A 55,591-nucleotide genomic window follows, 5' to 3' on the forward strand; every position below is an offset into this window, starting at 1 on the left:
CAGGTTCCAGACGTCGGAGCTGCTGGAAGTGGCGTTGTCACCCTCGGCTGTAGTCACTCCTCTAGGCTACCGTCTGACGGTGTCCCTCCTGAAAATCACCTGCCTGTGAGCGACCAGGCATCCTCACCGTCGTCATCGTCCTTGCGTCCGTCAGCGTCGTCGTAGTAGTCGATGGCCTGGGTCCGGTTGTCGAGGTCTGCGGCGACGACGTCCTCGGCATAACCGCCGACGCCGATGTTCGAGTTTGCGTTATCGCTGAGCGCCGCGGTGTGGGCATCCGGCGCGGCCGGCGCTTCCTGTCCCTTCATGGCGGCCAGGACCGCGGCAAGATCATCCGGCTTCACCAGGACGTCGCGGGCCTTGGAACCCTCGGAGGGTCCCACCACCCCGCGGGACTCCAGCAGGTCCATCAGGCGGCCTGCCTTCGCAAAACCGACGCGGAGCTTGCGCTGCAGCATGGAGGTTGAGCCGAACTGCGTAGTGACCACCAGTTCAGTGGCCTGGAGCAGGACCTCGAGGTCGTCACCAATGTCGTCGTCGATCTGCTTCTTGGGCGCGTCCGCAGCGACGTCGTCGCGGTAGACCGCCTGCAGCTGGCCTTTGACGTGCTCCACGACCTTATGGATTTCCGACTCGGAAACCCAGGCGCCCTGGACGCGCATGGCCTTGGAAGCGCCCATCGGCAGGAAGAGGGCGTCACCCTGGCCGATAAGCTTCTCGGCTCCCGGCTGGTCCAGCACAACCCGTGAGTCCGTGACGGACGAGGTGGCGAAGGCCATGCGGGAGGGCACGTTGGCCTTGATCAGGCCCGTCACGACGTCCACGGACGGACGCTGGGTTGCCAGCACCAGGTGGATGCCGGCGGCGCGGGCAAGCTGCGTGATGCGGACGATGGAATCTTCGACGTCGCGTGGGGCCACCATCATGAGGTCGGCGAGTTCGTCCACGATCACCAGGAGATATGGATAGGGCTTGATGACCCGCTTGGAGTCGACCGGTGGCGTGACCTTGCCGGCCCGGACGGCCTTGTTGAAGTCGTCAATGTGCTTGTAGCCGTAGTTGGCGAGGTCGTCGTAGCGGGCATCCATCTCCCGAACCACCCATTGGAGCGCCTCGGCGGCTTTCTTGGGGTTGGTGATGATGGGAGTGATGAGGTGCGGAACGCCCTCGTACGCCGTGAGTTCAACCCGCTTGGGGTCCACCATGACCATGCGGACTTCGTCAGGCGTGGCCCGCATCAGCAGGGAGGTGATCATCGAGTTCACGAAACTCGACTTACCGGCGCCCGTGGCACCTGCCACCAGGAGGTGGGGCATCTTGGCGAGGTTGGCCACCACGTAGCCGCCCTCGACGTCCTTGCCCACGCCCATGACCATCGGATGGTCCGTACGGCGGGCGTTCTGGCTCCGGAGGACGTCGCCCAGCGAGACGGTTTCGCGGTCCGTGTTGGGGATCTCGATGCCGATCGCAGACTTGCCCGGGATGGGGCTCAGGATGCGGACATCGCTTGAAGCGACGGCGTAGGAGATGTTCTTGGACAGTGCCGTGACACGTTCGACCTTGGTGCCGGGCGACAACTCGATCTCGTAGCGCGTGACCGTAGGACCTCGGCTGAAGCCCGTCACGGTGGCGTCGACGTTGAACTGCGTCAAGGTGTCCGTCAGCGCGGCCACGACGGCGTCGTTGGCCTCGGTGCGCTCCTTGGGAATGGACCCGGGTGTCAGGAAGTCGGAGGCGGGCAGGGTGTACGTGACATCGCCGGCCAACGACAGCTGTTCTGTCCGCTGCGGGATCGGGGTGGGCGGAGGCGGCGGCGTGGCAGGCCTGGCAGGCACCTGGGCTGCCGGCTGGGCCACAGTGTCCGGCGTGAGCACCGGAATCGCTTCCGTGGGATTGTCCAGGCCGGGAGCGGCTGCAAGGCCCTGGGCGGCCTTGATCTTCCCGACGGCGATCTCGGCCTGCGTAGGCCGGCGCACGCCGGGCGGGACGCGGGGCGCGGACGCGGCAGAGGACTCGTCGTCGTCCACCAAGGCATGCTCAAAGGCTTCGTCGCCAACATAGCCTTCCAGCCCTGCTTCGGTCTCCCCGTCCTTGCCGAAGAGCCGCATGCGCTTCTTTTTGCGGGACTTGGCCGCCGGTTCATCCCCGTACAGATAGCTGCGGTCATGGGCGTCGGCACGGGCTTCCTCGAGATCCACTCCCATGAGGTGCTCGTAGGCGGCGCGGATGCGGGACGGGATGGCACCGAACGGGGTCGCCGTCACGATCAGCAGGGACACGAAAGCCAAAAGGCTGTACAGCAGAACCGGAACGGCCGCGTGGATGGCTGCAAGGGGCGAGGCGGCCAGGAAACCGAGCATGCCACCTGCGCGGCGCAAGCCATCGAAGCCTTCAGACACCGTGGGCTGTCCACCAATGATGTGAGCCAGTCCCGATCCTGCGAGGGTCATGATCATGAAGCCAATGCCAACGCGGTTGTTGCCGCGCCCATCCTGCGGCTTTCGGAAGAGGCGGAAGGCGCAGACAAAGAGCATGAGCGGCAGCAGCAGCGTCATCCAGCCGAAGGTGCCGTTGACCACGCTGTAGACGATGTCGGGAAGCCATCCGGTCAGGCCCCACCAGGCGAAGGTGGCAATGGCGATGCCCAGCACAAGGTTGAAGAGGGCGGCGCCGTCCCTGCGGTCCGCTGGGTCGAGGTCGCTGACATCATGGCCGATCCGGCGGACGCCGGCTCCGACGACGTGGCCCACGCCCTGCCAGGCACCGGACACCATGCGCAACGGCAGCGGAGCCTGGACATCGGCTGTTTGCCTGGCGCGGGGAGAGCTGCCCCTGCCGCCCTTTGCTGCCGACGCACTTTTGGATGCAGCGGTGCCCCGGCCCGAGGTGCCGGATTTACTGCTTGAGCTGCCTCGTGGCGTGGATGAAGTACGGGTCGCCATATCTGCCACGCTACCCCAAGGGGGCCTGAAACCAGCGGATTTCAGGCCCCCTTGGGGTATGCATGTTGCCGGAGCGCTAAGCCTCCAGCACGACGGGGATGATCATGGGCCGCCGGCGGAGTTTCCGGTTCACCCAGGTTCCGATGACCCTCCGCACCACTTGTTGCAACTGGTGGTTGGTGTGGTCCGTGTGGTTGAGGACGGCTTCTTCCAACGCCGCGTTGATCTTGGGGATGATTTCGTCGAAGACGGCGTCATCCTCCGCTACGCCCCGGGCATGGATTTCCGGGCCGGAAACAATCTTCCCGGTAGTGCGGTTGATCACCGTGATCACCGAGATGAAGCCCTCGTCGCCCAGGATGCGCCGGTCCTTGAGGTCCGCGTCGGTGATTTCGCCCACGCTGGAGCCATCCACATAGACAAAGCCAACTTCCACCTGGCCAACGATCCTGGCCTTGTGGTCCTTGAGGTCGATCACGCTGCCGTTGTCGCTAAGGATGATTCCTTCAGACGCCACTCCCGATTCCCGGGCGATATTGCCGTTGGCTATCAGGTGACGCGTTTCACCGTGAACCGGCATGGCATTGATCGGCTTCAGGATGTTGTAGCAGTACAGCAGCTCACCGGCCGCTGCGTGGCCGGAAACGTGGACCTTGGCCGTGCCTTTGTGAATGACCTCGGCGCCGAGCTTGAGAAGGCCGTTAATGATGCGGAAGACGGCGTTCTCGTTGCCCGGGATGAGGCTGGACGCCAGGATGACGGTGTCACCCGGGCCCACCACCACCCGGTGGTCTCCGTTGGCCATCCGTGACAGGGCAGCCATGGGTTCGCCCTGCGAACCTGTGGACATCAGGACAACACGGTCGTCGGGCAGGTCATCGATGTTCTTGATGTCCACCAGGATGCCGTCGGGAACGTCCAGGTAGCCAAGCTTCGCGGCGATGGCCATGTTGCGCACCATGGAACGGCCCACGAAAGCTACGTAACGGCCGTGCTTGGACGCTGCGTCGAGGACCTGCTGGACCCGGTGGACGTGAGAGGAGAAGGAAGCGACGATCAGGCGCTTTTTGGCCGTGGCGAACAACCGGTCCAGTGTGGGACCGATTTCCTTTTCGGCCGTGGTGAAACCCGGGACATCGGCGTTGGTGGAGTCCGCCATGAAGAGGTCCACGCCCTCTTCTCCGAGGCGGGCAAAGTGCCGGAGGTCGGTAATGCGGCCGTCCAGTGGCAACTGGTCCATTTTGAAGTCGCCGGTGTGGAGGACTGTCCCGCCCTCCGTCCGGATGAAGACAGCCAGGGCGTCCGGTATGGAGTGGTTGACGGCCACGAATTCACATTCGAACGGACCGAACTGTTCCACCTGGCCCTCGGTGACGGTCAGCGTGTAGGGCTTGATCCGGTGTTCCTGCAGCTTGGCTTCAACAAGCGCCAGGGTCAGCTGGGAGCCGATCAGGGGAATGTCCTGCTTGAGGCGCAGCAAATACGGTACTGCGCCGATGTGGTCTTCGTGGCCGTGGGTCAGCACGACACCGACCACATCGTCCAGGCGGTCTTCGATATAGGAGAAATCGGGCAGGATGAGGTCGACGCCCGGCTGCGTTTCCTCAGGGAAAAGCACGCCGCAGTCAACAACCAGCAGCTTGCCGCCGATCTCGAAGACCGCCATGTTGCGGCCGATCTCCCCCAGCCCGCCGAGCGGAACGATCCGCAGGGTTCCGTTCGGCAGTTTGGGGGGCGTAACCAGGCCGGGAAGGGCGGTTTGGGTCATATTATGCTTCTTTCCGGCAGGCTGTCCTAGACGTTGAAGTCCATCCCAGCTTCTGCCAAATCCCCGCGGATCATGGTGATCTCGGCCTCGTCCGGCTCCACGAGGGGCAAACGGACAACCGAGTTGGGCAGGACTCCCTGCCACTTGAGAATCTGCTTGGCGGCTACGGCGCCCTGGACCCGGGTCATGGTTGCACGCACCACGGGCTCCAGCTCAAAGTTGATGGTCCTCGCCGTGGCGAGGTCGCTGGCGTTCACGGCGTCGATGAGCTCGCGGAAGCGCCTGGTGGCCACATGGGTGGTGACGCCAACCAGGCCAACGGCACCGAGTGCCATCCACTGGAGGGTCAGTCCGTCGTCTCCCGAGTAGAAGAGCAGGTCCGTTTCGGCCATGACCCGGGTGGCGGCGGCAAAGTCCGCCTTGGCGTCCTTCACGGCCACGATGTTCTGGTGCCTGGCCAGCCTGATCATGGTTTCGGGCGCAATCTGGATGGACGAACGGCCCGGAATGTCATACAGCATGACCGGCAGGTCCGTGGCAGACGCCACTGTTTCGAAGTGCGCCTGAACGCCTGCCTGGCTCGGCTTGTTGTAGTACGGGGTGACGATCAGGAGACCGTCGACGCCGACCTCCGCCGCACGCTGCGAAAGGTGCACCGAGTGCGCGGTGTCGTTGGTGCCGGTTCCGGCGATGATGGCGGCCTTTCCGCCGACGGCTTCCTTGACCGCGCGGAACATGCCGACGTTTTCCTCGTCAGTGAGGGTGGACGTCTCTCCCGTGGTTCCGGTGACCACGAGGCCGTCGCAGCCATCTGCCACAAGCTTTTCCGCCAATGCCGCGGCCTGGTCGTAGTCGACCTTGCCGTCCTCGCTGAACGGGGTGACCATTGCGGTCAGCAGGGTACCAAGTGCAGGAACAGAGGCGCGGGAGTCAGACATAAGAAAAACGTTACCTTGTGACGGGCGTGTTACGGGAATGGGACTCCCGTGATGGCCATCATCAGGCCGGGCGCCGGAACCTTGAGGGTGCCTCCCCACAGTAGTGCGCCACGGCCCGCTCCTTCAGCTGCTCCGCCCATGCAACAAGCTTCTGCGACGCCCGGACGTACTCGAACAGCTCCAGCGGCGTCAGGGCATCGAGGTCTGTTTCGGCCAGGCGGCGGGCCAGTTCAGCCCCAGGCGCCTGCTCTGAAAGCACTGCGCCTTCCCTGCGCCACTGGACGTCTTCCGGCGGTTCTCCCGCAACCAACTGCCGGAAGAGGAAGTCGACCACGCCGGGGCTCATGGCCTTCATGGGCCCGCTGAGACCTTCCAGCGCCTTCGGGTCATCGTTCATGCAGCCATGGTATTCGAACATATATTCGAAGACAAGGAGGAGGGCGGAAGGGGGGCACAGGCTTGCCAGGCTATGCCGCACAGCCGCCACCCAGCACTGCGTGAGAACATCTGAGCATGACTTCACAAGAGACTGCGCCGCCGAACCGGAGGGTCTCTGGAGGTGGGGGTGCCGCACCCCGCCTCACGGGCATTGACGCGGCCCGGGGCGTTGCCTTGCTGGGCATGATGGCCACGCACCTGATGCCGACGTTCGGCCCCTCGCCCGGATGGGAGCCCACCTGGATCGGTCTGACGTTCTCCGGGAGATCGGCGGCCCTGTTTGCTGTGCTGGCAGGCGTGGGACTGGCCCTGGGCACGGGAAAGCAGGACCCCCGGCACGGAAGCAGCCTCCGGGCCGCCCGCGGAGGCGTCGCGATGCGCGCGCTGGTGATTGCCGTCGTCGGGCTTTCCCTGGGCGGGCTCGAAGTGAACATCGCCATCATCCTGGTCCACTACGCGCTGTTGTTCCTGTGCATCCTTCCGTTCCTGGGGTTGCGCGCCAAGGCACTTTGGTGGTGGGCGCTCGGCTGGATCCTGGTGGCACCTTTCCTTGCCTATCTGGTCCGGCCCCTCCTGCTGGACGCGACCCCGCCCCTGCAACTGGGCCACAACCCCATGGGCGAAGACCTTCAGACCCCTGGCCGCCTGCTGGCCGACCTGTTCTTTACCGGGTACTACCCTGTCTTCCAGTGGATTGGCTACCTGCTGCTCGGCCTGGCTGCAGGACGCATGGCCCTGGCCACGGCAAGGGCGCGGTGGCTGCTGCTGGGAGGTGGCGTTGCCGTGGCAGTCGTGGCAAAAACGGCAGGGTTCCTGGCCATGGAACAGTGGGGCGGCAGGCCGGCGCTCGAGGCGATCCCTGGAACCCGCGGGTATCCGCTGGAGAGCATGCTGCAGGTCAACCTGACCGGGCTGAGGCAGGTGGACTCATGGTGGTGGCTCGCCACGGCGGCACCCCATGCAGGCACCACCCTGGACTTGCTGCACACCGGCGGGGTGGCAGCGGCAGTCATCGGGTTGTTCCTGATCCTTGGTTCCCTGGCAGAGCGCCTCAACGTCAACTTCCTGCTGGTGCTGAGCGGTCCGGGGGCGATGACGCTGACGCTGTACTCCCTGCACGTGTGGATCGTGTCCGGCTTCCATGAGCAGCCCCTGCCGGCAGGATGGACTGCCGAGGGCATGTACTGGGCCCAGGCCTTGGGAGCGGTGGCCATCGGCATGACCTTTGCGCTGCTCAGGCGGCGCGGGCCCCTTGAATGGCTCGCCCACCAGGCCGCAAGCCTGGGCAGTTACCGCCCGGCGGTCGGCTGAGCCCGGAAGAGCTTGACGGCGTCGCGCATGGAGGCCCGTGCCCTCTTGCGGTCCCCGGAAGCGTCATAGGCACAGCTGAGCCGGAACCACGAGCGCCAGTCTTCAGGGGCGGCTTCGGCTTCTGCCCGGTACTTTTCGAATTCCGCATCGGCTGCAGCCCTGACGATGCGGCCTCCGGGCGTGCGTGGCAGGTTGTCCACCGGCAGGCCTCCCTCCGACTCCAGCACCTTCGCCATTTGTTCGGTGCGGGCACCGAACAGCAACTCGCGGATGAGCGCCCACGCGCCGATGATGGGCAGGACCAAGTAGGCAGCACCGATGCCCTTGGCCATCAGGTTGGGGTCGCCCAGCAACAGCAGCGACCGCTGCAGCGACACCACCAGGTACAGCACCAGCAGCAAGGTGATGGCGCCGACCCAGATCTTGGTCCGGTTGCGCTTCAGGGTCTCCCAGGCCGTGGCCATGCTAGAGCCCCAGGTCCAGGTAGCCGTCCAAACCGACCGTCAGGCCAGGGTGGGACGCGACCTTGCGCAGGCCAAGCAGGACGCCGGGCATGAAGGACGCCCGGTCGAAGGAGTCGTGGCGCAGGGTGAACTGTTCACCGGGTCCCCCGAGCAGCACTTCCTGGTGTGCCACCAGTCCACGGAGCCGGACACTGTGGACGCGGACGCCGTCAACATCGCAGCCCCGGGCTCCGTCCAGGGCGGTCTCCGTGGCGTCGGGGCTGGCGGGGACTCCTGCGTCCTTCCGGGCCTCTGCGATCAGCTGCGCCGTGCGCACTGCGGTTCCCGACGGCGCATCCACCTTGTTGGGGTGGTGCAGCTCAATGATTTCCACGGATTCGAAGTATTGGGAGGCCTTGGCAGCGAAGGCAGAAGCAAGGACCGATCCAAGCGCGAAGTTGGGTGCAATCAGGACGCCGGTGTCCGGCTTCTGCTCCAGGAGGCCGGCCAGGGAGGCAAGCTTCCGGGCGTCCCAGCCAGTGGTTCCCACCACGGCGTGGATGCCGTGCTCCACGGCGAACCGGACGTTGGTCTCCGTGGTGTCCGGAACGGTGAGGTCGACAATGTACCGCGCACCTGCATCGAGCAGCGTTTCCAGGGAATCGCCCCGGCCCAGGGAGGCCACGAGCTTCATGTCTTCGGCCGCTTCCACGGCTTTGACGGCTTCGATCCCCATGCGCCCGTGGGCGCCCAGCACTGCTACGGCAAGTTGTTCGGTCATGCCGTTAACCCTACCGCCGGGCCGGGTTCGGGACGGAACCGTTACTCCCCTGCGCCCACCCATTCGACGGTGCCGTCGCTGAAGAACTGTTCCTTCCAGATCGGGACCCGGGCCTTGATCCGGTCCACCAGTTCCGAGCAGACGGCGAACGCCTGTCCGCGGTGTGCAGCAGCCACGGCGCACACCAGCGCAGGATCGCCGATCTCCAGCATGCCGATCCTGTGGGCGGCCCAGATCCGGACCGGCCGTTCTGCTTCGCCCGAGTGCTCGGCGACCAGTTCGGCCACGACCTCGGACATCACAGCGTGCGCTGTGGGGTGCGCGCTGTAGCTCAGCCGGTCCACTGCCTTGCCGGAGTCGTGGTTGCGGACCACGCCGCTGAAGCTGACCACGGCCCCCGACGTATCCGACTCGACGGCGGCAATCGCCTGGTCCACGGAGATGGGCTCAGCGCTGAGGACGGCGCTGACCACTTCAAAATTAGTTTCAGTGCCCATGGCTTCCTTCCAATTGGTCACAAAGATGTCCGATCACGGGATCCAGGACGGCCAGCCCATCCATGACGCCTTTGGGCGACCCCGGAAGATTGATGATAAAAGTCCTGCCGGCCGCACCTGCGTGGCCACGGCTCAACATCGCCATGGGAGTTTTGGCCGCTCCGGCACGGCGGATGCCTTCCATGATGCCCGGAATTTCCCGGTCCAGTAGCGGCAGCGTCATTTCCGGCGTGCGGTCGTCAGGGCTGAGGCCGGTGCCTCCGCTGGTGATCACGACGGCGGGCTGCTGGGTCAGGAGCGCACGCAGCGCGGCTCCGACGGGCTCGCCATCGGGCACCACCATGGCAGGAAACGTCTCGAAGCCGTGCTCCCTCAGCCAGTCCACGATGACCGGCCCGGTGTCGTCGGCATAAATGCCCGCGGCGGCACGCGTCGAGGCAATGACCACCCCTGCCCTGCGGGGGCTGTGTCCCTGGGGTTCACACGCGCTCATTGCCCGGTACCTTCAGACCCGGCGTGTGCGTCCTTGGCTTGGCGGGTCCAGTCCCCGCTCTTGCCGCCGCTCTTGGCAAGCACCTGGATGTCCGTCAGGACAGCGTGCTTGTCCACGGCCTTGATCATGTCGTACACGCTCAGCGCCGCGACCGAAGCAGCCGTCAGCGCCTCCATCTCGACGCCGGTGACTCCCCTGGTCTTGACAGTCGCCAGAATGCCCACTGAATCGGTCCCCAGTTCGAAGTCGATGGTCACTTTGGACAGAGGCAGCGGGTGGCAGAGCGGGATAAGCTCCGGGGTCTTTTTGGCCGCCATGATCCCGGCTACACGGGCGACGGCGAGCGCGTCGCCTTTGGGCAGTTCGCCCGCTCCGAGGAGGGCCAGGACGTCGGGGGTGCTGTGGACTGTGGCAGTGGCGGTGGCTTCACGCGTGGTGACGGCTTTGTCGGAGACATCAACCATCTGCGCCGTGCCGTCGTGCCGGAGGTGGGTGAGGCCGCCGTGGTGGCTGGGGTTGTGGTTCACAGCATCCATACTTCCACTTCCGCGCCTTCCGGCAGTTCCGTGACGTGGGCAGGGATGTGCACCAGTGCATTGGAAGTGGCCAACGCATGGACCAGGTGCGAACCCGGTCCGCCGATCAACCGGACCGTGCCGCCGCCGTCCAGGTATCCCCTGCGCACCTGGTGTTTGCCGGCGGGCGACGTGAGTGGTTCGGCAAGGCAAGCGCGCAGTACGGGCCGCGCCGCCGGCGAGCCATGGACGCTGCCAAGGGCGGGGCGGAGGAACATCTCGAAGGACACGAGGCAGCTGACGGGGTTTCCGGGAAAACCAAGGAAAGGTGTCCCGTGGAAACGGCCGATTCCCTGTGGGCCGCCGGGCTGCATCGCCACGGGGACAAACTCCACGGCGTGGCCGTCCATGGCCTGGCGCACTACCTCGTAGGCCCCTTTGCTGACACCGCCGGTGGTGACGATCAGGTCCACCTGTGCTGCATGTTCTTCCAGGACGGCCAGCAGCTTCCGGGGATCGTCGTCGGCGATCCCCGCGCGCAGGACATGGAGTCCGGCCTGGCGCATGGATGCTTCCAGCAGCGTGCTGTTGGAGTCGTAGATCTTTCCCACGGCGAGGGCCCGGCCCGGTTCCACCACTTCGTCGCCGGTAGTGAGCAGGAGGACGCGCAGGGGCCGGCGGACTTCTACGGTGGCCAGGCCCAGCGCAGCCAGGAGCCCCAGTTGGCCGGGGCCCAGCCGCGTACCTGCGGGAAGGGCCAGCGCGCCGGCAGGGATGTCGCTTCCCGCCTGCCTGATGTAGGTGCCCGGCGCGGTGGCGGGCAGGGCGACCATCGCGTCATCCTGGCCGGCCGGCGGGAAGGAATCGGGCTCGGCGGCCTCGATGGGGACCACGGCGTCAGCACCTTCGGGGATCATGGCCCCGGTCATGATCGGGGCCGCACTTCCGCGTTCCAGGGGTGCCGGCGCCGCCCCGGCGGGGACCGGGTCCGCCACCCTGAGCTCCGCGCCGCCGTCGGGCAGGTCTGATGAGTTGACGGCAAAGCCGTCCATTTGCGAGTTGGCAAAAGGCGGCAGGTCAAGGGGTGCGTAGAGGTCGACGGCGAGTACCCGGCCCAGTGCGTCCAGCAACGGAAGGTGCTCCCCGGCCGGGTGCCCGGCCCCTGTAGTCAGCAGTTCCGCCACTGCTGCCTGGTGGGCAGCAACAGATCTGGGCACGGGCATCCTCCTGTGGTGACTGTCGGTTCCCGGAGTCTACCCGGACGTGGGAGCGGAGAGCCTCATGTGACCTTGATAGTGACGGTGTGGTACCCCGTTGCGCCGTCGGGGGCGACGCGGGCACGCTCTTCCACCTGCGGCCGGCCTGACGCGTCCGTCGCGCGGACCTGCACCTCGTAGTCGCCGGGTGTGAGGTCAACGGCGTGCTGCCACTGGTACCACGTATCCGCGGAGATTCCCGGCGCCAGTGCCGCTTCCTGCCAAGGCCCCCTGTTGACGCGCATTTCCACACGCTCGATGCCCCGGTGCTGCGCCCAGGCCACGCCACCAAACTGCACCGTTCCGGCCCTGACGGAACGGCCGCTGCGGGGAACGTCGATGCGCGACTGCGTCTTGACAGGGCCACGCTCACTCCAGCCGCGTGTGCTCCAGTAAGCCTTCTCATCCGCGAAACGGGTGACCTTGAGCTCCGTCAACCACTTGGTCGCGGACACAAAACCGTAGAGTCCCGGAACAACCATCCGAACGGGAAAGCCGTGTTCAAGCGGCAAGGGTTCGCCATTCATGCCAACCGCCAGGAGTGCATCCCGGCCGTCCGTGAGGGCCTCCAGCGGAGTGCTGGCCGTCCAGCCGTCGTTGCTGGTGGACAGGACCATATCCGCAGCGGACGTGGGACGCGCCATGGCCAGCAGTTCGCGGACCGGCCAGCCCAACCACAGCGCGTTGCCGATCAGGTCGCCGCCCACTTCGTTGGAAACGCAGGCGATGGTGATGTGGCGCTCTGTCATGGGCTTGGACAGCAGGGCCGCAAAGTCGAGTTCGAGGTCCTGCTCCACCAGGCCGGTGACTTTGAGCTTCCAGGTCGATGGATCAATGGCCGGCACCGCAAGGGCAGTGTCAATACGGTAGAAATCCCGGTTCGGGGTAACAAGGGGGCTGATTCCGTCGATCGGCAGGGCGGCCCCGTCCGGAACGGCCTGGGGTGGCGTAGACGGCTGTGGCAGGACCATGGAACCCCGGAAGCCGGATACCACTGAGGCGGCGCGCGTTACCACGGCGGTGGCGGCACCGGCCACGGCCGCTCCCAGCGAGGTGAGGGCTAGGGCATTGAGGAACCGCCGTCGGGCCAGCGGAGCAGGCTCCTGGTCCGTGGGCTGCCTGTCCTCCCTTGACCCCGGCGGACGGGCCGGCACCCATTCGGCGAGTTTCCGCACCAGCATCCGCAGGACAACCATGGTGGTGACAGCGGCAATCACCGGGGCCACAGCGGCCTGGGGAACAGCCTGGGCGCGCGTGAGGACGGCAGCAAGGCCTGCAGCGCCCGCCACTGCCGAAAGTGCCAGTCCCAGCCCTGCCCTGCGCCGCTCCATGAGTCCGGCGAGTGCAGCAAGCCCTGCCGCGACCAGGACGATGCACACCACCAGCACCAGCTTGTCGGCGGTCCCGAACCACTGGATGGCCAGATCCTTTGCCCAGGGCGGGACAGCGTCGATGACCACACCACCCAGCGCCGTCACGGGTGAAACGAGCGGGCTGAGCAGTCCTGCCACCAACTCGCCTGCGGCAATACCTATGGCGCCCGCGGCGACACCCGCGGCTGCCGCCCAGCGTCCGGGCATCCTCATCTCTTGTCTCCTTGGTCCGCCTTGGCTGCCGGATCCTGCGGGTAGGCATGCCCCGCTGCCGGGCTGCCGTTGGCCCCGCCCGCCGGAAGGGACAGCGCAAACCGGCATCCGCCGTCGATGTTTTCCACCTGAACTGTGCCCCCGTGGGCGTGGACGATTCCTGCCACCATGCTCAGGCCGATTCCAGCGCCACTGTACGAGCCTCCCCGATCCCCGGGGTTTCCCCTGGCGGGGTCCTTTTGCCAGCCGGTCTCAAACAAATGGGGCAGGTCTTCCCCGGCGATGCCACCGCAGTGGTCCTCCACGGCGACCACCGCGTTACCGCCTTCCGGTCCCACCGTGACGCGCACCTTTGCGGGCGGCCTGCTGTAGAGGACGGCGTTGAGGATGATGTTCCGTACGGCCCGGGCGATGCTCGGGCCGTCGGCCACGGCCATGCACTGCCGGTCTCCCCCGCCCACCAAGGTGATGCCGCGCTGGTCGGCCAGGGGTGCAAGGTCGGAAAGCGCATCACTCACCACGTCGTAGAGATCCAGCGGTTCGGTGCGGAGCCTCAGGCTACCGGCCTGGATTTTGGACAATTCCAGCAGGTCGTTCACCATCACGGTCATCTGTTCGGTTTGTCCGATGATCTTCCGGTAGCCGACGGCGACGTCGGGGACCATGCCGTCCTCCAGCGCCTCCGCCATGGCCCTGATGCTTGCCAGTGGTGTCCGCAGATCGTGCGAGATCCACGAGACGAGCTCGCGGCGTGCCGTTTCCATGGCGGCTTCGCGTTCGCGGGACTCGGCAAGGCTGCGGCTGCTCGCTTCCAGTTCCTTGGCGAGTTCGGCAAGCTCCGACGTCATGGCCGGACCGGCGTTCCTGCCGTGGGATGCACCGTCTGCTGCACTGCCACCGGTATGGACATTCCCCAGCGTCTCACCGCGGCCCAGCCTGCGGGCGGCGTCCACCAGCCGGGCGGCGTTCCGTGACACCCCGGCGCCCAGCATGAGTGCCAGCACCACCGCCACCGCGGAGGCGATGGCGAGGATGTACCACATGACTTCGAGGTCGCGGGCGGAAATGAACATGGCGTTGAAGGCACTCACCATGCCGGTGACCAGCACGGCGACGGTGGCCACCACCACCAGGCAGATCTGGGCGAGTACCGAAGCCCCGCGCAGGACCCGAAGCAACAGCAGCGTCAGGGCACCGATCAGGATGGCCCAAAAAAGGATCCACGCCAGGATGGTGGCCAGGTCAGTGCCCTCCATGCCCGGCTCCCTCCGTGTCGAACCGGTAGCCCACACCCCATACCGTTTTCAACAGGACCGGTTTGGTGGGGTTGTCTTCGATCTTCTCCCGAAGCCTGCGGACGTGGACGGTCACTGTGGACAAGTCGCCGAAATCCCAACCCCATACAGCCTTGATGAGCTGCTCCCGGCTGAAGACCTGGTTGGGCCGCCGCAACAGGAATGCCAGCAGGTCGAACTCGCGCACCGTCAGCGACAACTGCTTTCCGTGGTGGGTCACGGTCCGCGACGCCGGGTTGAGATCGAACCCGGCCAGTTCCACACGCGGTTCAGGGCTGAACTCCCTGATGCTGCGGCGCAGGACCGATTTGACCCGCAGCACGAGTTCACGCGGCGAGAAAGGCTTGGTGAGGTAGTCGTCGGCGCCTACCTCGAGGCCCAGGATCCTGTCGTCCTCCGTCCCGAGGGCAGTGACCATGATGACGGGGACGCTCATCGCGGCGCGCAACCGGCGGCAAACTTCCACACCGTCAAGGCCCGGCAGCATCCGGTCGAGGATCACCAAGTCCGGTTCCCTCTCTGCCGCCAGCTTCAGGGCCGTAAATCCGTCGCCGGCCATATCCACTTGGAAGCCGGCGCCCACCAGGTAGTCCCGGACGACGTCCGCGATCACCTGTTCGTCCTCGACGAGCAGGATCCGGCGGTTCCCGGGTTCGGTGGCAGCAGCGGCAGCTTGGGTGGTCACGCTTTCAGCATAGGTTTGCCGGACGGTGCGGGCACCTGCATCGGCAGCCCAGGAGGCAAGCGTATGGATTCCGTAAGAAGTGGCACGTCCGCTGAGTGGACCGCAGTGTTGCCGATATCACTACCACGGCGTACGTGCCGTAGCCTTAATCCATGAACGTTCAGCTTGGAATGCCCACGATCCCCGCTGTGGGCGATGCGGGCAGCGGGCCGGTTCCGCCGCCTCGTCCGGCTGGTACGCCGGCAGGACTTTGGGACCGGCACGGCCGCCGCGCCACGGACATGCGCCTGTCACTCACGGACAAATGCAACCTGCGCTGCACGTACTGCATGCCCGCCGAGGGGCTGGAGTGGCTCTCGAAGCAGGCCGTGATGACCAAGGACGAGATCATCCGGATCGTGCGCATCGGCGTCAACTCCCTGGGGGTACGCGAACTCCGCCTTACCGGAGGCGAACCCCTGGTCCGCGCCGACCTGGTGGATATCATCGCCGGCATCCGCCGGGAGCATCCTGACCTTCCCATGTCCATGACCACCAACGGTGTGGGACTGGACAAGAAGGCGGCCGCCCTCAAGGCCGCCGGACTCAACAGGATCAACGTCTCCTTGGATTCACTGCACGAGGAAACCTTCACCCAGCTCACCCGGAGGCCATTCCTGGACCGGGTCCTCGCCGGAGTGGACGCTGCCTGGGCCGCCGGGCTCGGTCCCGTCAAACTGAATGCCGTCCTGATGCGCGGCATCAACGACGCCGAGGCACCGTCCCTGCTGGCATGGGCCTTGGATCGTGGTTACGAGCTACGCTTCATCGAGCAAATGCCCCTGGACGCCGATCACGGCTGGACCCGGCGGAACATGATTACCGCTGCCGAAATCCGGGACCTGCTGTCGGCGGACTTCGACCTCGCACCGGATCCCCGCGAACGCGATGGCGCGCCGGCTGAACGCTTCGAAGTACGACGCCGCAGCGACCGCCCGGAAGGCAGCGCACGCCCGGCGCCCGGCACGGTCCTGGGCACGGTGGGCATTATCGCTTCGGTCACCGAGCCGTTCTGCTCCGACTGCCGCCGAACCCGCATCACCGCGGAGGGCAAAATCATGAGCTGCCTTTTCTCCAGGGAAGAATTCGACCTCCTGGGACTCCTGCGCAGCGGCGCTTCGGACCAGCAGCTCGCCGGGCGCTGGCAGGATGCGATGTGGGTCAAGCCGAAGGCCCACGGGATGGACCACACCGGTCTTGGCGCTGCCGACTTCGTGCAGCCGGACCGCAGCATGAGCGCAATCGGAGGCTGACCCAATGCTTGTCCGTTACTTCGCTGCCGCGCGCGCAGCGGCCGGAGTCGAAGAGGAAACCTACCATCTCCCGGCAGGCAGCAGCCTGGAGGCTTTGCTGGAAGCGGCCCTCGCCGTCGAGCGTCCCACTCCGCCGGAAGGCACTCCTGAGCTGTCGAGGATCGTGGCCCGCAGCAGCTTCCTTCGCAATGAGGTGGCTGTCCGCGACCGCTCAGTGCCGCTGGATGCCGGGGATGTCATCGATGTCCTGCCACCCTTTGCCGGCGGCTGATCTTCAAGCCTTCCTGAACACACTCTTCAGCAGAGGAGCAAAACCTGCCCGGCCTTGCAGGCGCAGCTCAACGGTGTGCACCAGGACATCGTCCTCCACCCTGAAGGAGTGCCGGGCCACCCCGTCTGCCGTACGGCGGTCAAAGGTCAGTGTTCCGGAGGTCCACAGCCCCCGGACCGGCGCGGTTGGCGGGTGGCCCAGGCTGTCAACGTAATACCAGAGGGCACCTCCGTGTAAAGCATCCACGGTGAACATCCCGTGCCCCTCCAGGTGCGTGCCGTCGGGTTCACGGTGCCTGTAGCTCTGGACCACGGCATGACCGCCGGCGGCCGGCGTGAAGGCGACTTCGGCGTCAGTCGTATGGGCGGGCCCCCAGGGGGACTGTGCGATCTCTGTGACGCCCCGCCAGCGCCCCAGGAAGGGTTGGAGCAAACCGGCCGCGCGGCCGGTATGTGGCTGGTCCATGGCGACTCCAAGGCAACTGGGCAAACACATCAGGGCAGCATGATCGTGTGATCATGCTGCCCTGATGATGTCCGGGAGTCCAGAGTCCCGGACGGAGTTTCAGAGTCCGAACGTCTCGTTTTCCTCGAACGGGCCCACCACTGTGATGGTGCGCGGAGCCGAAGCCAGCTCGCGGGCAAGCTCCTGCACATCCTCTACCGTGACGGCCTTGATGCGGGCCAGGGTCTCGTCAATGTCCTGGAACTCTCCGGAGACAAGTTCCGCCCGGCCCAGGCGCGACATACGGGAGCCGGTGTCCTCCAAGGACAGGACGATGCCACCGCTGAGCTGCCCCACGGCTTTGCGCAGTTCCTCCCCCGTGATGCCGTCGCGGGCCAGCTTGTCCAACTCGACGCCCAGGAGGTCAAGCACCTGGCGCACCTTGGACGGCGTGCACCCCGCGTACATGCCAAAGTATCCGGCGTCCGCATAGGCTGCCGTGAAGGAGTAGGTGGAGTACACCAGCCCACGCTTTTCCCGGATTTCCTGGAACAGCCTGGACGACATGCCGCCGCCCAGCACGGCATTGAGCACGCTCATGACGAAGCGGCGCTCATCCGTTGCCACGATCGTGGGACAACCCATGATGATGTTCGCCTGCTCCACCGGCCGCTTGACCACGTGGAGGCCCGCGGTGCCTGTGATCACGGCGCGGTCCGTGGCCCGGCGCTGTACCGGAGCAGCATCAGGATCGAGATTCCATCCCGCTGCTTCCAGTGATTCCTGCACCAGTCGGCAGACGACATCGTGGTCCAGGCCGCCGGCCGCAGTAATGACAAGCTCCTCGGGCCGGTAGTAGCGCTGGTAATGTGCCCACACGGAATCCCGGGGCACGGCCTTGATGGCGGCGGGTGTCCCGCCGATCGGACGCGCCAGGGGGTGGCGGCCAAGGACGGCTTCCACGAACTTCTCATGCGCCACATCCGTGGGGTCGTCGCTGTCCATGGCGATTTCCTCGAGGATGACGTCGCGTTCCTGTTCCAGTTCGGCCGGGTCCAACACGGCTCCGGTGATCATGTCCGCTATGACATCGATCGCCATCGGCAGGTCGGTGTCGAGGACACGCGCGAAATAGCAGGTGCTCTCCTTGGCGGTCGCGGCGTTGGACTCCCCGCCGACTTCATCGAACGCCGAAGCTATCTCCAAGGCGGTCCGCCGCTTGGTTCCCTTAAAGAGCAGATGTTCTAGGAAGTGCGTGGAACCGTGCTGTCCTTCGGCTTCGTCGCGGGACCCTACTGCCACCCAGAATCCGATGGTGGCAGAACGCTGGCCCGGCATGGCCTCGGTCAGGACACGCACACCTCCCGGCAACACGGAACGGCGCACAATGGAACCGCCGTCGGCGCCATGGATCAGGTCACCGCCGGGAAGGGTCTGCTCCAAGGGCAAGGGTACGACAGTCATCTAGTCCTTTCGGGTTAAGGGCGGCGGGGCCGGTGGACTTTCACATCCACCAGCCCCGCCGGGTACTTCTGACAGACTACTCTGCCGAAGCCTCTGCGGCTTCTGCCGGAGCTTCCTCGGAAGCGCCCTCTTCCTCGGCCACAACCGGAGAGAGGGACAGCTTGCCGCGGTCGTCAATCTTGGTGATCTCGACCTGGACCTTCTGGCCCACGGAGACGACGTCATCGACATTGTCCACGCGCTTGCCGTTGGCCAGCTTGCGGAGTTCGGAGATGTGCAGCAGGCCGTCCTTGCCCGGGGTGAGGGACACGAAAGCGCCGAACGTGGTGGTCTTGACGACCGTACCCAGGTAGCGCTCACCGACTTCCGGTACCTGCGGGTTCGCGATGGCGTTGATGGCGGACCGTGCGGCGTCGGCCGACGGGCCGTCGGTGGCACCGATGTAGACCGTGCCGTCGTCCTCGATCGAGATGTCCGCGCCCGTGTCTTCCTGGATCTGGTTGATCATCTTGCCCTTGGGGCCAATGACCTCGCCGATCTTGTCCACGGGGATCTTCACGGCGATGACGCGCGGAGCGAACTCGGAGAGCTCGTCCGGGGTGTCGATCGCTGCGTTGATGACCTCGAGGATGTGGAGGCGGGCCTCGCGGGCCTGCTTCAGGGCAGCGGCCAGGACCGAAGCCGGAATGCCGTCAAGCTTGGTGTCCAGCTGGATGGCAGTGACGAACTCGGAGGTACCGGCAACCTTGAAGTCCATGTCGCCGAAGGCGTCTTCGGCACCAAGGATGTCAGTCAGGGCCGCGTAGCGGGTCTGGCCGTCGACCTGGTCGGATACCAGGCCCATGGCGATACCGGCAACGGCAGCCTTCAGCGGAACACCGGCGTTGAGCATGGACAGCGTGGAAGCACAGACCGAGCCCATGGAGGTGGAGCCGTTGGAGCCGAGGGCTTCGGATACCTGGCGGATGGCGTACGGGAATTCCTCGCGGCTCGGCAGGACCGGAACCAGGGCACGCTCAGCGAGGGCACCGTGGCCGATTTCGCGGCGCTTCGGGGAACCGACACGGCCGGTCTCACCGGTGGAGTACGGCGGGAAGTTGTAGTTGTGCATGTAACGCTTGCGCGTGACCGGCGACAGGGAATCGATCTGCTGCTCCATCTTGAGCATGTTCAGCGTGGTGACGCCCATGATCTGGGTTTCACCGCGCTCGAAGATGGCAGAACCGTGAACGCGCGGAAGAACCTCGACCTCGGCGGTCAGCTGGCGGATGTCCGTCAGGCCACGGCCGTCGATGCGGATCTGGTCCTTGAGGATGCGCTGGCGGACAACATGCTTGGTGACGGAGCGGAACGCTGCGGAGAGTTCCTTCTCGCGGCCTTCGAAATCTCCGGCGAGGGCGCCAAGGACCTCGTCCTTGAGTGCGTCGGAAGCGTTGTCGCGCTCCTGCTTGTCGGCGATCTGGAAGACAGCAGCAAGCTTGTCTGCAGCAGCAGCCTCGACAGCGGCGTAAGCGTCGTCCTGGTAGTCAAGGAAGACCGGGAACTCGACGGTGGGCTTTGCAGCGCGGGAGGCCAGGTCCGACTGTGCCTCGCACAGGGCGCGGATGAACGGCTTGGCGGCCTCGAGCCCCTCGGACACAACCTCTTCGGTGGGAGCGGTGGCGCCCTGTTCCTTGATGAGGTTCCAGGAGTTGTCCGTGGCTTCGGCTTCGACCATCATGATCGCGACGTCGTCGCCTGCGACACGGCCGGCAACCACCATGTTGAACACGGCGTTCTCCAGCTGGGAATGCTTGGGGAACGCAACCCACTGGGAGCCCTGCTCGTCGGCGATGAGGGCGACGCGGACGCCACCGATCGGGCCGGAGAACGGGAGGCCGGAGAGCTGGGTGGACATGGACGAGGCGTTGATCGCAACGACGTCGTACAGTTCGTCCGGGTTGATGGCCAGGACCGTGACGACGATCTGGACTTCGTTGCGCAGGCCCTTGACGAAGGCCGGACGCAGCGGGCGGTCCATGAGGCGGCAGGCCAGGATGGCTTCCGTGGAAGGACGGCCTTCACGGCGGAAGAACGAGCCCGGGATACGGCCGGCAGCGTACATGCGCTCCTCGACGTCCACGGTCAGGGGGAAGAAATCGAAGCCTTCGCGCGGCTGCTTGCCGGCAGTGGTGGCGGAAAGAAGAGCGGTGTCGTCGTCGATGTAGACCATCGAGGCACCGGCGGCCTGCTTGGCAAGGCGGCCGGTTTCAAAGCGGATCACGCGCTTGCCAAAGCGGCCGTTGTCGATGATGGCTTCGGAGAACTGGATTTCGGGACCCTCCATGAGAGTCACCTCCGTTTCTGTTGAGCGGAAGTCCGCCGCATCAACCCAGGCCCCTTCTTCATTACTGGCCTGTACGACACCCGGTCATCGATCGAGATCCACGGGCGCGCCGTCCGTTGACGGCCTTCCCGGGAACCACTACCGAGGACCGCGAATGCGCGATGCGGTTGATTCCTGTTTTTAGTTGTTGTGAAGAAAGCGGCCCGCTCCGTGAAGGACCGGGCCGCCCAGGCAGACTAGCGGCGCAGGCCGAGACGCTCGATGAGCGAACGGTAGCGGGCGATGTCAGTGTCCTTCAGGTAGGAAAGCATGCGCTTGCGGCGACCAACCAGGGCGAGCAGGCCGCGCTGGGTGTGGAAGTCGTGCTTGTGCTGCTTCATGTGCTCAGTCAGATCCTTGATCCGCTGGGTCAGGACGGCAACCTGGACCTCGGGCGAACCGGTGTCGCCTTCGGACGTTGCGTATTCCTTGATGATGGACTGCTTTACAGCGGCGTCAAGTGCCACGTGAACTCCTAGAGTTGTGCCGTGCTTCCCGGATCAGCGCTTCACTGCCGGGTTGCTTCCGGTGCGTCACCGCACACAAAAACAGGTCCAGCTGCCACGGACTGCGGCCGGAACCACTGATCAGTTTACCGGGAGGCCGGCATTGTTGTCGAAAAGGCACCTGCTGCGGTCCTGCCGCGGGTGAGGGGACAAGCACGACGGCGGCCTGCCGCCTACCGTCCGGACAGCAATTCGTGCGCCTGGGCTACGTCCAGGCACATCTGCTCCACCAGGGCTTCCGGGCCCCGATAGGCCACCATTCCCCGCAGTCGTTGGGTGAATTCCACGGCCACAGTCTGGCCGTACAGGTTGAAGTCGTCCACGACCTCCCCTTCCGGGCGGTCGATCACATGCGCCTCCACTTGCCGGCTCACGCCATCGAAGGTGGGATTGGATCCGACGGAGATGGCAGCAGGCCAACGCGTTCCGGCCTGGTCGACAAGCCAGCCCGCATAGATTCCATCAGCCGGCACATATCCTGTGGAGTCGTGCGACAAGTTGGCCGTGGGAAACCCGAGGTCGCGTCCCCGGGCTGCGCCATGGACCACTTCACCGCGCATCCGGTGCGGACGGCCGAGGATCGCGGCAGCGGTCACGACGTCGCCCTCGGACAACGCTTCCCTGACCCAGGTGGACGAACAGCGGCGGTCTTCATCGCCGTCGTGGTGGACGGGGAAGCCGCCCGCGCCGTATTCGTTGACGACCTGGACACCGAAGCCCAATTGGTCACCGAGCTCCTGCATCGTGGCAACGTCACCCGAGTTGCCCGCACCGAACCGGAGATCGTGGCCAACCACCACGTGGCCTGCCTGCAGGGCATCAAGCAGGATCTGCTGGACGAATTCCAACGGGGTCATGGCGGCCAGGTCCAGGGTGTACTTCATGACAAGGACTGCATCCACGCCGGCGTGTCCCAAGGCGTCGATCTTGTCCTGCAGGCCCATGATCAACTCCGGTGCCGATTCGGGCCGGTGGACCTGGGCAGGGTGTGGTTCAAAGGTCACAGCGACGGACGGAATACCTTGGCGCCTGGCCGTATCCGTCAGGAGGGCAAGCACATGCTGGTGGCCACGATGGACGCCGTCGAAGTTTCCGATGGTGACCGCTGTGGGACCAAAGTCCCGCGGGACCTCGGTGGGATCGTTCCAGATGTGGACCATCAACCTCGCCTTTTTACTGCAGATAAGTGTTCTGCCCGGCAGCCTCCGGGCCCCGGAACATTCTAAGGTTACCCGCTCCGCAGGACGCTCAGGACGGCCTGCGGCGGTTCAGCCACAGAAGCCCCAGGACGGGAAGCACCAGCGGAACAAACCCGTAACCGCGTCCGAAAAGGGACCACACCGTGTCATGCGGGAAGGCAACCGGGTCGAAAAGGCTGACGGCACCCACCACCAGCACGCCAACCAGTTCCACCAGGACAGCCGCCAGGGAGATCCTGAACCACGTGCGTCCCGGCTTGGCCAGGGAAACGGTAGCCACAATGTAGACCACGGCGGCGAATGCCGACAGGACATGGGCCAGCGGGGCCTCGTTGAATTTGGTGGCGATCTGGTACCCGGCCCTGGCCGTAGCCGACAAGGCAAACACCGCATAAACGGCAATCAGCAGCCGTCCCGGCCCGGTGTTGCGGGTGTCCTTGGCAGCCACCTGCTTCCCGCTGCCGGTGCGGTCGGTCTCGGTTCCAGTCACGTCGTTTTCTTCCTTCACGTCAGTACCAGATCTGGTTCATGCGGGCGGCCATGACAAGGGCGGTGACGCCCACCGCTGCCAGGACGAAGTTGCTCCACCGTGTTTTCTCCAGGATGGACCAGTACACGGCGCCCAGGGGAATCATGAGTGCCGTCACCAGGTAGCCCCAGAATTCCCACGGCTCGCCGGCCATCTCTTCGCCCAGGGCGACGCGGACGATCGAGCCCACCAGGTACACCAGCAGTGCGGCTTCCACCGCAAGGACGGACAGGATGGTGATGTCGTTCGGCGCCTTCTTCAGCACACCTGCCACGATGCACACGATCGAGGAGACCAATCCAATGATGAGGATTGAGTAGAAGTATCCGTCCATGCCTAGTTTTCCTGCCCTGCTGCCGGGGCGAAGACCAAAACCGGTTTGGCGAAGCTTCCGGCGTCGGCCAGCAGCGCAACCAGCTCGCCCGACGGCGCAAAGGCTGCGGCCGGATTCTCCGCGGTGGCTGCTCCGGGAGTACCGGACGCAGGCCCGGCAGCGATCCGTCGGCCGAAGGAAATTTCCGTGGCCTCATGGTCGGTCAACTCGCGGTTGGGCATCAGGGAACGCGCTGCGGCAGACATCTCCAGGACCTGGAGCTCGCGGGCGAGTTCATCCAGGGTCCTGGCCTGGTCGATCGAGTACGGGCCTACCTGGGTGCGCCGCAGGGCGGTCAAGTGGCCGCCCACGCCCAAGGCAGCCCCCAGGTCCCTGGCGAGGGCCCTGATATACGTGCCCGAGGAGCATTCAACGGTGACGTCCACGTCCACTGTCCTGCCGCCGTCGTTCCTGGCGACACCATGCATATCGAAACGGTGGATGGTTACGGGACGGGCCGCGAGCTTGACCTCTTCTCCCGAGCGGACGCGCGCATAGGACCGTTCGCCGTTGACTTTGATGGCGCTGACGCTGCTGGGAACCTGCTGGATGGGGCCTTTCAGGGCCTCGATCCCGAGTGCGATATCGGCGTTGCTGACGCCCGCGGCGCTGCGCGCTTCCGTCACGTCGCCCTCGGCGTCGTCCGTAATGGTGCTTTCGCCAAGCCGAATGGTGGCCGTGTAGGTCTTGGAGGTGCCGACGATGTAGGTCAGCAACCTGGTGGCCTTATTGATGCCCAGCACCAGAACACCGGTTGCCATGGGGTCGAGCGTCCCCGCATGGCCGACTTTCCGGGTGCCGGCCAGCCGCCGCATCCGGCCAACCACATCGTGGCTGGTCCATCCCTGCGGTTTGTCAACGATCACCAGTCCAGAAAGCACGCTTATCAGTATATCGGTGGCTAGGATGGCTCCCATGCCCCACCTTGCCGAGCACGTCCGCGACGTCCCCGTGAACCAGATCCGCGAGATCACCGAGGCCGCCTGGAATACCCCGGACGCGATCGTCCTGAGCATCGGCGAACCGGGGTTCCCGCTCCCCCGGCACGTCCTGGACGCAGGGATGGCCTGCCTTGACCGGGACGAAACCAACTACACTCCCAACGCCGGCCTCCCGGCCCTGCGCGAGGCTTTTGCGGCCAGGTTCCGCGAGCAACAGCACCTGGACATCGGACCTGAGCGCGTCTACGTGGTGGACGGAGCGCAGCAGGGCCTCCACTTCGCCATGAGCCTGCTCCTCTCCCCCGGCGATGAAATCCTGATACCCGATCCCGGCTACCCCACGTTCGCGATGACGGGCAGGCTGCTGCACGCTGTACCGGTCCGCTATCCCCTCTACCCCCACCATGGCTTCCAGCCGCACATCGAGGACATCGAGGCCCTCATCACGCCTGCAACCAAGGTGCTGGTGGTGAACTCGCCGTCCAACCCACTCGGGGCCGTCATCCAGGAGGACACCGTGCGGCAGTTGGTGGAACTCGCGGTGCGGCATGATCTCTGGATCATCTCCGACGAATGCTATGAGGCTTTCACCTTCGATGTGCCCCATGTCAGCCCCGCCCGCTTCGACAGCGACGTGCCGGGCAAGGCCCGCGTCTTCACATCCCTGACGCTGTCCAAGACCTACGGGCTGACCGGGCTGAGGATCGGAGCCCTGGTTTGCCCGCCGGGACTGGAAACGACCATGAACAATGTCATGGAGGCGATCGTTTCCTGCGTCGCATCACCCTCGCAGTACGCCGCCCTGGCGGCACTGACAGGCCCCCAGGATTACGTGGCCACGGCGCGCGGCCACTACCGAGGCAATCGTGATGCGGCCTCCCGCGTTTTGGAAGCGAAAGGGATTCCGTTCCTTGGCGCACAGGGTGCGTTCTACCTTTGGGCGGATCTGTCCCACGTCAGCCAGGGCAACATCCGGGCCTGGGTCCGGTCCTTCCTGGCGGATTCAGGCGTCGCTTTCGCTCCCGGCACGGCGTTCGGCCCGATCGGCGAGGGCTGGATACGGATTGCCCTCTGCGGGGAGCAAAAAGACCTGCTCGACGGCGTCAGCCGGCTGCCTGCCCGGGTTTAGGCCCCGTTGGGCGCACGGGAGCGGCAGTCGTCGTCGTGCGTCAGTAGCGGGTGCGGGCGGCGTTGTTCCGCCACGTCTCAAACGGCGTGTCGGCCATGGGCAGCGGCGCATGGTCCACCGGAAGCAGCCCGGGCCGTTGCCCGGCGAAGTACTCGTAGAAGACAGCATCGTCAAAACCTGCACGGGCGGCACCGTGCCTGTCCGCCGCGTACCAGACCCTTCCGATGCGTGCCCACAGGGTGGCCGCAAGGCACAAGGGGCATGGCTCGCAACTGGCGTACAGCACCGAACCACTGAGGTCGAAGCTGCGCGTGCCGGCTGCGGCACGCCGGATGGCGACCACCTCGGCGTGGGCGGTGGGATCGTTGTCCCGGGTGACCCGGTTGACTCCTTCATGGACCGTGCCATCCGGGGTGACCACTACCGCACCAAACGGGCCGCCGCCGTCGGAAACGTTGTCCACGGCCAGCCTGATGGCGTGCTTGAGGTACTCGTCGCGTTGCTGCTCGTTGTGCTCGGACATGCCACGATCCTAACGGGTCCGTAAACGGCAAAGATGCCCCCGGGACGGCATCCCGGGGGCATCTTTTGAACCAACGCCGAACGGCTAGGAACGGTGGGCGTCCTCGTCGAGGTCGTCATCGTCAGAGAGGTCGATGTCCTCTTCGTCGAAGTCGTCCTCGTCGATGTCCTGGGACGAATCACTCTTGTACGGGTCGGCCTCGCCCGCGTGCTTGGCGCCGGCTGCCAAGGCGGCGACCTCGGCATCGCGGCGCTTTGCCTCGCGCAACAGTTCTTCGAGGTTCGAGGCGTTGACCGGAATCTGGTCTGCCACGAACTCAAGGGTGGGCGTCAGGCGGACGGTGATGTTCCGGCCCACCTCCTGGCGCAGGACACCCTTGGCCTTCTCCAAGGCCTTGGCGGCGTCAGCGTGGGCGGTGTCGTCGCCGAATACGGTGTAGTAGACGGTGGCGTGCTGAAGGTCGTTGGTGACGCGGGCGTCAGTGATGGTGATGGACTCGACGCGCGGGTCCTTGACCCTCCGCCCGAGGGCTTCGGCCACCACTACCTTGATCCGCTGTGCCAGCTTGGCAGCGCGTGCCGGATCAGCCATGGTTTCCTCCTGGAATGGGATTGGGGGTGCGGAACGGGTCCGCCGGAATTTCCCGACGGACCCGTTCCAAACGGAGCCTAGACGCGCGGCTTCTCGCGCATCTCGAAGGTTTCGATGATGTCACCTTCGGCGATGTCGTTGTACGAACCAAGACCGATACCACATTCGAAGTCGGTGCGGACTTCGGTGGCGTCGTCCTTGAACCGCTTGAGGGTCTCGACGGTGAGGTTCTCACCGATGACCTTGCCGTCGCGGCTGACACGGGCCTTGGTGTTACGGCGGATGATGCCGGTACGGACGATCGAGCCGGCGATGTTGCCGAACTTGGACGAACGGAAGACTTCGCGGACCTCGGCGGTACCAAGCTGGACTTCCTCGTACTCCGGCTTGAGCATGCCCTTGAGGGCCATCTCAATGTCATCGATTGCTGCGTAGATGACGGAGTAGAAGCGCATGTCCACGCCTTCGCGGTCGGCCAGTTCGGCCACGCGCTCGGCAGGCTTGACGTTGAAGCCGATGATGATGGCGTTGTCCACCGTTGCCAGGTTGACGTCGTTCTGCGTGATGGCACCCACACCGCGGTGGATGACACGGAGCTGAACGTCGTCGTCTCCGACGTCGATCTTGAGCAAGGCGTCCTCGAGGGCTTCGACGGCACCGGACACGTCACCCTTGAGGATGAGGTTGAGGGTGTCGATCTTGCCTTCGGCAACGGCCTGGTCGAAGTCTTCCAGGCTGATCCGCTTGCGGCGCTTGGCCAGGGCGGCGTTGCGGTCTGCTGCTTCACGCTTCTCAGCGATCTGGCGGGCTGTACGCTCGTCCGGCGTCACCAGGAAGGTGTCACCTGCACGGGGCACGTTGGACAGGCCGAGGACCTGGACCGGACGGGACGGCAGGGCGACATCCAGTGCCTCGCCGTTCTCGTCGAACATGGCACGGACACGGCCGTGGGCCGTACCGGCAACGATCGTGTCGCCGACAGCGAGAGTACCGGACTGCACCAGGACCGTTGCGACCGCACCGCGGCCCTTGTCCAGGTTCGCTTCGATGGCGATGCCTCGAGCGTCCTTGTCCGGGTTGGCGCGCAGGTCCAGTGCCGCGTCCGCGGTCAGGAGGACTGCCTCGATGAGCTCGTCGATGTTCAGGTTCTGGCGGGCAGAAACCTCGACGAACATGGTGTCGCCACCGTATTCCTCGGGAACCAGGCCGTACTCGGTCAGCTGGCCCTTGACCTTGTCAGGGTTGGCGCCTTCCTTATCGATCTTGTTCACGGCGACCACGATCGGCACATCGGCCGCCTGGGCGTGGTTGAGCGCTTCAACGGTTTGCGGCATGACGCCGTCGTCGGCTGCAACCACCAGGATCGCGATGTCCGTGACCTTCGCACCACGGGCACGCATGGCGGTGAACGCCTCGTGGCCCGGGGTGTCGATGAAGGTGATGTCGCGGGGCGAACCCTCGTGGATGTGGCTGATCTGGTAAGCACCGATGTGCTGCGTGATGCCGCCGTGCTCGCCTGCCACAACGTTGGAGTTGCGGATGGCGTCAAGCAGGCGGGTCTTACCGTGGTCGACGTGGCCCATGACCGTGACAACCGGTGCACGCGGCTCCAGGACGTCGTCGCCTTCGGCATCCAGTTCGCCCTGGAGGTCGATGTCGAACGAATCGAGAAGTTCGCGCTCTTCGTCTTCGGGGGAAACGACCTGCAGCTTGTAGCCCAATTCGGCGCCAAGCAGGGCAAAGGTGTCCTCATCGAGGGACTGCGTTGCCGTTGCCATCTCACCGAGGTGGAACAGGACGGTAACGAGCGAGGCGGGGTTCGCATCGATCTTCTCGGCGAAGTCCGTGATGGAGGAGCCACGACGGAGACGGATGATGGTCTCGCCGTCGCCGCGGGGCACGGTTACGCCGCCCAGCGACGGAGCACTCATCTGCTCCAGTTCCTGGCGCTTTGCGCGCTTGGACTTGCGCTGCTTGCCACGGCCGGCGCCGCCCTTGCCGAACGCACCCTGGGTGCCACCGCGACCGCGGCCACCCTTGCCGAAGCCACCGCCGGCGGGAGCTCCGCCACCAGTGCCACCACCGGGTGCGCCACCGGGACGACCGGGACCTCCCGGACGACCCGGACCACCGGGACGGCCTGCGCCGGCAGGTGCCGGGCGCTCAGTACGGTTGGGCATCATGCCCGGAGTAGGACGGGGACCACCGGGGCGCGGTGCACCCGGACGCGGGGCACCGGGGCGCGGTGCACCCGGACGGGGACCACCGGAACCTGCTGCGGGACGGGGACCGCCCGAACCGGCTGCAGGACGCGGGCCACCGGCACCGGCTGCAGGACGCGGACCACCCGGACGCTCACCTTCGTTGCGGCCACCCGGACGGGGCATGCCCTGCGACGTGGCGAACGGGTTGTTGCCCGGACGCGGCGGACGTTCGTTGTCTCCGCCACGACCCCGGGGCATGCCCTGGGAGGTAGCAAAGGGGTTGTTGCCCGGACGCGGACCGCCCGGACGGGGAGCCTGTCCACCGGGACGGGCCGAAGAAGGAGCATCGGCCTTGGGACCGGGGCGGGCGCCGGGCTTGGCCGGCGCCGGAGTTGACGCCGCCGGTGCAGCGGGGGCCGGAGCCGACGGAGCTGCCTGTGCTGCGGGAGCAGCAGGAGCCGGCGCTGCCGGTGCCTTGGGGGCAGCCGGACCGGGTGCAGGTGCTGCCGGGCGTGATGCTGAGGGGGCGGACGGAGCCTTGGGGGCTGCCGTAGGAGCAGCAGACTTGGCAGCGCCTGCCGACGGGTAGGCGTCGCGAAGCTTCTTCACGACGGGGGCCTCAATGGTGGAAGAGGCGGAGCGAACGAATTCGCCCAATTCCTGCAGTTTGGTGACTGCATCTTTGGAAGTAATACCGAGCTCTTTGGCGAGCTCATGTACGCGGACCTTGGCCACTTTTCTCCTGTCTCGGTCCGCACCGAGCCAGGCACGAACCGTCTACTTCTTACTGCGGACCCCTGCCGTACGCACGGCGGAAAGGCCCTTTGCAGAGCGCAACAAAGTTGTCATCGTTACGCACTCATCGCTGGGAACTCATCGGGTTTCCATCAGATTTCTGACCCGCTTTCAGGTTTGGACGGTTTTCCTGCGGAAGCCGGAACCTCCGCAAGTGGCACACCCGGCATCAGGTAGCGTTCCACGGCGCCCGTTTCGGATGCGCCCGCGAGGGCCCTTCCGAAAGCTCGCCGCTTGACCGCCAATGCCAAGCACTTTTCGCTGGGGTGCAGCCACGCACCCCTGCCGGCCATCCGGCGTCGAACATCGACGAGGACTGCGGAAGATCCGCCGCCCTGGGCGACCAGCCGGACAAGCTCGGACCGGAATCCTTGCTTCCGGCATCCGATGCAGGTGCGGACAGGCCCTTGGCCACGTTCAAGCTGTTCAGCCACGACGTGTCCTACCTGCCTCACACTGTTGGCACCCGAGAGCCCCGGCCCTGCAGAAGCAGTAGGGGCACGCCCGGGCGCGCGGATACCGGACGAAAGCCCGGTTCCATCCATTCTAGCCCCCCGCTCCCGGAGTCCCGAAACCGCCGCCGTGCGAGCGCGGCGCGCAGCACCGCACCAGGACGCCGGCTGCTACTCCTGGCTGCCCTTTCCTGCTGCGGCGTCGGAGACGATATCGATGCGCCAACCGGTCAGCTTCGCCGCCAGCCGGGCATTCTGCCCTTCCTTGCCAATGGCCAAGGACAGTTGGTAGTCGGGAACCACGACACGCGCGGACCTGGTGGCCTCGTCGGTGATGGTGACCGAATTCACCCTCGAGGGCGACAGCGAGTTGGCGATGAACGTCGCCGGGTCCTCGCTGAAGTCGACGATGTCGATCTTTTCGTCGTTGAGCTCGTTCATGACAGCACGCACGCGCGAGCCCATTTCACCGATGCAGGCGCCTTTGGCGTTGACGCCGGGAGCGTTGGCCTTGACGGCGATCTTGGTGCGGTGGCCTGCTTCACGGGCCAGCGCAACGATCTCCACGGAACGGTCCGCGATTTCCGGAACTTCCATTTCGAACAGCTTGCGGACCAGGCCGGGGTGCGAACGGGACAACGTGATGGAAGGTCCCTTGGCGCCACGGTGGACATCCACCACGAAGGCGCGGAGCCTGCTGCCGTGAAGGTACTTCTCGCCGGGGACCTGCTCGGGCGGCGGGAGAAGCGCCTCAACGGCGCCCAGGTTGACCTGGATCATGTGCGGGTTGTTGCCCTGCTGGATCATGCCGGCCACGAGTTCGCCTTCGCGTCCCTTGAATTCTCCCAGGACGTTGTCGTCCTCCACGTCCCGCAGGCGTTGCAGGATGATCTGACGCGCGGTGCTGGCGGCGATCCGGCCGAAACCGGCCGGAGTGTCCTCGAACTCGCCCACGGCCTCGCCGTCGTCGTCAAGCTCAGTGGCCCAGATGGTCACGTGTCCGCTCTTGCGGTCGAGTTCGGCACGGGCCTTCTCGAAGGCGCCGGGCGTCTTGTGGTACGCCACCAGGAGGGCTTGCTCGATGGTGGGGATCAAGAGGTCCAGCGGGATTTCACGCTCGCGCTCCAGGAGCCTCAGTGCGCTCATGTCAATATCCATTAGGCCTCCTCGGAAGGTCCATTGTTGTCGTCTGCCAGCACTGCCTCATCGAGGTGGCTGAATTCAATCTCGACTTTTCCGTGGCGGATCCTGTCGAAAGGAATGGTCATGGGGTCGCCCTGTTTGGGCTTCATGCCCTTCTTGACCTCGTGTTCGGGAATGATCGTCACGGCGTCGTCCTGCACCGAGGCGATCCGCCCCATGACGTTCTCGCCCTGGATAACGTTCACCTTGACCATCCGACCGCGGGCGCGGTGCCAGTGGCGTGGCTCCGTCAGGGGCCGGCCCACGCCGGGAGATGACACCTCGAGGTCGTAGGGACGGCCGTCGTCGTGGGGATCGTTGTCCAGAATATCGGAAAGGGATCGAGAGACGTCGGCGATGGCGTCCAGGCTTACCCCGCCGGTTTCCTCCTGGGGCAGGTCCACGACGACGTGGACGGTGCGGTGGGAGCCGGCGACGTGGATGGAAACATCCTCGAGGTAGAGCCTGTTGGCGAGGACGGCCGGTTCGAGCAGCGCCTTGAGCCTGCTCTCTTCCGGGTTGTGGATGGTGGCCGTTGAGTTGGATCCAGTACGGTCTGTTGAAGTCGTGGCTTCCGAGTCACTCACGCTGCCCGCCGCCTCCCGATAGATGTTGTTGTGACTACTAGCCTAGCGATTTTCGGGACCACATGGTGCACGCAGTTCCAGCCGCGCATGACACCATGGTGTGTTGTGAACGGGCAGACAAAGGAAAAACGGCAGGCACCGGAGTGGGGACGGCTCCTGCTTGTTGGCCTGGTGGCCCTGCTCGTTGCCGGCACCGGAATAGTGCTTATTCCGCGCGATTCCGGCGTTCCCGACGACGTTTCCTTCACGGAGGCCGCGCGCCGGGGCGCCCTGGACAGCACACTGGAACTGCGCAGCTCGTCCCTTGCCCTGCAGGACGCAGGCTCCCTCCCCGCCCCGGCGGCCGGCAGCCAAGGGATTGTGACATTACTGACAACCCATGCCCGTGCCCTGCAGTCGCCGGCTACTTCCCCGCCCAGTGGCACCGTGTCCACCGGTGCGGCTGCTCCTTCCAGGGCCGCTTTCGTCGCCGGACTGTCGGCAAGCGGGCACCAACGGCTGCGGGACGCCCGCGAAGCTGACGGCGGTATCGCACGGCTGCTGGCCGCCGTGGGAACGTCGCAACTGCTGGCCGCAGAGGAACTGGCGACAGCCTGGCAAGTTCCCGCGCCTGGTCCGGTACCCAACCAGGGCGAAAGCACGACGGCGGCCGGCCCGGTTTCGTGCCCTTCGGTCAGTCCCACGAGCGAACCCGGTTCGGCCACTACCGATGCAGCCTTGGCAGCTGCAGTACGGTCCGGGCAGGAGGCCGTGTACGTGTACCAGGTTGCGCTTAAGCGGATCGAGGCCGGTTCCGCGGACTCCGCGGCCGCGGCCCTGGCGGCCCATGAACAGCTCCTGCACCAGGCAGAAACACTGACCCGCGCCAATTGCGGGGACGTCCCGGCACCGGAAGCCGGCTACCGCCTCCCCGCGCAATTTGCGCAGTCCCCGGCTGCAGCCCTTGGCGCCCTCGAAGCCGCCAGCCTGCCCCGGTTCGGCGACCTGGTCGCCCTGTCCACCGGCGGAACCCGCGATTGGGCCATCAGCGGCCTGCTGGCAACCGGCCGCCGAAGCGCCCTCTGGGGCGCTCCGTTACCTCCCCTCCCCGGTTTGACGCTCGACGCCGGTAACTTGCCTCCGCTGCCGACGCCAAGCGACAGCAACGCCGGCTGATTCCTGCCGGCCAACCCGCGGTCTCCTGCTGGACCAGCGGGTTCACTGCCGTTAATACGTCGCCGCCGGGGCACGCAGGGATACGCTGATCGCGTGAGCCTTCCTGCCATGATTCCGATTCCGGGCGACCTGCACGCCCGGTACAACCGCCACTCCGCGGGCCGGGACTGGCTGGCCAGCCTGCCCGGGCTTCTTCGGGACGCCCTGGACCTTTGGAATCTCTCCGTGGACCTTGCCCCGGGTGCGGAGCCGTGGAACGGCCATGGCGCTTTGGTGGTTCCCGTCGTACAGGAGGGACGGAGGGCTGCCCTCAAGATCGCCTATCCCCATGATGAGGCGGTGGTCGAGCGGCATGCCCTGACCCTCTGGGACGGGAACGGCGCCGTACGGCTCCTGGCCGCCCACGGTCCCAGCTGCTCCATGCTGCTGGAACGCCTTGATGCCACACGGTGGCTCCAGGACATTCCCTTGGACGAAGCCGCGGAGATCTGGGGCGGCATCATGCGCCGTCTCTCCATCCGTCCGGACGAGCGGCCGGAATGGCGTGAGTTGGAGCACGTGGCGGCCACCGCCGAACGCTGGAGCGACGAACTTCCGGCAGAGTGGGAACGCCTGGACCGGCCATTCCCGAGGTGGCTGTTGGAAGCGGCATTGGAGGTGTGCCAGACCCGCGGAGCAGTCGGCCGCCGATCCGGAACCGACGTCCTGGTGCACACTGACCTTCACTTCATGAACATCCTGGCCATCGATGGCCCGGAGGCCGGCCAGCGGGGCGGGTACCTCGCCATCGATCCGCAACCACAGATCGGTGAAGCGGAATTCGCGGTCGCTCCCGTCCTGTGGAACCGGATCAGGGATCTGCCCGCGGGCGATCCGGCCGCCGGGCTCCAGGAACGGTGCGTGGCCTTCAGCCGGGCTGCAGGCCTGGACGCCGAAGCCGCCCGCGAATGGAGCCTGTTGCGGGAGACAGCCAACGCACTCTGGTATGCGGCGAAGCCTGCACATTCCGGCCACCTTGCCCGCTCGCTGTGGGTGGCCAGCACCCTGGCCGGGAAGACCCTCGACGGGCTGCCGGCGGTCCGCGACCTTCCTGACCCTGGTGACGGCGTCAGTTGATCCAACGCGCGGCCTGCGCCGCGGAGCAGGTCACTGGAACGAGTCGTTCCAGACATCGACGCCGAGCTTGATGATCAGCGCAGCCACCACGATCAGGAACACGATCCGCACAAACCCGCTTCCCCGGGCAACCGCCGTCCGCGCACCAAGGTAACCACCGGCCATGTTGGCCAGCCCCAGGACCAGGCCAACACCCCAGAGCAGGCTCCCGTGTGGCAGGAAGAACAGCAGGGCACCTGCGTTGGTGGCCATGTTGACGATCTTGGCTTTGGCGCTGGCCTCCAGGAAGGCGTAGCCCATGGCAGAGACCAGGGCGATGACCAGGAACGACCCCGTGCCAGGGCCGATCAACCCGTCATAGAAGCCGATGACCGCTCCGATGAGGCAGGCCACAACGTAATGCTTGTGGCCATCATGCCGGAGTGCGGTCAGCTCTCCCGCACTGGGGCGGAGCGCAGTAAAAACTGCGACCGCGACGAGGGCGACCACGATGATCGGCTTGAAAACGCTCGCGGGCAACGACGCTGCCAGGATGGCTCCGCCGAAGCTGCCGGCCAAGGCTATCACCGCCATGGGGACAGCAGTTTTCAAGTCGGGCCCCACCCGGCGGTAATAGGTGGCGGCACTCGTGGCCGTGCCGAAGATGGAGCCCATCTTGTTGGTGGCCAAAGCCTGGACGGGCGTGATCCCCGGCACCAGCAACAGGGCGGGGAGCTGGATCAGTCCCCCGCCTCCCACCACGGCATCCACCCATCCGGCAGCAAATCCAGCCACCACGATCAGGATGATGGTGGTGAGCTGGATCGACTCGAAGCCGGAGATCAACGGCTACGGACAGCGTTGACCACGTAGTCGACTGCCTTGTCCACTGCAACGTTCTCGGCGTCGCCGCTGCGGCGGTCCTTGATCTCCACGACGCCGTCAACCAGGCCTCGGCCCACGGCGAGGATAGTGGGTACGCCCACCAGCTCGGCGTCGCCGAACTTTACGCCAGGGGAAACCTTGGGCCGGTCGTCGTAGATGACATCCAGGCCGGCTGCTTCGAGTTCGGCGGAGAGCTTCCCGGCAGCTTCGAAGATTTCGTCACCGCGGCCGACCGCCACTACATGGACGTCAGCCGGCGCGACAGAGCGCGGCCAGACCAGGCCACGGTCATCGTGGTTGGCTTCAGCCAAGGCAGCAACAGCACGCGTCACGCCCACACCGTAGGACCCCATGGTAACCACTACCTGCTTGCCGTTCTGGTCCAGGACCTTGAGGTCGAGGGCTTCGGCATACTTGCGGCCCAACTGGAAGATGTGGCCCATTTCGATGCCCCGGGCGGTTTCCAGCGGACCCGACCCGTCCGGAGAGGGATCCCCGGCACGGACCTCGGTGCACTCAATGACACCGTCCCACGTGAAGTCGCGGCCTGCCACGAGTCCAAAGACGTGCTTGCCCTCGATGTTGGCGCCGGTGACCCAGGCGGTGCCGGACACCACGCGCGGATCCACCAGGAACAGCAGTTTGGAAGAACCTTCAAGGCCCAGGACGGCCTGGTCCAGGGACAGGCCGGGACCGATGTATCCCTTGACGAGCCAGGGCAGCTTCCTGAGGTCTTCCTCGTTGGCGGCTTCCAGGCCGACTTCGCCGCCGATCGGCAGGAAGGCCCCGATGTTCGCCTCGACGCGCTTGAGGTCGACCGCCCGGTCACCGGGAACGCCGATCACCACGATCTGGCGCTCACCCGTGGGCAGCGTCACGGCGAGGACGACGTTCTTGAGGGTGTCCGCGGCCGTCCAGGCGCCGCCGTCGGCTTCGCTGCGTGGCGCCAGCTGGTTGGCAGCGTCCACCAGCGTCTCGATGGTGGGCGTGTTCGGTGTATCCAGGACCTCGGCCGCCGGCGCGGTGGTGAAGTCGATGTCCTCGGGAACCACCGTGGTCACTGCCTCGACGTTGGCTGCGTAACCGCCGGCAGAGCGCACAAACGTGTCCTCCCCGATTTCCGTGGGGAACAGGAATTCCTCGCTCTTGGAACCCCCCATGGCACCGGCGGTTGCCGTGACGGGCACTACTTCCAGGCCGAGCCGTTCGAAGATCTTGAGGTAAGCGGCGCGGTGGGCGGCGTAGCTTGCGTCCAGGCCGGCGTCGTCGACGTCGAACGAGTAGGAATCCTTCATGATGAATTCACGGCCGCGGAGCAGGCCTGCGCGGGGACGGGCTTCATCGCGGTACTTGTTCTGGATCTGGTACAGGCTCAGAGGAAGGTCCTTGTAGGACGAGTAGAGGTCCTTGACCAACAGGGTGAACATTTCCTCGTGGGTCGGAGCAAGCAGGTAGTCGGCGCCCTTGCGGTCCTGCAGGCGGAAGAGGCCTTCGCCGTATTCGGTCCAGCGGTTGGTTGCCTCGTACGGTTCGCGCGGAAGGAGTGCCGGGAAGTGGACTTCCTGGGCCCCGATGGCCGACATTTCCTGGCGGATGATCTCTTCGACCTTGCGGAGCACGCTCAGGCCCAGCGGCAGCCACGTATAGATGCCCGGCGCCGCACGGCGAATGTAACCGGCCCGGACCAGCAGCTTGTGGCTGGCAACCTCGGCGTCGACGGGATCTTCACGCAGGGTGCGCAGGAACAACTGGGAAAGGCGAAGGACCACGGGGTTTTATCCGTTTCTCTGGCAGATGTGGCAAAAACAACTGTCTACTAATCTACCGGTTGGCAGCACACCCGTTGGAACGCCGACGACCCGTGGACACCCCGGCACAGAAGAGCCACGCCGCCGCGTCCGGAAGCCCCTGGCCGATATCGGCTGGTCATCCTGCGATGGCGTGGCTCAGCGGCCGGCCGGCCGCAGACTCTGTCCTGGGACTAGATCGCCGTTCCCTCCAACGGAACGGGATCGCCTGCAACTGGGAGGCAATGGTCACTGCCGAGTTTCCGGGCGGTGCGGCTGCTCAACGCATCCGGCAAGGTCAACGTCATGATTCCCCCTGTCACCACCCGGCACCCCAACGGCACGGTTAGGGAAGAATCTATGTGATGGCCGACACGTTTTCAAGAATGTGGGCCCCGCTGCCTGCTTGACCTGGCAGGAACGCAGGAATACCGTGAATTCATCATCTGGTGAATTATCGGCGGAGGGCATCATGACCCAGGCGATAGAGGCTGCGGGGCTCCACATCTCCCGCGGACGGACCAAAATCCTGCGCGGCCTTGACTTCACGGTGGAGACCGGCCGCGTGACAGGCCTGCTGGGACCTTCCGGCAGCGGAAAGACCACGCTCATGCGCGGGATCGTAGGGGTCCAGCGCATCACCAAAGGCGCATTGACGGTCTTTGGCCGTCCGGCAGGCAGCGCACCGCTCAGGCACGACGTCGGCTACGTCACCCAGGGTGCCAGCGTCTACGGCGACCTCAGCGTCGAGGCCAACGTCCGCTACTTCGGCGCCATGCATGGCAGGTCGGCGACGGACGCGGCCTCGGCGATTGCCGCCGTCGGGCTTAAGGACCATGCCCGTCAAAAGGCAGGTGACCTCTCCGGCGGACAGTTCAGCCGCGTTTCCCTCGCCTGTGCGCTGGTAGCGCAGCCCAGGTTGCTGGTGCTGGATGAGCCGACGGTGGGTCTCGACCCTGTCCTTCGCGCCGAACTGTGGGAGCGCTTCACTGCCATGGCGGCGGCAGGAACCACGTTGCTGGTCTCCAGCCACGTCATGGAAGAAGCCGCCCATTGCTCCTCCTTGCTGCTCCTGCGCGACGGACTGCTCCTTGCCCAGCTGACGCCGAAGGAACTGGCCGAACGCGGACGAAGCAGCGACCTCGAACGGGCATTCCTCACCATCATCAGGGACGCGGGGCGCGAGGACTCTCCGGCACACCGGGTGGCATCATGAACCCGCGCATGACCCTGGCAACTGCCCGCCGCGTCCTGGGACAGCTCCGGCATGACCGCCGCAGCATTGGGCTGATCCTCGTAGTCCCGGCACTGCTGCTGGCCGCCGTCTACTTTCTCTTCGAGAACGAGTCCCTCCCGCCGGGCATCCCCAGGACGTTCGACCGTGTGGGCCTGATGATGCTGGCCATTTTCCCGTTCGTGGTGATGTTCCTGGTCACCTCCATCGCCATGCTGAGGGAGCGCACCTCCGGCACACTGGAACGCCTCCTGACCACGCCCATCCACAAAGCCGACCTCCTCTTCGGCTACGCCATCGCATTCTCCATCATGGCCGCGCTGCAGTCGCTCGTGGCCACTGCGGTGGCGTACTGGATCTTCGAACTGGATATCCAAGGGAGCCCCGGCTACGTGGTGATGATCGCCGTCATCAATGCCGTGCTGGGCGTGGCCTTGGGCCTGCTCTGTTCGGCCTTCGCCCGTACGGAATTCCAGGCCGTCCAGTTCATGCCCGTCGTGGTGGTTCCGCAGATCCTCCTGTGCGGGCTGTTTGTGGCCAGGGACCGGATGAACGATGTCCTTGAGGCAATCTCCGGGGTGCTACCGCTGACGTTCTCCGTGGATGCCCTGCGGGAAATAGCCGGAAACACCGAGCCAACGGACACCATGTGGCAGGACACGATGGTGATGGGCGGGATCGTGGTGGTTGTCCTGGTCCTTAGCTCCTTGACGCTCCGCAGGCGGACTTCATGAGCCTGCAGCCACTGCGGAGAGGACGCAGGAACCGGAGCGGGCACTCCCGTGACGCCATCCTGGCCGCAGCACGGAAACTCTTCGCCGAGCAGGGGTTCGAGGGCACCAGCCTGAGGCAGGTCGCACGGGAAGCCGGAGTGGACCCCGCCATGGTGCACCACTTTTTCCAAGGCAAGGACGACGTCTTCGCCGCCAGTGTGGAGCTTCCTGTAGACCCTGCGGAGGTACTGGCCGGGATCGAAAACCTCGACCCTGAAGAACGGGGCGAAGCCCTGGTCCGTGCCGTCCTGCGACTCTGGGAAGGTCCTTCGCAGCACGCACTGGTGGCCTTCGCCCGGGGCACCATTGGTTCGAAAGCCAAAACGGCCCTGCTCCGGGAAATGGTGGCCCGGGCCATCCTGACCCGGATCGCGGCCGGCCTGGAAGGTTCCGCCCAAGAGGTCCGGATGCGCGGCAACCTGGTGGGCTCGCAAATGGTGGGACTGATGCTGGCGCGCTACGTGATCCGGCTCGAACCCCTGGCCTCGGCCTCCCGGGACGACGTGGCGAGGTATCTCGCCCCCACCATCCAGCGGTACCTCACGGGAGATATGGGCATCCCCGACCAGTAGGGGACAGCCGGCGCCCGAACACGTCAGAACAAAACAGTCGCGAAGGTGCCCACCTGCTTGAAGCCCACGCGTTCGTAGGTCGCCCTGGCTTTGGCGTTGTAGTCGTTGACGTACAGGCTGGTGACGGGCGCGTAGGTGCGGGACAGGTTCACGACGGCGGCCATGTAGCCGGCGCTCTGGTGGTGTCCCCGCATGTCGGGATTCATCCACACACCCTGCACCTGGGTGACCTGGGGGGTGACTGCGCCAAGCTCGGCTTTGAAGACCACGGTCCCGTCGGCATCGATATGGACCAGGGAATGTCCCTGCCGGATCAACCCCGCCACGCGGCGGCTGTAGAAGTCCTGCCCGCCCAAAAAGGGCGAGTAGCCCACTTCTTCCTCGAACATGGCCGCGCAGGCAGGCAGGATCCGCTCGAAGTCGGCCATGGTGCCAAAGGTCAGCCTCGGATCAGCAGCGATCTCCGGAGTGCCTTCAAGGGCAAGGAGTGGCTGGCTCGCGCGGACCTCGTGGGCAAAATGGCCCAACTGTTCAAAGCGCGCGTAGAGTGCCAGGACAGTCTCCGCCGGGCCGAAGATGGAAGCGTAGCGCTTGCCTGACTGGTGGGCCGCCTCGGCGAGGAACCCGGCCAGGGACGCGTCCAGTTGGACAGGCACCAGGTTGGCACCGGCCCAGCAGGCACCCAGCAGGGTCTGGTCATCGAACAATCCGTAGATACTTGCGCCACCGCTGGTGGGCGCAGCCGTCCCCACGCTGTCCAGATGCGCCAGGATGAAGACGTTTGCTACCGGATCCTCGTTCGCAAGCGCGCGAAGGGCCAGGGTGTCGGCACTGCCGAGCACCCTGACGCCCAGGCCAGTCCCGTTACGAGACGCTAACCACGGGGCTACCCTTGACAGCATCTTCGCCATCGGCCTCCCCCATCTCTTCGGCGATCCGCATCGCCTCTTCGATCAGTGTCTCAACAATTTGGCTTTCGGGCACGGTCTTGATGACCTCGCCCTTCACGAAGATCTGCCCCTTGCCGTTGCCGGAGGCGACGCCGAGGTCGGCCTCGCGGGCTTCGCCGGGTCCGTTGACCACGCAGCCCATGACGGCCACGCGAAGGGGAATTTCCATGCCTTCGAGTCCGGCGGTGACCTGCTCGGCCAGCGTGTAGACGTCTACCTGGGCGCGGCCGCACGAGGGGCAGGAAACAATTTCCAGCTTGCGCGGGCGCAGGTTCAGGGACTGCAGGATCTGGTTGCCCACCTTGATCTCCTCCACCGGCGGCGCCGACAGGGAAACACGGATGGTGTCGCCGATGCCCCGTGAGAGCAAGGCGCCGAATGCCGTTGCCGACTTGATGGTCCCCTGGAACGCCGGACCAGCCTCGGTGACGCCGAGGTGCAGCGGCCAGTCGCCCTTCTCGGCAAGCATCTCGTAAGCAGCGACCATCACCACGGGGTCGTTGTGCTTTACGGAGATCTTGAAGTCGTGGAAGCCATGTTCTTCGAACAGCGAGGCTTCCCAAACGGCGGACTCCACCAGGGCCTCGGGCGTGGCTTTGCCGTACTTCTTCAGGATGCCCGGCTCCAGCGAGCCGGCATTGACGCCGATGCGGATGGACGTGCCGTGGTCCTTGGCGGCAGCGGCGATTTCCTTGACCTGGTCATCGAACTTGCGGATGTTCCCGGGGTTGACGCGGACGGCAGCGCATCCGGCCTCGATGGCGGCAAAGACGTATTTAGGCTGGAAGTGGATGTCTGCGATCACCGGGATCTGGGACTTCCGGGCGATGATCGGCAGGGCCTCGGCGTCGTCCGCCGACGGACACGCAACACGGACAATGTCACAACCGGACGCCGTCAGCTCAGCGATCTGCTGCAGTGTGGCGTTGATGTCCGTGGTGGGCGTGGTGGTCATCGACTGCACGCTGATGGGGTAATCGGAACCAACTCCCACGGACCCAACCTTGATCTGCCGCGTTTTACGACGCGGGGCAAGAACAGGTGGCGGGGCTGCTGGCATTCCCAGGCTGACCGAGGTCACTGTGGACTCCTTGGGTTGGGGTGGTACGTGGTGGTGGGGGTTGCCCGGTTCAGGACGTGTGCGAAGCCAGGAGCCCAATGATGGGCGACCATTCGGTAGTCCGGATGCCGGCGATCGTTCCGGCGTCGGCGAACGGGTCCTGCTTCAGGAGGTCGTTGAGTTCGGCTTCGTCGGCGGACTTGAAGATCAGCAGCGCACCGGCGCCGTCTCCGTAGGGACCGCTGGCCAGCAGCTTGCCCTCCTCTGCGAGGTCGGCCAACCAGGCACGGTGGGCAGGGCGGGCTTCATCGCGGAGGGCGCCGGAATCGGCGGCGTATACGTACTCAACAGCGAAAACAGTCATGGTGATAGCCTATCCCGCCGGCCGGCGTGGTTTGATACGGCAGTGACGCACCGCATGGCGTCCCCACTAGCCAAAGATGTTCACGGGCTTGACGATGTCGGCGTAGATCAGCAGCGCGCCCATGGCCATCAGCAGCGCCGCCACAACGTAGGTGGCCGGGAGCAGCTTGGCGATGTCGAACGCTCCGGGGTCCGGTTTGCCGCGCCACAGGGCAACGCGGCGCCGAACGGCTTCATAGAGCGCCCCTGCCACATGGCCGCCATCCAGTGGCAGCAGGGGGATGAGGTTGAAAATGGCAAGCGCAAAGTTGAGGCCTGCCAACAGTCCCACCAGCGCCCCGGCGCGCGCCTGCAGCGGAACCTGTTCCATCGCGGCTACTTCGCCGGCCACGCGGCCCACGCCCACCACGCTGATGGGACCGTTGGGATCGCGCGGCTCCTCGCTGAAAGCCGCTTGTGCAACCCCCGCCACGCGGGCAGGGAGGTTAAGGATGACGCCCGAAATCTGCTTGATGTTCTCCCCCGCCATGGGCAGGACAGACGACGCCGGTTGGGGCACCAAAGCGCTTTGGGCACCGATTCCCAGGAAGCCGACCTCCTGGTACTTCAGCACTCCGTTGGCATCCTGCTCAGGGCGGCCATCCGGGCCCGCGACAGGCCGGGACGTCAGGACCGGGGTGACGGTGGTGGACACCGGTTGCCCGTCCCGTTCCACCGTGATGGGCACTTCCCTGCCAGCCGAGGAGCGGATCCACCCGGTCAGCTCCTCCCAACTGGTCACCGCCTTGCCGTCAAAGGAGGTGATGGTGTCGTTGGGCTGCAGTCCGGCCGCCGCGGCGGGCGTTGGTCTGCAATCGGCGGAATCGGGGTCAACCGTTTCGCCCTCTGCAACCTGGCACTTGGAGACATCGGCGATGGTGGTGGTTGCCGTGGCCACGCCAAACCCCATGAGAAGCACCGCCGTCAGCACCAGGCCGATCAGGAGGTTCATGGCGGGCCCGCCGAGCATGATGATGATCTTCTTCCAGACCGGCAGTTTGTAGAACACCCGGTTTTCATCACCCGGCCCTACCTCTTCGTGGGCCACCGAGCGGGCCTCCGAAGCCAGTGTCTGGAACATGCCCGTGCTGGACGGGCGTACGCCGCCGTCGTCCTTATTGGGCGGGTACATGCCGATCATGGAGACGTAACCGCCCAGCGGCAGCGCCTTGAACCCGTACTCCGTTTCGCCCTTTTTCCGGGACCACAGCGTGGGGCCGAAGCCAATCATGTACTTGGTGACCCGCACCTTGAACAGCTTGGCGGGGACCAGATGGCCCACCTCATGCAAGGCGATGGACACGGCAACGCCGATGGCGACGAAGACGACTCCAAGGATGAAAAGTAGGACGGGACTCATGCCGGTGGGACTGCTTCCGTGGGGTTGGGGATCTACTGGGCGCTGCTGGCTAAACGATCGTGGGTGCGGGCACGTGCCCACCTCTCAGCATCCAGTACGGATTCCACCGTTAGCTCCAAGGAGCCTGAATGTTCGCTGAGGACCGATTCCACCGTGTCCACAATGTCCGTGAAGCGGATGCGCCCGGCGTGGAAAGCCTGGACAGCTTCCTCGTTGGCGGCGTTGAAGACGGCCGGGTAGGTGCTGCCTTGCTTGGCCGCGTCCTTGGCCAAATCCACCGCCGGGAAGGCTGCCGAATCCAAGGGTTCGAACGTCCAGCTGGTGGCCTGTGACCAGTCGCACGGCGTAGCGGCCCGCGGCACGCGGTCCGGCCAGCCCAGGCCCAGCGCTATGGGAAGGCGCATGTCCGGTGGTGATGCCTGGGCGATGATGGACCCATCCACGAACTGGACCATGGAATGGACCACCGACTGGGGATGGACCACGACGTCGATCCTGTCCAGCGGGACGTCGAAAAGCAGGTGCGCTTCGATGACCTCCAGCCCCTTGTTCACCAGGCTGGCGGAGTTGGTGGTAACCATCAGGCCCATGTCCCAGGTGGGGTGGGCCAGCGCTTCCTGCGGCGTGACGGCGTGGAGCTGCTCCCGCGAGCGCCCCCGGAAAGGGCCGCCGGAGGCCGTCAGGATCAGTTTTTCCACTTCCTGGGCCGCCCCTGAGCGAAGGCACTGGGCGATGGCCGAATGTTCGGAGTCCACGGGTACGATTTGGCCCGGACGGGCCGCCGCCTTTACCAGGGCGCCGCCGACGATCAACGACTCCTTGTTGGCCAGCGCCAGGGTGGCGCCGGAGGCGAGCGCGGCCAACGTGGGAGCCAGGCCTATGGACCCTGTGATGCCGTTGAGGACAACATCACACGGAACAGCGGCGATACGGGTCGAGGCGTCCGGGCCGGAGAAGATTTCGGGTGAATACGGTGCAGCCCCTGCTTGCTCCACGGCCGCATCCAGCAGCCGGCGCAGCTTGTCCGTATCACCCTGGGCGATGCCAATCGCCTGGGCCCGGGTATGGACGGCCTGCTGGGCCAGGAGTTCCAGGTTTCCGCCTCCGGCGCTGAGGGCCACTGTTTCGAAGCGGTCCGGGGCTGCATTGACGACGTCGATCGCCTGCGTGCCGATGGAACCAGTGGACCCTAGGATGGTGATCTTGCGCGGCTGCATTGCTTAAGTATCCCAGCCTCCCCTGCCGCGCGTAACGTGGACTGCGTGGAGTGGCTCGCATGGTTCGACGCGCGGGACTACGAATTTGCCCGCCAGGTGCTGCAGCGCGGCACAGCAGCGCTCTTCTTTGTGGCCTTTCTCTCCTCCTTGAACCAATTCCCTGCGCTGCTGGGCGAACGCGGCCTCCTTCCCGTTCCCGGGTTCCTGGACCTCGCCCGCCGGTTGGGTCGGCCCAGTGTGTTCCTGTGGCGCTACTCCGATTCCCTGCTCCGGGCAGTCTGCTGGGCGGGCATCACGGTGTCCTTGCTGCTGGTTTTTGGCCTGCCCCAAACCGGGCCGCCCTGGGTACCCATGCTCGCTTTCCTGGCGCTGTGGATCCTCTACATGTCGATCGTGAATGTCGGCCAGACCTTCTACGGCTTCGGGTGGGAGTCCCTCCTGCTCGAAGCTGGGTTCACCGTGGCGTTCCTTGGCTCCGACCGAACCGCTCCCCCTGCCACCATCCTGATCCTTATTGTGTGGCTGGTCTTCAGGCTGGAGTTCGGAGCAGGAATGATCAAGATCCGCGGCGGCCGGGAGTGGAGGGACATGACGGCCATGTTCTACCACCACGAGACACAACCCATGCCCGGCCCCCTGAGCCGTCAGGCCCATCTCCTTCCCCGCCCCCTCCACAAGGTGGAAGTCATCGGCAACCACTTCGCTCAACTGGTGGTTCCCTTCTTCCTGTTCGCTCCCCAGCCGTTGGCCGCCTCCGCCGCGGCGATCATCATTGTGACCCAGCTGTGGCTGGTGGCCACCGGGAATTTTGCCTGGCTCAACTGGGCCGCCATCGTTCTCGCCTTCGCTGCAGTCAGCGACCCCGTGGCGCACGCAGTGTTTCCTGTGATCCCGCTGGATTGGCACCCGGGTGCGGAGTCCCCGGTGTGGTGGACCGGCGTCGTACTGGCCGTTACCGTGCTGCTGCTGGTTCTCAGCTACCGCCCCTTGCTGAACCTCTTCTCGCGACAGCAGCTCATGAACGCCAGCTTCAACAAGTGGCGGCTGGTGAATGCCTATGGGGCCTTCGGGACGGTGACCAAGCAGCGGATCGAGATCGTGGTGGAGGGCACCATGGCCAAGGACCCCGATGCGCCGGATGAGAGCTGGCTGGAGTACGGCTTCAAGGGCAAACCCGGCGATCCCCGGCGTGTGCCCAGCCAGTGGGCACCGTACCACCTCCGCCTCGACTGGCTGATGTGGTTCCTGCCCCTGAGGACCGTCCACGAGGACTGGTTCTACGCGTTCCTCAACAAACTCCTGCAGGCGGACCCGCCAACGCTGCGGCTGCTCCGCCATGACCCGTTCGACGGCGACAAGCCCCGTTGGGTGCGTGCGCGCAGCTATCTTTACCGGTTCGCCAGCCGCGCAGAGTTCCGGGAGACCGGTAACCGCTGGGTTCGCGTTCCCTTGTACGACGCCGTGCCGCCGTTGTCCCTGACGTCGCGTCGGCGGCGCTTGCTGTAGCCGGCAGACGGCCTACAGGGCCGCGGCAGCCAACTCCGGATTTTCCCCGGCAGCGGCCCGCTTGGTGCTGCTCCGTTTTCCGGGAGCCGCGGCGGATGCCGTCACATGCGCCTTGCGTTCCACGGATTCTGCGGCAATGTACAGGCCCTCGCGGTTCAGGTGCCGCGAATAGCTGGAATCCAAGTAGAGGGTGGGGAACGAGTCCTCGCTGTTCATCTCGGCCGCTTTGGCGAGAAGTGCGCTGTACAAGTAGTCCTTCACGGCGCCGGCACCTGCACCACCGCCGTAGACGTACGCCACCTCCGTGGTGGCACCGACAACGGCAAGAACACGGCCAAATTGCTCGGCGACTTCCTTGGCGAAGAACATCGTTTCCTCGTCCACGAACCCCATGACCCGCTCGTAAAAGTTGCGCTTCAGGGGCGACGGTCCTGCGTGCAGGTATTCGGAGAGCTGCTTCCGGGAAGTAAATCCGGACTGGAAACCACGGTCCCGCATGGCCTTCAGGGCATCGGTCAGGACGGTGCCATAGCCTTTCTTGAAGGTCGTTGAGGCATCGGCGTTGAACTGGCCCGCAGTGAACACCGGGAAATTGACGGTGCCCTCGCCGACGTCGATGCCGATCGTGTGCTGGGCAGCCAGGACGTCGCTGGAGGTGATCCCTTCCAGGGCCAGCCCCCTCCTCCTGACATCGGACAGCATGGCATCCATCAGGGGTGCGCCTTGCGCGGTGATGGCATACTGCGCGGATGCACCCTCGGGGATGACCTGGACATCCATGAACCGAAGCTTCACGGTCACCGGGGTTTCGAAGTTGTGGATGGTGGCGGTGTGGACGCCGTTCATGAATTCACCGGCGTAGCTGGTCCGGTGCGAGAGGTACTCATTGATGGGCAAGGCGAGTGCCACCCGGGCGCGGACGCTCAAGGCTTCATCCGCCGGCGGAAGGGATCCGTTGTCGCGGACGTGGTCCTGCAGGGCTTTGGCGGCAAAAGCACCCATGACCAGGATCTTGCTTAATTCCTGTTCGGCTTTGCTCCTGTGGCCTATGACGTCGAACTCTTCGAAAGCCCCGGGCGCGCTCAGGGCCCTGACTCCGAACAACCTGCGGTACTGGTCCCCGATCAGCGGAGAGGAAAAGCTCACGTCCAGTTCATTGCAGAAGTCGCCTGCCATGCGCGCCGGAGCTTCGCGGTCCGGCGTCGGAAGCGCATTGGAGCGGGTGACCAGCGCCACCCCACTGGGAAGGTCGATCACGTCGGCTTCCGCCGGGCCGGTTGCGAGGGTGCCGCGGATCAGTCCCTTGACGTAGCCGTTTCCGACGTCGATGCCTCCGGTGAGGTTTGTTGAAATGGTCATGCATCATCCTTTCGATCTGTGTGCGGAGGTGGCGCAGCGGGTCATCGACGCAGGCGGGTGAAAAGTTCGTTGACATCGACCTCCCCGCCGGGCGCTTCCTGCGGTCCGGGCGACGGCGGTTCCGCGGGTTTGGCGTTGGGCGCAGAAGGGCCCTCCACCTCGGCACGGACCGGAAGCTGCACCACGGGCCTGTTCACGATGTCCACGTACCCGTGCCGCTCGATGCTCTCCCGGATCAGCGTCCGCATGGACAGCGATTGGTTGTCCTGCAACTCCATCCACGCCACCACAGCTTCATCTGCCCGGGGCACGTTCAAGCGGTATCTGTGGGGCGGCAGCTTCGCGGACCCCTGGTTCTGCGGATCAGGCACCTGGTTCTCCTTCCCTGGCGTTCCCGCGCAACCGTACGCGGGATGAGACCATCCACCGGACTGTTCACAGCCCGCTGTTGGTCATTTCTGGCCAGGCGCGGACCGCTCACCACCCATGAGTGGCCGGTGCACACCGATCATGACGGAGACAGCAGCATTTTCAGCCGCGGCGCCAGCCTGCTCCGAGCTGCCCGCTGCGCGGAGCTGCGGTCGATTCCCGGACCACAAGGTGCGTAGCCAACTCCACGCGCCGGGAATCCAGTTCCTCGCCGCGGACCTGGCGCAGGATGAAGCTGAGCGCCGAACGCCCCATCTCCTGGAGGGGCTGGGAAACCGACGTCAGGGGCGGGACGGATTCCGCAGCCTGGTGCGTGCCGTCAAAGCCGACCAGGCTCATCTCCTCCGGTATTCGGATGTTCTGCCTGCGCGCTTCGGCGAGGACTCCCAGCGCAATACTGTCGCTGGCGGCAAAGATCGCCGTGGGCGGGTCTTCCAGCCCCAGCAACGCCTTCATGGCACTGACGCCGTTTTCCGGACGGAAGGCTCCAGCCGATATGTATTCGTGGTCCACGGTGATGCCTTCCGCCATGAGCGCAGCCATGTATCCGTGGAGCCGGGCCTGGCTGCACTCGGCGGTGGAAGGACCGCCGATGTAGGCAATGCGCCGGTGACCCAGTTCCAGCAGGTGTGTGGCGGCAGCCTTCCCGCCTGCCCAGTTACTGGCGCCGACGCTGAACACGTCCAGGGCGGGAGGGTTGAGGGGGTCGATGACCACTATCGGGATACTGCGCCGCTGGAAGGCTTTGAGTTGGGCCGAATCGAACGCAGATGTCACCACGATCATGCCGCTGCGGCCTTCGTCGATCATGCGCTGCGCCCGCTCTTCGGGGCTTGGTGGCGAGCCGGCCTGCCGGCTGGTCACAGAAAGAATCACTTCGATATCGGCCAGGGACGCCTGCTCCAGCACGCCATTGAGGACTTCGACGGCGTAAGCGGAGTTGAGCGAGTCGAAGACTGCCTCTACCGTTTTGGCCGCCGGCAGGCTTCTTCTCTGCAGCGGTGACCTGTAGCCGGTCTTCTCCAGTGCGGCAAGGACCCGGGTGCGGGTTGCCTCCGCCACGTCCTCACGCCCGTTGACCACTTTGGAGACGGTCGGCGTGGAGACGCCTGCCTCCTTGGCTACCGCAGCCAGCGTCAACTTTGACGGGCGGGTTTCTGTTGTCATGGCCCCCACTTTCGAAATATTTCTGTTCACTCATCATGCGGCGATGCCATTTGCTTTGGCAAGTGGCGGTGCCGCTTGTGTCAGTTGGAGGCTTGACGCATCCCGGAATGGGCTTTAGTTTATACCGTGACCTAAATCACCGGAGCGAAATTTTTCGAAATTCTTTGCTCTCGCACTCTGTTCATGCGATTACCCATGGAGAAGCAATGAAGCAATTCCAGTCCTCCCGGCGTTCCTTCCTGGCCCTTGCTGCCCTGACTCCCTTCGCAGCCGTGGCCACCACGGCGTGCGGCACGTCCGGGCCGGGAGGTGGCGGCGCGGGCGGTGGTGCCAGCATGTGGTTCCTGACCGGTGAGCCGAACCAGACCACCATGCAGAAGGCGGTCGATGCCTTCGGCTCCGCGAACCCCGACCACAAGATCACGGTCACGTACTTCCAGAACGATGCCTACAAGACCAAGATCAAGACCGCGATCGGCGCCGGACAGGCTCCCACCATCGTGTACGGCTGGGGCGGTGGCGGATTGAAAACTTATGCCGAAGCCAACCAGGTGGAAGACCTCACGGCCTGGTTCAACGAGAACCCCGACCTGAAGAACAAGTTCTTCCCGTCGTCCTTCGGAGCAGCTACGGTCAACGGCAAGATTTATGCGCTGCCCAACCAGTACGTCGCTCCGATCGTGTTGTTCTACAACAAGGAACTCTTCGATAAGGCCGGGGTCCAGCCGCCCAAGACCTGGGACGACATCATGTCGCTGGTGAAAACCTTCAACGACATGGGTGTGGCGCCGTTCTCCCTCGGTGGACAATCACGGTGGACCTCCATGATGTGGCTTGAGTATCTCCTGGACCGCATCGGCGGGGCCGAAGTCTTCAATGCCATCTTCGAGGGCAAGCCGGACGCCTGGATGCATCCCGCCGTCATTGAGACCGGAACCAAGATCCAGGAACTTGTCTCCGCAGATGGGTTCATCAAGGGTTTCTCCTCCATCACCGCCGATTCCAAGGCCGACCAGGCCCTGCTGTTCACCGGCAAGGCCGCCATGATGCTCCATGGGTCCTGGACCTATGGCGCCATGAAGAAGGAGGGACAGAACTTTGTCCAGGACGGCAAGCTCGGGTTCGTGCAGTTCCCGACCGTTGCCGGAGGCAAGGGCGATCCGAAGAGCGGCGTGGGAAACCCCGCCCAGTACATGTCCATCTCCTCCAAGGCCAGTGACAAGGAGAAGGAAACGGCCAAGAAGTTCTTCAAGGACGGCATCCTCACCGATACCGTCATCGATGCCTACATCAATTCCGGATCCGTGCCGATCGTCAACGGCATCGAAGACAAGCTGGACTCCTCCCCGGACAAGGACTTCCTGACCTTTGTCTACGACCTCGCCAAGAACGCACCGACGTTCCAGCAGTCGTGGGACCAGGCCCTGAGCCCCACTGCGGCCGAGGCGCTCCTGAACAACATCGACCAGCTTTTCCTGAAGTCGATCACGCCGCAACAGTTCGCCCAGAACATGAACGCAACCCTGGGCAAATGAGCGCCGCAACGCAAGCGCGGCCCGCCGCTCCTCCGCGCCAGACCACCAAAGCCACACCGGGCCGTTCCTCCTTGGCCTGGCTGACCGTCCCGGCACTGCTGTTCTTCGTGATCTTCGCCGTCGTCCCCCTGGTGGGAGTCCTGCTGTTGAGCTTTGCCAACTGGGACGGCATTGGAGCCATCGGAGCAGCAGGAACGGACAACTGGATCTCGGTTCTTGGCGACCCCGAGTTGTACAACGCCCTGGGGCTGACCTTCCTGATCATGATCATGTCCTGGTTGGTGCAGACTCCGATCAGCCTGTTGCTGGGCGTTTTCACCGCCGGGAGCCAGAAGTACCGGGCAGCACTGGCCGTCCTTTACTTCCTGCCGCTCCTGTTGTCATCGGCTGCCGTTGCGATCGCATACAAGGCCCTCCTTGATCCGAACTTCGGCCTGGCCATGGGCCTCGGCCTGCCCTTCCTGGCACAGGACTGGCTGGGGGTTCCCCAGCTGGCCCTGGGTTTGGTGATCTTCGTGATTGCCTGGCAGTTCGTTCCGTTCCATACGCTCATCTACCAAGGTGGGGTCCGGCAGATTCCCAAGTCCCTGTATGAAGCAGCACAGATCGATGGGGCGGGAACCATCAAGCAGTTCTTCCACATCACGCTCCCGCAGTTGAAATACACCATCATCACTTCCTCCACGCTGATGGTCGTGGGATCGCTGACCTACTTCGACCTCATCTTCGTCCTGACCGGCGGAGGGCCGGGCAACTTTACCCGGATCCTCGCCCTGGACATGTACCTGCGTGGCTTCCGGGCCAACCTCATGGGGCCGGCCAGTGTCATCGCGGTCATTCTGGTGGTCATCGGCCTTGTCCTGGCCTTGTTCCTCCAGCGCCTTGGAGGCAAGGACAAGCAGGGCAGCCAATTGGAAGGAATGTAGGGTGAGCACCGTACTGACAAACCAGCAGGAGACCCCCAGGACGGGAGCTGCAAGCAAGCCCCCGGCACAGCGTCAAGGCCTGGGCACGCGCCTGCGCCGCCTCAACATACCGGGTGGCCTGGGTGGATGGATCTGGTTAGCCGTGATCATCATTCCGGTCTACTACATCGTCATCACCAGCCTGAAGACCTCCGAAGGCTACTTTGGCCAGAACCCCCTGGCACCGCCTCTGGCGCCCACCCTTGAGAACTACCAGTTGGTGCTCGAGTCGAACTTTGCCGCCTACTTCATGAACAGCGTCATGGTCACGTTGGGGGCAGTGGTCCCTACCGTCCTGATCTCGTTCATGGCAGCCTTCGCGATTGTCCGCGGCGGAGGCAGGTTCCTCAAGCTGGTCAACGGCATGTTCCTGATGGGGCTCGCCATTCCGTTGCAGGCAACGATCATTCCCATCTACCTGATGATCATCCGCCTGAACCTGTACGACAGCCTGCTGGCGATCATGCTTCCATCCATCGCCTTCGCCATCCCGCTGACGGTGCTGATCCTGTCCAACTTCATCCGGGACGTACCCAACGAACTCTTCGAATCCATGCGGCTGGACGGGTGCAGTGAATGGCAAACCATGTGGCGCCTTGCCCTGCCTCTCACCCGGCCGGCAATCGTCACGGTGTCCATCTACAACGGCCTGCACGTGTGGAACGGATTCCTGTTGCCGCTGGTCTTGACCCAAAGTCCCGACCTCCGCGTCCTCCCCTTGGCCCTGTGGTCCTTCCAAGGTGAGTACAGCGTCAACATACCGGCCGTCCTGGCCTCGGTGGTCCTGAGCACCCTGCCCATCCTGGTCCTGTACGTGGTAGGACGCCGCCAACTGCTCAGCGGCTTGACCGCCGGATTCAGCAAGTAGAAAGGAATCACAGATGACGGAACAGAAACCACTCCGCGTAGGCATGGTGGGCTATGCGTTCATGGGGGCTGCGCACTCCCACGCCTGGCGGACCGCACCACGGTTCTTCGACTTGCCTCTCGCTCCGCAGTTGACCGCGGTTGCCGGCCGCAACGAGGAAGGGGTCCGGGCTGCTGCCGCCAAGTACGGGTGGGACTCCGTGGAAACGGACTGGCGCGCACTGGTCGAACGGGACGACATCGACCTGATCGACATCTGCACCCCTGGCAACACCCACGCCGACATCGCCATCGCCGCCCTCGAAGCCGGCAAGCACGTACTCTGCGAGAAACCCCTCGCCAACTCCGTGGAGGAGGCGGAGAAGATGACTGCCGTGGCGGAGGCCGCAGCGGAGCGTGGCGTACTGTCCATGTGCGGCTTCAGCTACCGGCGCACCCCTGCGCTGGCGTTGGCCAAGCGCATGGTGGAGGATGGGCGGCTGGGCGACATCCGCCACGTGCGGGCCCAATACCTCCAGGACTGGCTTTCCGACGCAGACGCACCATTGACGTGGCGCTTGGACAAGTCGAAGTCCGGGTCAGGTTCCCTGGGTGACATCGGCGCGCACAGCATCGATGCTGCCCAGTGGATCACCGGACGGACCATCACGGGTGTCTCTGCGCTGTTGGAGACGTTCGTCACCGAGCGTCCCCTGGCCGGCGACTTCGTGGGACTGGGCGGCCACGGGGGTTCGGATGGTCCCAAGGGCCCGGTAACTGTGGATGATGCCGCTTTGTTCACCGCGCGCTTCAGCGGAAACCACGACGCCGGCACGGACCAACAGGCGGACGGCACCTCCGGTGGGGACGCCACGGGCCCGATCGGCATCTTCGAAGCAACCAGGTTCGCCCTGGGCCGCAAGAATGCAATGCGCCTGGAACTCAACGGCACCAAGGGCTCCCTGGCGTTCGATTTCGAGGACATGAACTCCCTCCAGTTCTACGACGCTTCCCTGGAGCCGGACGCCGGGTTCCGCAAGATCATGGTCACCGAACCGTCCCACCCCTACACCGCCAACTGGTGGCCTACGGGGCACGGGCTGGGCTATGAGCACGGATTCACCCATCAGGTGGTGGACCTTGTGAATGCCATACACGCTGGCGAGCAGCCCTCGCCGTCGTTCGCTGATGCGTTGCAGGTCCAGAAGGTGCTGGCCGCCGTCGAAGCAAGCGCCGGCAACGCCAGCCGTTGGCAGACCGTCGAGAAGGAGACACCATGAGCCGACCCATCACCCTCTTTACCGGCCAATGGGCCGACCTCCCCTTCGAGGAGGTGGCCCGCCTGGCCGGCGAATGGGGTTTCGACGGATTGGAAATCGCTTGTTGGGGCGATCACCTGGATCCCCAGCGCGTCGTGGAAGACGACGCCTACCTCCAGGGCAAGCTCGACATCCTCGAGAAGCACCAGCTGTCCGTCCAAGCCATTGCCAACCATCTCACCGGCCAAGCGGTGTGCGATGACCCCATCGATGAACGGCACCGTGACATCCTGTCCCCCGAGGTCTGGGGCGACGGCAAGGCTGAAGGAGTCCGGGAGCGGGCGGCCGAGGCCATGAAAACCACCGCCCGCGCCGCTGCCCGCCTGGGGGTCAAGACGGTGACAGGCTTTACGGGCTCCTCCATCTGGAAGTGCGTGGCCATGTTCCCCCCGGCTTCGGAGGACATGATCGAGCGGGGCTACCAGGACTTCGCCGACCGCTGGAACCCGATCATGGATGTCTTTGACCAGGTGGGCGTCCGTTTCGCCTTGGAGGTCCACCCGTCCGAGATCGCCTACGACTACTGGACTGCCAAGCGCACCCTGGAAGCCATCGGCCACCGTGAGGGCTTCGGGTTGAACTTCGACCCCTCACACTTCATCTGGCAGGACCTGGACCCCGTGATGTTCCTTCAGGACTTCGCGGACAGGATTTTCCACGTCCATGTGAAGGAATCGGTCCGTCAACTCAACGGTCGCAACGGCCGCCTTGGCTCCCACTTGCCGTGGGCCGATCCTCGGCGCGGCTGGGACTTTGTCACCGCGGGCCACGGCGACGTGGTGTGGGAACCCATCTTCCGCACGCTCAACGCCATCGGCTACGACGGACCCACAAGCATCGAATGGGAAGACGCAGGCATGGACCGCCTGGTGGGCGCCCCGGAGGCCCTTGCCATGGTCCGCAACCTCGCCTCCATCCAGCCACCGGCCGCTGCGTTCGACGCCGCTTTCGCCACACGATAAAACCCCTTGACGGATACGCCCCGAAACGAAGGAAACCATGACAACCAACAACAAGAGCGCGCTGGTGGTGCGCGGCGGCTGGGACGGACACCAGCCGGTGGAAGCCACCGAACTCTTCATCCCGTACCTCAAAGCCCAGGGGTTCGAGGTACGGGTCGAAGAGTCCCCCAAGATCTACGCCGATCCCGACTACATGGCCACGGTTGACCTGATCGTGCAGTGCATGACGATGTCCACCATCGAGAAGGACGAATTCGCAGGGCTGCGGACAGCCGTGGAGAACGGCACCGGGTTGGCCGGCTGGCACGGCGGCATCGCCGATTCGTACCGCAACAACTCCGATTACCTTCACCTGATCGGCGGCCAGTTCGCTTGCCACCCGGGCAAACACCCGGATGAACTGATCGGTGAGCAGTCGGACAACTACGTCCCCTACACCGTGAACATGCTTCCCGCCGCCGCGGACCACCCCATCACCGCAGGCCTGGAGGACTTCGACCTGGTCACCGAACAGTACTGGGTCCTCGCCGACGACTACATCGACGTCCTGGCCACCACCACGCAGAAGGTGCGCGAATGGGACCCCTGGAACCGGGAAGTCACGTCGCCTGCCATCTGGACCCGGCAGTGGGGCAAAGGCAGGATCTTCGTCTGCACGCCCGGCCATCGTGTGGAAGTCCTGGAGGACTCCAATGTCCGCACCATCATTGAAAGGGGCATGCTGTGGGCAACCCGCTGAACACAACCCGGCGCATGAATGTCGGAATCATCGGCTGCGGCAAGATCGTGGAGCAGTACCTCACCAACTTCCGCCGCCTGGAGTCGGTCAACCTGGTGGCTGTTGCCGACCTCGACCACGCGCGTGCGCAGGCGGTCGCGGACTCCTATGAAGGCGTCCGTGCTGTGACCGTGGACGAGTTGCTGGCCGCCGGCGACGTCGATCTGGTCCTCAACCTCACCATCCCGGCGGCACACGCCGAAATCGCGCTCAGAGCCATCGGCGAAGGCAAGGCGGTGTACGGAGAGAAGCCACTGGCTGCCACCACCGAGGAGGCACGGCAGGTGCTTGCAGCCGCGAAGGCTGCGGGTGTGACCGTGGGCTGCGCACCGGACACCGTGCTGGGGACGGGTATCCAGACCGCCCGCAAGGCGATCGACGACGGCTTGATCGGAGCACCGATCTCGGCCACCGCCACCATGGCCACTCCCGGGCATGAA

Annotated in this window: 55 protein-coding genes (2 of these 55 cut by a window edge); 17 read left to right on the plus strand and 38 right to left on the minus strand. The window is 65.1% G+C overall.

The genetic code is table 11. The annotated features are described in order from the left end of the window. From pgsA to ACSVIE_RS13410, 5 genes are all read right to left on the minus strand, one after another. Positions 1 to 57, minus strand: the beginning of a protein-coding gene (gene pgsA / locus ACSVIE_RS13390; protein WP_426006846.1) for a CDP-diacylglycerol--glycerol-3-phosphate 3-phosphatidyltransferase. Its footprint begins 546 nt before the window's first position; only the first 57 of its 603 coding nucleotides appear in the window; the start codon lies at positions 55 to 57; its stop codon lies beyond the left edge, outside the window. 38 nt (positions 58 to 95) lie between these two features. Then, complete coding sequence (locus ACSVIE_RS13395) at positions 96 to 2,942, minus strand: DNA translocase FtsK (RefSeq protein ID WP_442424159.1); 2,847 nt, start codon at positions 2,940 to 2,942, stop codon at positions 96 to 98. A gap of 76 nt (positions 2,943 to 3,018) precedes the next feature. Continuing rightward, positions 3,019 to 4,710, minus strand: a complete 1,692-nt coding sequence (locus ACSVIE_RS13400) for a ribonuclease J (RefSeq protein WP_442424160.1) — start codon at positions 4,708 to 4,710, stop codon at positions 3,019 to 3,021. A gap of 26 nt (positions 4,711 to 4,736) precedes the next feature. Beyond that, positions 4,737 to 5,648 carry a 4-hydroxy-tetrahydrodipicolinate synthase gene (dapA, locus tag ACSVIE_RS13405; protein ID WP_442424161.1) on the minus strand — a complete coding sequence of 304 codons (912 nt, stop codon included), beginning with the start codon at positions 5,646 to 5,648 and terminating at the stop codon, positions 4,737 to 4,739. Between the two features lie 61 nt (positions 5,649 to 5,709). After that, a complete protein-coding gene (locus ACSVIE_RS13410; RefSeq protein WP_426006838.1) occupies positions 5,710 to 6,045 on the minus strand; it encodes a hypothetical protein in 336 nt (111 codons plus the stop codon). A gap of 116 nt (positions 6,046 to 6,161) precedes the next feature. Here ACSVIE_RS13410 and ACSVIE_RS13415 point away from each other — a divergent pair, with 116 nt between their 5' ends. Beyond that, positions 6,162 to 7,397, plus strand: coding sequence for a heparan-alpha-glucosaminide N-acetyltransferase domain-containing protein (locus tag ACSVIE_RS13415; protein ID WP_426006836.1), 1,236 nt, complete (start codon positions 6,162 to 6,164; stop codon positions 7,395 to 7,397). On the opposite strand, the gene ACSVIE_RS13420 is transcribed toward ACSVIE_RS13415, so the two are convergent. From ACSVIE_RS13420 to ACSVIE_RS13460, 9 genes are read right to left on the minus strand one after another with little or no spacing between them, the layout of a single operon-like run. Beyond that, positions 7,376 to 7,861, minus strand: a complete 486-nt coding sequence (locus ACSVIE_RS13420) for a hypothetical protein (protein WP_426006835.1) — start codon at positions 7,859 to 7,861, stop codon at positions 7,376 to 7,378. The genes ACSVIE_RS13415 and ACSVIE_RS13420 overlap by 22 nt on opposite strands. A gap of 1 nt (position 7,862) precedes the next feature. Continuing rightward, positions 7,863 to 8,621, minus strand: a complete 759-nt coding sequence (gene dapB / locus ACSVIE_RS13425) for a 4-hydroxy-tetrahydrodipicolinate reductase (RefSeq protein ID WP_426006833.1) — start codon at positions 8,619 to 8,621, stop codon at positions 7,863 to 7,865. 41 nt (positions 8,622 to 8,662) lie between these two features. Beyond that, positions 8,663 to 9,118, minus strand: coding sequence for a molybdenum cofactor biosynthesis protein MoaE (locus tag ACSVIE_RS13430; protein WP_426006832.1), 456 nt, complete (start codon positions 9,116 to 9,118; stop codon positions 8,663 to 8,665). Then, positions 9,108 to 9,611, minus strand: coding sequence for a MogA/MoaB family molybdenum cofactor biosynthesis protein (locus ACSVIE_RS13435; RefSeq protein ID WP_442424162.1), 504 nt, complete (start codon positions 9,609 to 9,611; stop codon positions 9,108 to 9,110). Before ACSVIE_RS13435 ends, ACSVIE_RS13430 begins: the two co-directional genes overlap by 11 nt. Beyond that, a complete protein-coding gene (gene moaC, locus ACSVIE_RS13440) occupies positions 9,608 to 10,147 on the minus strand; it encodes a cyclic pyranopterin monophosphate synthase MoaC (RefSeq protein WP_426006828.1) in 540 nt (179 codons plus the stop codon). Before moaC ends, ACSVIE_RS13435 begins: the two co-directional genes overlap by 4 nt. Then, positions 10,135 to 11,349, minus strand: a complete 1,215-nt coding sequence (locus ACSVIE_RS13445; protein ID WP_442424163.1) for a molybdopterin molybdotransferase MoeA — start codon at positions 11,347 to 11,349, stop codon at positions 10,135 to 10,137. Before ACSVIE_RS13445 ends, moaC begins: the two co-directional genes overlap by 13 nt. 56 nt (positions 11,350 to 11,405) lie before the next feature. Continuing rightward, a complete protein-coding gene (locus ACSVIE_RS13450) occupies positions 11,406 to 12,968 on the minus strand; it encodes a molybdopterin-dependent oxidoreductase (RefSeq protein WP_442424164.1) in 1,563 nt (520 codons plus the stop codon). Next, positions 12,965 to 14,224, minus strand: coding sequence for a sensor histidine kinase (locus ACSVIE_RS13455; RefSeq protein ID WP_442424165.1), 1,260 nt, complete (start codon positions 14,222 to 14,224; stop codon positions 12,965 to 12,967). The genes ACSVIE_RS13450 and ACSVIE_RS13455 overlap by 4 nt, the downstream gene beginning before the upstream one ends. Next, positions 14,211 to 14,948, minus strand: a complete 738-nt coding sequence (locus tag ACSVIE_RS13460; protein ID WP_426006821.1) for a response regulator transcription factor — start codon at positions 14,946 to 14,948, stop codon at positions 14,211 to 14,213. The genes ACSVIE_RS13455 and ACSVIE_RS13460 overlap by 14 nt, the downstream gene beginning before the upstream one ends. Before the next feature lie 152 nt (positions 14,949 to 15,100). Here ACSVIE_RS13460 and moaA point away from each other — a divergent pair, with 152 nt between their 5' ends. Beyond that, positions 15,101 to 16,240 carry a GTP 3',8-cyclase MoaA gene (gene moaA, locus ACSVIE_RS13465; protein WP_426006820.1) on the plus strand — a complete coding sequence of 380 codons (1,140 nt, stop codon included), beginning with the start codon at positions 15,101 to 15,103 and terminating at the stop codon, positions 16,238 to 16,240. 4 nt (positions 16,241 to 16,244) lie between these two features. Continuing rightward, entirely contained in the window at positions 16,245 to 16,511 is a 267-nt protein-coding gene (locus ACSVIE_RS13470) for a MoaD/ThiS family protein (RefSeq protein ID WP_442424166.1), read from the plus strand. A gap of 3 nt (positions 16,512 to 16,514) precedes the next feature. Here the strand turns inward: ACSVIE_RS13470 and ACSVIE_RS13475 are convergent, their stop codons facing one another. The 8 genes from ACSVIE_RS13475 to truB form a co-directional block, all read right to left on the minus strand. Further along, positions 16,515 to 16,976 (minus strand): DUF1579 domain-containing protein, encoded by a 462-nt coding sequence (locus ACSVIE_RS13475; protein ID WP_442424167.1) that lies wholly within the window; start codon positions 16,974 to 16,976, stop codon positions 16,515 to 16,517. 99 nt (positions 16,977 to 17,075) lie between these two features. Continuing rightward, positions 17,076 to 18,419 carry a M16 family metallopeptidase gene (locus ACSVIE_RS13480; RefSeq protein ID WP_426006816.1) on the minus strand — a complete coding sequence of 448 codons (1,344 nt, stop codon included), beginning with the start codon at positions 18,417 to 18,419 and terminating at the stop codon, positions 17,076 to 17,078. Positions 18,420 to 18,495: 76 nt separating this feature from the next. Next, complete coding sequence (locus tag ACSVIE_RS13485; protein WP_426006815.1) at positions 18,496 to 20,745, minus strand: polyribonucleotide nucleotidyltransferase; 2,250 nt, start codon at positions 20,743 to 20,745, stop codon at positions 18,496 to 18,498. Positions 20,746 to 20,981: 236 nt separating this feature from the next. Further along, complete coding sequence (gene rpsO / locus ACSVIE_RS13490) at positions 20,982 to 21,251, minus strand: 30S ribosomal protein S15 (RefSeq protein ID WP_021472634.1); 270 nt, start codon at positions 21,249 to 21,251, stop codon at positions 20,982 to 20,984. Positions 21,252 to 21,463: 212 nt separating this feature from the next. Further along, on the minus strand, positions 21,464 to 22,450 hold the full coding sequence (locus tag ACSVIE_RS13495) for a bifunctional riboflavin kinase/FAD synthetase (protein ID WP_442424168.1): 987 nt from the start codon (positions 22,448 to 22,450) through the stop codon (positions 21,464 to 21,466). An 88-nt stretch (positions 22,451 to 22,538) separates the two neighbouring features. Then, entirely contained in the window at positions 22,539 to 22,979 is a 441-nt protein-coding gene (locus ACSVIE_RS13500; protein WP_426006812.1) for a hypothetical protein, read from the minus strand. A 19-nt stretch (positions 22,980 to 22,998) separates the two neighbouring features. Next, positions 22,999 to 23,352 (minus strand): hypothetical protein, encoded by a 354-nt coding sequence (locus ACSVIE_RS13505; RefSeq protein WP_442424169.1) that lies wholly within the window; start codon positions 23,350 to 23,352, stop codon positions 22,999 to 23,001. A gap of 2 nt (positions 23,353 to 23,354) precedes the next feature. Further along, entirely contained in the window at positions 23,355 to 24,272 is a 918-nt protein-coding gene (truB, locus tag ACSVIE_RS13510; RefSeq protein WP_442424170.1) for a tRNA pseudouridine(55) synthase TruB, read from the minus strand. Positions 24,273 to 24,306: 34 nt separating this feature from the next. On the opposite strand from truB, the gene ACSVIE_RS13515 reads away from it, so the two are divergent. Then, positions 24,307 to 25,461, plus strand: a complete 1,155-nt coding sequence (locus ACSVIE_RS13515) for a pyridoxal phosphate-dependent aminotransferase (protein ID WP_442424171.1) — start codon at positions 24,307 to 24,309, stop codon at positions 25,459 to 25,461. Between the two features lie 40 nt (positions 25,462 to 25,501). Here the strand turns inward: ACSVIE_RS13515 and ACSVIE_RS13520 are convergent, their stop codons facing one another. From ACSVIE_RS13520 to rimP, 6 genes are all read right to left on the minus strand, one after another. Further along, on the minus strand, positions 25,502 to 25,984 hold the full coding sequence (locus ACSVIE_RS13520; RefSeq protein ID WP_442424172.1) for a nucleoside deaminase: 483 nt from the start codon (positions 25,982 to 25,984) through the stop codon (positions 25,502 to 25,504). Between the two features lie 84 nt (positions 25,985 to 26,068). Further along, entirely contained in the window at positions 26,069 to 26,575 is a 507-nt protein-coding gene (gene rbfA / locus ACSVIE_RS13525; RefSeq protein ID WP_426006807.1) for a 30S ribosome-binding factor RbfA, read from the minus strand. A 77-nt stretch (positions 26,576 to 26,652) separates the two neighbouring features. Beyond that, a complete protein-coding gene (infB, locus tag ACSVIE_RS13530) occupies positions 26,653 to 29,514 on the minus strand; it encodes a translation initiation factor IF-2 (RefSeq protein ID WP_442424173.1) in 2,862 nt (953 codons plus the stop codon). Between the two features lie 152 nt (positions 29,515 to 29,666). Next, entirely contained in the window at positions 29,667 to 30,008 is a 342-nt protein-coding gene (locus tag ACSVIE_RS13535; RefSeq protein ID WP_426006805.1) for a YlxR family protein, read from the minus strand. Between the two features lie 189 nt (positions 30,009 to 30,197). Next, entirely contained in the window at positions 30,198 to 31,184 is a 987-nt protein-coding gene (nusA, locus tag ACSVIE_RS13540) for a transcription termination factor NusA (protein WP_426006804.1), read from the minus strand. Continuing rightward, entirely contained in the window at positions 31,184 to 31,795 is a 612-nt protein-coding gene (gene rimP / locus ACSVIE_RS13545) for a ribosome maturation factor RimP (protein ID WP_426006803.1), read from the minus strand. Before rimP ends, nusA begins: the two co-directional genes overlap by 1 nt. 105 nt (positions 31,796 to 31,900) lie before the next feature. On the opposite strand from rimP, the gene ACSVIE_RS13550 reads away from it, so the two are divergent. After that, the gene (locus ACSVIE_RS13550; protein WP_442424174.1) at positions 31,901 to 32,950 is read left to right on the plus strand and encodes a DUF4439 domain-containing protein; all 1,050 of its coding nucleotides are present in this window, start codon (positions 31,901 to 31,903) and stop codon (positions 32,948 to 32,950) included. A gap of 93 nt (positions 32,951 to 33,043) precedes the next feature. Further along, positions 33,044 to 34,066: an aminoglycoside phosphotransferase family protein gene (locus ACSVIE_RS13555; protein WP_442424175.1), complete on the plus strand. Its 1,023-nt coding sequence runs from the start codon at positions 33,044 to 33,046 to the stop codon at positions 34,064 to 34,066. Between the two features lie 30 nt (positions 34,067 to 34,096). Here ACSVIE_RS13555 and ACSVIE_RS13560 read toward each other — a convergent pair whose 3' ends face one another. Next, positions 34,097 to 34,891, minus strand: coding sequence for a sulfite exporter TauE/SafE family protein (locus ACSVIE_RS13560; RefSeq protein WP_426006800.1), 795 nt, complete (start codon positions 34,889 to 34,891; stop codon positions 34,097 to 34,099). Further along, a complete protein-coding gene (locus tag ACSVIE_RS13565) occupies positions 34,888 to 36,699 on the minus strand; it encodes a proline--tRNA ligase (RefSeq protein ID WP_426006799.1) in 1,812 nt (603 codons plus the stop codon). Before ACSVIE_RS13565 ends, ACSVIE_RS13560 begins: the two co-directional genes overlap by 4 nt. Positions 36,700 to 37,189: 490 nt before the next feature. Between ACSVIE_RS13565 and ACSVIE_RS13570 the strand changes: the two genes are divergently transcribed. The 3 genes from ACSVIE_RS13570 to ACSVIE_RS13580 are packed head-to-tail and all read left to right on the plus strand — an operon-like array spanning position 37,190 to position 39,296. Continuing rightward, positions 37,190 to 37,933 carry an ABC transporter ATP-binding protein gene (locus ACSVIE_RS13570; protein ID WP_426006798.1) on the plus strand — a complete coding sequence of 248 codons (744 nt, stop codon included), beginning with the start codon at positions 37,190 to 37,192 and terminating at the stop codon, positions 37,931 to 37,933. Positions 37,934 to 37,941: 8 nt separating this feature from the next. Further along, positions 37,942 to 38,685: an ABC transporter permease gene (locus tag ACSVIE_RS13575; protein ID WP_442424176.1), complete on the plus strand. Its 744-nt coding sequence runs from the start codon at positions 37,942 to 37,944 to the stop codon at positions 38,683 to 38,685. After that, positions 38,682 to 39,296, plus strand: coding sequence for a TetR/AcrR family transcriptional regulator (locus ACSVIE_RS13580; RefSeq protein WP_442424177.1), 615 nt, complete (start codon positions 38,682 to 38,684; stop codon positions 39,294 to 39,296). The genes ACSVIE_RS13575 and ACSVIE_RS13580 overlap by 4 nt, the downstream gene beginning before the upstream one ends. A 23-nt stretch (positions 39,297 to 39,319) precedes the next feature. Here the strand turns inward: ACSVIE_RS13580 and ACSVIE_RS13585 are convergent, their stop codons facing one another. The 5 genes from ACSVIE_RS13585 to dxr form a co-directional block, all read right to left on the minus strand. Further along, positions 39,320 to 40,198, minus strand: a complete 879-nt coding sequence (locus ACSVIE_RS13585) for a DUF4081 domain-containing protein (RefSeq protein ID WP_426007511.1) — start codon at positions 40,196 to 40,198, stop codon at positions 39,320 to 39,322. Further along, positions 40,161 to 41,327 carry a flavodoxin-dependent (E)-4-hydroxy-3-methylbut-2-enyl-diphosphate synthase gene (gene ispG, locus ACSVIE_RS13590; RefSeq protein ID WP_387433889.1) on the minus strand — a complete coding sequence of 389 codons (1,167 nt, stop codon included), beginning with the start codon at positions 41,325 to 41,327 and terminating at the stop codon, positions 40,161 to 40,163. The genes ACSVIE_RS13585 and ispG overlap by 38 nt, the downstream gene beginning before the upstream one ends. Before the next feature lie 49 nt (positions 41,328 to 41,376). Next, the gene (locus tag ACSVIE_RS13595; protein WP_426006795.1) at positions 41,377 to 41,670 is read right to left on the minus strand and encodes a YciI family protein; all 294 of its coding nucleotides are present in this window, start codon (positions 41,668 to 41,670) and stop codon (positions 41,377 to 41,379) included. A gap of 66 nt (positions 41,671 to 41,736) precedes the next feature. Next, positions 41,737 to 43,068: a M50 family metallopeptidase gene (locus tag ACSVIE_RS13600; RefSeq protein ID WP_442424178.1), complete on the minus strand. Its 1,332-nt coding sequence runs from the start codon at positions 43,066 to 43,068 to the stop codon at positions 41,737 to 41,739. Between the two features lie 32 nt (positions 43,069 to 43,100). Further along, positions 43,101 to 44,285 (minus strand): 1-deoxy-D-xylulose-5-phosphate reductoisomerase, encoded by a 1,185-nt coding sequence (dxr, locus tag ACSVIE_RS13605; RefSeq protein ID WP_426006792.1) that lies wholly within the window; start codon positions 44,283 to 44,285, stop codon positions 43,101 to 43,103. A gap of 45 nt (positions 44,286 to 44,330) precedes the next feature. Here dxr and ACSVIE_RS13610 point away from each other — a divergent pair, with 45 nt between their 5' ends. Further along, on the plus strand, positions 44,331 to 45,791 hold the full coding sequence (locus tag ACSVIE_RS13610) for a lipase maturation factor family protein (protein ID WP_426006791.1): 1,461 nt from the start codon (positions 44,331 to 44,333) through the stop codon (positions 45,789 to 45,791). A 12-nt stretch (positions 45,792 to 45,803) separates the two neighbouring features. Here the strand turns inward: ACSVIE_RS13610 and ACSVIE_RS13615 are convergent, their stop codons facing one another. The 3 genes from ACSVIE_RS13615 to ACSVIE_RS13625 all read right to left on the minus strand — a co-directional run bounded on the left by ACSVIE_RS13615 (position 45,804) and on the right by ACSVIE_RS13625 (position 48,746). Further along, positions 45,804 to 47,150: a hypothetical protein gene (locus ACSVIE_RS13615; RefSeq protein WP_426006789.1), complete on the minus strand. Its 1,347-nt coding sequence runs from the start codon at positions 47,148 to 47,150 to the stop codon at positions 45,804 to 45,806. A gap of 41 nt (positions 47,151 to 47,191) precedes the next feature. Beyond that, on the minus strand, positions 47,192 to 47,521 hold the full coding sequence (locus ACSVIE_RS13620) for a hypothetical protein (RefSeq protein ID WP_442424179.1): 330 nt from the start codon (positions 47,519 to 47,521) through the stop codon (positions 47,192 to 47,194). 160 nt (positions 47,522 to 47,681) lie between these two features. Beyond that, entirely contained in the window at positions 47,682 to 48,746 is a 1,065-nt protein-coding gene (locus ACSVIE_RS13625; protein WP_426006787.1) for a LacI family DNA-binding transcriptional regulator, read from the minus strand. A 206-nt stretch (positions 48,747 to 48,952) separates the two neighbouring features. On the opposite strand from ACSVIE_RS13625, the gene ACSVIE_RS13630 reads away from it, so the two are divergent. The 7 genes in view from ACSVIE_RS13630 to ACSVIE_RS13660 are tightly spaced (at most 37 nt apart) and all read left to right on the plus strand, a layout consistent with a single transcriptional unit that may run on beyond the window. After that, positions 48,953 to 50,281, plus strand: a complete 1,329-nt coding sequence (locus ACSVIE_RS13630; RefSeq protein ID WP_442424180.1) for an extracellular solute-binding protein — start codon at positions 48,953 to 48,955, stop codon at positions 50,279 to 50,281. Continuing rightward, positions 50,278 to 51,207: a carbohydrate ABC transporter permease gene (locus ACSVIE_RS13635; RefSeq protein WP_442424181.1), complete on the plus strand. Its 930-nt coding sequence runs from the start codon at positions 50,278 to 50,280 to the stop codon at positions 51,205 to 51,207. Before ACSVIE_RS13630 ends, ACSVIE_RS13635 begins: the two co-directional genes overlap by 4 nt. Before the next feature lies 1 nt (position 51,208). Continuing rightward, positions 51,209 to 52,114, plus strand: a complete 906-nt coding sequence (locus tag ACSVIE_RS13640; protein ID WP_426006781.1) for a carbohydrate ABC transporter permease — start codon at positions 51,209 to 51,211, stop codon at positions 52,112 to 52,114. A gap of 13 nt (positions 52,115 to 52,127) precedes the next feature. Beyond that, positions 52,128 to 53,372 (plus strand): Gfo/Idh/MocA family protein, encoded by a 1,245-nt coding sequence (locus ACSVIE_RS13645; protein ID WP_442424182.1) that lies wholly within the window; start codon positions 52,128 to 52,130, stop codon positions 53,370 to 53,372. After that, complete coding sequence (locus ACSVIE_RS13650) at positions 53,369 to 54,373, plus strand: sugar phosphate isomerase/epimerase family protein (RefSeq protein WP_442424183.1); 1,005 nt, start codon at positions 53,369 to 53,371, stop codon at positions 54,371 to 54,373. Before ACSVIE_RS13645 ends, ACSVIE_RS13650 begins: the two co-directional genes overlap by 4 nt. A 37-nt stretch (positions 54,374 to 54,410) precedes the next feature. Further along, positions 54,411 to 55,112, plus strand: coding sequence for a ThuA domain-containing protein (locus ACSVIE_RS13655; protein ID WP_442424184.1), 702 nt, complete (start codon positions 54,411 to 54,413; stop codon positions 55,110 to 55,112). Positions 55,113 to 55,126: 14 nt separating this feature from the next. After that, positions 55,127 to 55,591: the 5' portion of a Gfo/Idh/MocA family protein gene (locus tag ACSVIE_RS13660; protein WP_442424185.1), read on the plus strand. The gene runs 627 nt beyond the window's last position; the window shows 465 of its 1,092 coding nt (coding positions 1-465); the start codon lies at positions 55,127 to 55,129; its stop codon lies off the right edge, out of view.

The sequence above is a fragment of the Paenarthrobacter sp. NCHU4564 genome (genome assembly GCF_052156435.1).
Taxonomy (GTDB): domain Bacteria; phylum Actinomycetota; class Actinomycetes; order Actinomycetales; family Micrococcaceae; genus Arthrobacter.

What these genes read in the sequence shown, in the direction of transcription:
- ACSVIE_RS13395 (WP_442424159.1), bottom strand. Translation starts at nt 2,942, where the DNA reads ATGGCGACCCGTACTTCATCCACGCCACGAGGCAGCTCAAGCAGTAAA.
- ACSVIE_RS13400 (WP_442424160.1), bottom strand. Translation starts at nt 4,710, where the DNA reads ATGACCCAAACCGCCCTTCCCGGCCTGGTTACGCCCCCCAAACTGCCG.
- dapA (WP_442424161.1), bottom strand. Translation starts at nt 5,648, where the DNA reads ATGTCTGACTCCCGCGCCTCTGTTCCTGCACTTGGTACCCTGCTGACC.
- ACSVIE_RS13410 (WP_426006838.1), bottom strand. Translation starts at nt 6,045, where the DNA reads ATGAACGATGACCCGAAGGCGCTGGAAGGTCTCAGCGGGCCCATGAAG.
- ACSVIE_RS13415 (WP_426006836.1), top strand. Translation starts at nt 6,162, where the DNA reads ATGACTTCACAAGAGACTGCGCCGCCGAACCGGAGGGTCTCTGGAGGT.
- ACSVIE_RS13420 (WP_426006835.1), bottom strand. Translation starts at nt 7,861, where the DNA reads ATGGCCACGGCCTGGGAGACCCTGAAGCGCAACCGGACCAAGATCTGG.
- dapB (WP_426006833.1), bottom strand. Translation starts at nt 8,621, where the DNA reads ATGACCGAACAACTTGCCGTAGCAGTGCTGGGCGCCCACGGGCGCATG.
- ACSVIE_RS13430 (WP_426006832.1), bottom strand. Translation starts at nt 9,118, where the DNA reads ATGGGCACTGAAACTAATTTTGAAGTGGTCAGCGCCGTCCTCAGCGCT.
- ACSVIE_RS13435 (WP_442424162.1), bottom strand. Translation starts at nt 9,611, where the DNA reads ATGAGCGCGTGTGAACCCCAGGGACACAGCCCCCGCAGGGCAGGGGTG.
- moaC (WP_426006828.1), bottom strand. Translation starts at nt 10,147, where the DNA reads ATGGATGCTGTGAACCACAACCCCAGCCACCACGGCGGCCTCACCCAC.
- ACSVIE_RS13445 (WP_442424163.1), bottom strand. Translation starts at nt 11,349, where the DNA reads ATGCCCGTGCCCAGATCTGTTGCTGCCCACCAGGCAGCAGTGGCGGAA.
- ACSVIE_RS13450 (WP_442424164.1), bottom strand. Translation starts at nt 12,968, where the DNA reads ATGAGGATGCCCGGACGCTGGGCGGCAGCCGCGGGTGTCGCCGCGGGC.
- ACSVIE_RS13455 (WP_442424165.1), bottom strand. Translation starts at nt 14,224, where the DNA reads ATGGAGGGCACTGACCTGGCCACCATCCTGGCGTGGATCCTTTTTTGG.
- moaA (WP_426006820.1), top strand. Translation starts at nt 15,101, where the DNA reads ATGAACGTTCAGCTTGGAATGCCCACGATCCCCGCTGTGGGCGATGCG.
- ACSVIE_RS13470 (WP_442424166.1), top strand. Translation starts at nt 16,245, where the DNA reads ATGCTTGTCCGTTACTTCGCTGCCGCGCGCGCAGCGGCCGGAGTCGAA.
- ACSVIE_RS13475 (WP_442424167.1), bottom strand. Translation starts at nt 16,976, where the DNA reads ATGGACCAGCCACATACCGGCCGCGCGGCCGGTTTGCTCCAACCCTTC.
- ACSVIE_RS13480 (WP_426006816.1), bottom strand. Translation starts at nt 18,419, where the DNA reads ATGACTGTCGTACCCTTGCCCTTGGAGCAGACCCTTCCCGGCGGTGAC.
- ACSVIE_RS13485 (WP_426006815.1), bottom strand. Translation starts at nt 20,745, where the DNA reads ATGGAGGGTCCCGAAATCCAGTTCTCCGAAGCCATCATCGACAACGGC.
- ACSVIE_RS13495 (WP_442424168.1), bottom strand. Translation starts at nt 22,450, where the DNA reads ATGGTCCACATCTGGAACGATCCCACCGAGGTCCCGCGGGACTTTGGT.
- ACSVIE_RS13505 (WP_442424169.1), bottom strand. Translation starts at nt 23,352, where the DNA reads ATGGACGGATACTTCTACTCAATCCTCATCATTGGATTGGTCTCCTCG.
- ACSVIE_RS13515 (WP_442424171.1), top strand. Translation starts at nt 24,307, where the DNA reads ATGCCCCACCTTGCCGAGCACGTCCGCGACGTCCCCGTGAACCAGATC.
- ACSVIE_RS13520 (WP_442424172.1), bottom strand. Translation starts at nt 25,984, where the DNA reads ATGTCCGAGCACAACGAGCAGCAACGCGACGAGTACCTCAAGCACGCC.
- rbfA (WP_426006807.1), bottom strand. Translation starts at nt 26,575, where the DNA reads ATGGCTGATCCGGCACGCGCTGCCAAGCTGGCACAGCGGATCAAGGTA.
- nusA (WP_426006804.1), bottom strand. Translation starts at nt 31,184, where the DNA reads ATGGATATTGACATGAGCGCACTGAGGCTCCTGGAGCGCGAGCGTGAA.
- ACSVIE_RS13570 (WP_426006798.1), top strand. Translation starts at nt 37,190, where the DNA reads ATGACCCAGGCGATAGAGGCTGCGGGGCTCCACATCTCCCGCGGACGG.
- ACSVIE_RS13575 (WP_442424176.1), top strand. Translation starts at nt 37,942, where the DNA reads ATGACCCTGGCAACTGCCCGCCGCGTCCTGGGACAGCTCCGGCATGAC.
- ACSVIE_RS13580 (WP_442424177.1), top strand. Translation starts at nt 38,682, where the DNA reads ATGAGCCTGCAGCCACTGCGGAGAGGACGCAGGAACCGGAGCGGGCAC.
- ACSVIE_RS13585 (WP_426007511.1), bottom strand. Translation starts at nt 40,198, where the DNA reads ATGCTGTCAAGGGTAGCCCCGTGGTTAGCGTCTCGTAACGGGACTGGC.
- ACSVIE_RS13595 (WP_426006795.1), bottom strand. Translation starts at nt 41,670, where the DNA reads ATGACTGTTTTCGCTGTTGAGTACGTATACGCCGCCGATTCCGGCGCC.
- ACSVIE_RS13600 (WP_442424178.1), bottom strand. Translation starts at nt 43,068, where the DNA reads ATGAGTCCCGTCCTACTTTTCATCCTTGGAGTCGTCTTCGTCGCCATC.
- dxr (WP_426006792.1), bottom strand. Translation starts at nt 44,285, where the DNA reads ATGCAGCCGCGCAAGATCACCATCCTAGGGTCCACTGGTTCCATCGGC.
- ACSVIE_RS13615 (WP_426006789.1), bottom strand. Translation starts at nt 47,150, where the DNA reads ATGACCATTTCAACAAACCTCACCGGAGGCATCGACGTCGGAAACGGC.
- ACSVIE_RS13625 (WP_426006787.1), bottom strand. Translation starts at nt 48,746, where the DNA reads ATGACAACAGAAACCCGCCCGTCAAAGTTGACGCTGGCTGCGGTAGCC.
- ACSVIE_RS13630 (WP_442424180.1), top strand. Translation starts at nt 48,953, where the DNA reads ATGAAGCAATTCCAGTCCTCCCGGCGTTCCTTCCTGGCCCTTGCTGCC.
- ACSVIE_RS13635 (WP_442424181.1), top strand. Translation starts at nt 50,278, where the DNA reads ATGAGCGCCGCAACGCAAGCGCGGCCCGCCGCTCCTCCGCGCCAGACC.
- ACSVIE_RS13645 (WP_442424182.1), top strand. Translation starts at nt 52,128, where the DNA reads ATGACGGAACAGAAACCACTCCGCGTAGGCATGGTGGGCTATGCGTTC.
- ACSVIE_RS13650 (WP_442424183.1), top strand. Translation starts at nt 53,369, where the DNA reads ATGAGCCGACCCATCACCCTCTTTACCGGCCAATGGGCCGACCTCCCC.
- ACSVIE_RS13655 (WP_442424184.1), top strand. Translation starts at nt 54,411, where the DNA reads ATGACAACCAACAACAAGAGCGCGCTGGTGGTGCGCGGCGGCTGGGAC.